This window comes from Sediminibacterium goheungense (genome assembly GCF_004361915.1).
Classification (GTDB): Bacteria; Bacteroidota; Bacteroidia; order Chitinophagales; family Chitinophagaceae; genus Sediminibacterium; species Sediminibacterium goheungense.
Map to the genome: position 1 here is coordinate 288358 of NZ_SNWP01000011.1, position 57671 is coordinate 346028.

Here is a 57671-nt window from a genome sequence, read left to right on the forward strand (position 1 = left end):
AGTTACCCGGCAATTATTGTTGATGCGAAAAATAGCATACATATTGTTTATACGGCAAAGAGATCGGTGATCAGGTATGTGCAGCTGAAAACGGCGAATTAGCGTTGAGAATACTGGCGGGAAGGTCTTATTCTTGTTTATCTGCAAAAAGATGCTGCTGTATAATCTGTGAAATGTTAAGAGCGCGCTGCTTAGCCAGTAATGCATAATGGCCGCTGAAGAGTTCATCTACTGTTGCAATAAAAACGATATTCCATTGCTGAAAATGATCCTGTCGCAACGGTAAAACCTTGTGCAGGTGTTGGTGGAGGGTCATCGGATTACCTGTATAGCTGCCACTGAAGAATAAGGCGTTTTCCCAGAAATCGCACATGGTTGACAGGTGTTTGTCCCAGTTTATTTTCTGCTTGCCATGGAATACCGGTGCTAAGAGTGGGTCACCAGCAATTTTTTTATAGAATGTACTAACCAGTAGCATGATATCTTCACGGCTGGTAATATCTTTTTTCATGACAGTTGTTTAAAGCAGTAACCTGAACTTTTCGAATAATGCTTCATCACAATATTGTTCAAGCATGGGGAAAAGCTGCTTTTCTTCTTTTCTGATATGGTCGTTCAATAGAATACCGATCTCGTTTAACTGATCTTCCCGGGTTGTTACGCTATCCAGTTGTGTAAACACTTGTTTTAATGCCTCATGTTCAGCCAGTATCTCTGTGAGCAATGTATCCAGTTCTTTGGTCAGCCCGCTGCATTGTTCATAAATGCGTTCTTCTTTTTCGAAATGCGACAAAAGGGTTTGCTGAAAATAGGCTTTCGCATACACTATTTTTCCGGCGGTGTCAGCGGGCATACCCTTATAGTTGGGCATATCGTTCCGTAATAACTGTGCCAGTAAGAGCCCTGAATGGTGCTCTCGCGAAAGTGGTTGTAAGGCAATATGTCTTTTCATAATCAGAGGTCTTTATGGTTAAAGCGCCGAACGGAGATCCATAATGGAATCAGGGTCCAGAGTAGTAATATGATAAACGAAGTGGCCTGGCCCCAGAGCGTGCCAAAAAACTGCTGAAACACAGCACCGGTATAACCCAGTAAGGCAGCAATATCCATTTTTAACAGTATCAGTATACGTCCAAGATCAATCGGGTTGAGGGTACTGATGAGTATCATTGGCTTTTCCATCGGATAATCTGCAAACTGAAAGAGCAGAAACAATACAATACCATCAAAAAGCAATGAAAAATATAACCACAGTAAAATAGCCACACCAATACCTTTTGCCTTATCCCTTGTTTTAACTGAAGCGAGTAAGGCAATGGCAATAAATATAATTGACAAAAGTAGCCCGGTAAACAACATGGTAATACCTGTAATATCCGGTACGAAAATCAGAAGCGGTATACCGGCGCCTATTAAAAAGGCAAGCGATAAAGAAAAGGCCATGCCTGCAAATAAGCTTAACCAGATACGTGAACGGGTAAGAGGCTGGCTAACCAATAGTTCTATGAATTCTGCACTGTTGTATATATAAATGGTCGAAAAAACAATACATATCATCGGAACAATGATCAGTAAAATATTCAGTAATCCCAATAAGCCCTTGGTAGTATTATCTTCCAGACCAAACAGCATGAAAGACAGCAAGAGGAGAAAAATGGTATAGGCTAGTACAATCTTATTGCGCAGGATATCTATGATAACATATTTCATAATCTTTTTCATGGCACAAGGAGGTTTTGGGTCATAATGGTGGCTATTACTTTGCTTAAACGGATTTGTCCGGTTGTTTTCTGTAAGGCATCAACAGATTGCTGAAAACATAATTTACCATCCTGTATATAAATAATCTGTGTAACCAGATCATCCAGTTCACTGAGTATATGTGAGGTAATGAGAATGAGTTTACCGTTTTCTTTCTCTTTAATAATTTTTGCTTTTAGTATTTCTGCCGCAACAGGGTCAAGTCCTGCAGTAGGTTCGTCGAGGATAATTACCTGCGGATTAAAAAGAAAAGCCAGTACAGCACTTACTTTTTGCCGGGTACCACCGGAGAGGGTACGCATGCGTTTGTCGAGTATTTTATCGAGTCCGAAGGCGTAAAATAATTCTTCATCAGTACCATTTTCATTACCCGATCTTATGTCTTTCATCATGGTCAGTAACTGTCCAATACTCATATTATCTGGGTACCTGCCAATCTGTGGCATATAACCAATCTGTTCGCGGTATTGCCAGTTGTTTTTGATGTTCTTTCCGTTAAAAGTAATGAAGCCGCTATTGCAGATTACCATTCCCAGTATGGCTTTTATAAAGGTGGTTTTTCCACTTCCATTGGGTCCAATCAGGGCAATACATTCTCCCTGGTTACAGGTAACAGAAAGGTTATCCAGTACCTTCAGCTTCCCGAATTGTTTCGATACGTTGGTGGCAATGATCATAGCTTCAGGGGTTTCATGAGGGGTGATGCATCTTTTAAATTCTCCGGGGTAAGTGAGGGAATCAGTTTTTCTGTTTTATCAAAAAGCGATGTCATAAAACTGCGGAACAATATCATGGCAGTTGGATTTCTCTCTACAATAACAGCATACATACTAACGGGTCGGTATGGAATATCGCCCCGGTTGTTTTTATCAAGATCGTATCCCTCATATTTATCCCAGTAATTCTGCGAAAATGTATTCAGTACAAGACTTCCATTGGTGCCTACATCAAAAGTATTGGAGAGAAAATTGTTGCCGATAACGGTAATATCCATACAGCTGGCCTGTATTTTCATGGCCCAGCCATTGCTTTGAAAACGATTTTTTTGTACCTTAATCCTGTTGGCACCTTCCAGAAAAATGGCAACTGTATTTTCAACAAACTGGTTACTTTCAATACGGCTGTCACTGATTTCTTTTAATAGAATACCATAAGCAGCATCGCCCCAGCTCTGTGTAAACAGGTTGTTGAGCATCGTTACATGATGCGAAAACATAACAGCCACACCTGCTCCATTGTTTCTGAACTGGTTGTTGAGGTAACTATCGTTGCTGGAAAACATAAAGTGCAAGCCATACCGCAGGTTTTTTTCAGCAATATTCCTGCTGATAATAGAGTGGGTAACAAACTCAAAATAAATGCCATCTCTATGCCCGCTGATGCGGTTGTTTGTAATCTGCATGCTGTCGCTCTTCCAGCAGTGAATGCCATTACCGCTCTGCTGCTCATTTTTAGAGAAACTGGTAAGCTGGTTGTTTTCGATGACACAATTATTACCCAGCTGCGAGTAAATACCAAAAAAAGTATTTGATAAAACATTGTTACGGATGATGACATGACTGCTGTTATAGATTTTAATACCGGCAAAATCATCCATACTCGAAATACCAGAGTTAATAACCTTCATTCCTTCAATCGTTACAGCATCTGCTCTTACTGCAATTACTTCATACCGGTATTCTCCATCTATAACCGGATAGTTAATTCCTGTGAGTACAATGCTTTTTTTAATGACTAGTCCTTTCTCTCTGTACACACCTGCTGTAACCCTGATGGTATCGCCGTCTTTCGCCAGTGCCAGTGCCTGCCGTATGGTTCTAATGGCCGATTGTTGATGTACTGTAATATTTCTGGCATCAACCATTTTTGCCATCAGTAGTAACAATATATATAACAGTATGGCTCTCATGGCTTCACAAATTCATTCCAGTTAGTGATGCTGCCATTGTTTTTCAGTTCGGCAGTAATACTGTCCCTGTGTGCAAAAACAGCCATCTTACCTCCCATGGGGCCATTGATTGATGGGCTTTCTACCAACACAGCTTTATGGGCGTCTATCAACTCATGGTTGCCGGAAAACAATATCAGGTAAATGTATTTCACAGAAGCTTTGTCCTGCATGGTCAGGAAACTTTTCAAACAAACTACATCATCAAATTTGTATACTTTGCCTTTTGCAGTAATCAATTCACCTCCATATTGAGGCTCTGTTATACGCATTTTACAGGCGCTGCAATGGTCTGTACCTATTATAATTTTTTCGGGACCACTGTTGCAAGAGGCCAGACAGGAGAGAGAAAAGATGAATAGCATGCTTTTCACTACTATACTTTTCTGCTGCCTCCATTCTGTTACTGCCAGTATAAAACTGATGAGCCCCACGCCTAAAAATATCCATCCGCCTATATCAGGAAAAGAATAAGCACCGAAATTCAACAGCTGTTTGAAACCCAGTAAAGGTGGCTGGTACGACATGCCAGGTACTACAATAGCAGCGTCTGGTCGCAGGTTATGACCGTAATTGTATTCCCATCTCCAGAAATCATACATCGATATGATGCCAAAGCAGATGAATAAAAGCAATAGCAGATAGAGGTATTTTTTTCTGCCGAGGGTGGCAGTCAGTATAAAGGCCAATGCAAAAAAAACTACCAGATAGGGCAGTACACGAAACTCTATAAAGTCAGTGGTATGCAGGGTTTTCATACCAATATAATGGTTAAGGCCATTGATGATGTCTACATTACCGGCCAGCTCATGAGGGTATATGAGCAGCCGTAAACCCTCCGGATATTGAGGTGCAATCAGATCAATGCGCCATAGCGGTACAAACAGTACGAGTATTAATAAAATTCCGCAAATAGCCAGCAGTATTCTTGAAACCGGATGTAATTGCTTATTGTTCATATATCATTGCTTTTTACAGAACTAAAAAGGGAGCAGGCTGCAATCCTGCTCCCTAACTATAAAACCAACTTGTACAACGCACTTATTTGGTAGCAGGAGCCGTTTTACCTGTGCTGAAACGCAGGGGAACAGCTGATCCCTTGGGCGATACGCGCAGGTAACCCGACATTTCCTGGTGCAGGGCACTACAGAAATCGGTACAATAGAAAGGATAAATACCTACCCTGTCTGCCACCCATTTCAATGTTTGTGTTTCGCCAGGCATAATCAGCAGTTCAGCATTGTTGGCGCCTTTAATGGCAAAACCATGGGGCACATCCCAATCCTGTTCAAGGTTGGTAATGTGGAAGTACACTTCTTCACCCTGTTGAATACCTTCAATATTATCAGGTGCCAGGTGAGAGCGTATGGTGGTCATGTAAACATGTACCTTACCATTCTCTCTTACTACCTTGGTAGCCCCTTCACCTTTGGCTACATAGGGATGCTGGTTATCGTCAATTTTAAAAATCTTCAGCGATTTGTCTTTGATCAGATCAGCCCTTACCGCCTGTGCATAGTGTGGCTCACCAATGGTTGGGAAGTCGAGTATCAACTGCATCTTATCGCCACTGATGTCGAAGAGCTGTGCACTCTGTGAAAGTTCTGGGCCGGTTGGGAGGTATCTGTCTTTGGTAATTTTATTATACGCAATCAGGTATTTTGGATCAGGCTTTTTACTGTCGCCACCGGGAATGGTAAGGTGACCAATCGAATAATAAGTAGCGGCACGATCCAGAACTTTCAGGTCCTTGATGTTCCATTTCACTACTTCAGACGAAACAAAGAATGAAGTATAGGCATTGCCTTTGCCATCAAATTCGGTGTGTAAAGGCCCGAGGCCGGGCTTCTGCAGTTCCCCATGTAAGGCAGATTCGTATTTGATGACAGGTAAGCCATCAAATTCACCAATAAAGTCTTTTGCGGCAATGGCATTCTGTATTTTATCGAAACTGAATACAGGTACCAGTGCTGCCAGTTTACCACTACCTACAATATATTCACCTGTAGGGTCAACATCGCAGCCGTGTGGCGATTTGGGGCAGGGAATAAAGTAACAGATGTCTTTAAAATTTTTGGCATCGAGCACCAGTACTTCTGTTTTAATCTGTGAGGTAGCAGTATGTGTTTTTTCATCGTAGCGGTTACTGGCATATTTTACAGCCTGTTTTCTGCCCTTACCTGCTTTGATATACTCTTCTGCTTTTTTCCAGTTAACCGCCATGATAAAATCCTTATCGCGCTGTGAAGCATTTACTTCCAGCAGGGTACTGGCTTTTTCTGTATTGTAACAGGAGAAGAAGAACCAGCCATTCGATTTGCCCTTGCCCGCATGGCTCAGGTCGAAGTTTACACCTGGGCATTGAATCTGGAAAGCCAGGTCCATTTTACCATCGTTTTTATCTACGCTGATAAAACTGATGGTGCCTTTGAAATTGTCTTTGTAAGTATCGATGGCCACATCTCCATTGGCATCATCGGGTGGTACGCTGAAGCGGGTTCCTGCTACTACATATTCAGTGTTTTCGGTAATAAAAGGAGAACTGTGGTTGCCGGCACTGTTGGGCAGTTCAATAATTTCTGCTGTGCGGAAAGTAGTAAGGTCAATACGCGCAACCCTGGGTGTATTATTGGCGTTGCCAAATACCCAGCGACCATCAATTTCACCATTGGTCTGCGACATTTCTGTATGGTGCAGGTCATCCCAGGGTACCATGCCGTGTGAAGTATTTAGCATGGCTTTGGTTTCTTCGCTATAGCCCCATCCTTTTTCTGGGTCAACAGAGAATACCGGAATTACACGGAGCAAACGGCCGGATGGTAAACCATATACGCTCATCTGACCACTGAAACCCCCGGATACAAAATTGTAAAACTGATCATATTGTCCGGGTGCCACATAAGCTTTAGCTGCCGCATCGGCACCCACTGCACTACCTGTATTTTTGGGTTTACAGGCGAATATGCTGAGGCTGATGCAGCCTATCAGTAATGCCCATCGTTTAGTTGAAAAATGTGTCATTATATAACAGTTTAGTTATGAGAAATCGATTATTTCACACCGTCGTTCTTACGCATGAACTCATAGAGTGAAAGTGCTTCCTGATCGGTAAGACTCTGATTGGGCATTCTTACCAAACATATTTCCAGTTGCGCCTGTGCTTTCGGATCAATGTTCAGCATGGCATCGGTATTGGTAATGAAGTTGAGAATCCAGGCAGCTTCATGTCTGCTGGTAACTCCTTTCCATCCGGGGCCCACCAGTTTTTCTTCAGAGAGTTTATGGCAGCTGCCACATTTTACATTGTACACTTTATTGCCCTCACCGGCCAATGCCAGATCGAGTTTGGGATTAATCTGTACATCTTTAAATTTCCCTTCTCCTCTGTTAGGGTCATAGGAAGGATTATCTTTACCGGGTTCGGTTTTCTCTGTACTGGCAGCTGCAGTGGCAGGTGCATGAGAATTACCGCCACCACAGGCTGCGATCAGAGAACCAAGGGTAAGGATGACAATGAGTTTTTTCATGGCTGAAAGTTTTGCGTTGAATCAAATAATTGAATACAAGATTAACCTGCTGTCTTTTCAATTTTTATGCGTTCAATCATAATGCAGCAACCGGAGAAAATGGCATTGTACTAAGTCGTTCATTTACAATACCTTTGAAATAGGAACCTGATATATATCATATTCCTGCCTGCGCAAAATCATACCCGGTACTATTGTTGCTGAATAGCTTTACATAAATCAACAGCTATGATTATTGATATCAACACACTGCTGGCCTGGGGAGGCGTATACAAAAAAGTACATGCGGGCGATTTCATTTTTCAGGAAGGTGGAACTGCCGTTTTTTATCACCAGCTAATCAGCGGTAGTGTACGTTGGGTAAATATTAATGAAGAAGGAAGAGAGTTTCTGCAGGTAATGATTGAGCCTGGCGAATCGTTTGGTGAATTACCCCTTTTCGATGGACAGCCTTATGCCGCCAGTGCCATAGCCAATGAAGACAGTATTATCATCCGTTTACAGAAAGAAAGTTTTTTATCGCTACTCAAAGAAAACATAGCCATACATTTTGCATTCACCCGACTTATGATAGATCGGGTTCGGTTTAAATTCTATGTTATTAAAGAATTGGCGCAACATGATCCTGAAAATTGTATCTCCAAACTTTTTGCCTATCTCAAACAGCGCAAGAAAAATATTTGCCCCGATTGTAACCGTATCAAACTCACCCGGCAGCAAATAGCTGATATGACAGGTATGCGTGTTGAAACGGTAATCAGAAGTATCCGCAACCTGCACAAAAAAGGACAGCTTATGATTGATAAGGGGAAAGTGTATTGCTGATATGATTAGAATCATAAAAGATACTTTCTGCTACAACTAATTTGCACCCAAATTTCCGGACTATGGAGAAAGCATACCGGCAATGGGTGAGCATTGGCATTTGTAACCTGATTCTTGTAGCGCTGCTGGGTTGTATAATGCGTTATAAAATTATTTATTCGCTTCCCTGGCTGCACCAGAAACATATTTTACACGCACATTCACATTTCGCATTTTCCGGATGGATATCGCAGTTGCTCATGGTATTACTGGTAGGTACACTACATAACAGGATGCAGGCTTTTGTAAAATACAGGTATCTCCTTATCGCCAACCTGCTTACAGCTTATGGCATGTTACTCAGTTTTCCTTTTGAAGGTTATGGTCCCGTATCCATCAGTTTCTCAACTGCATCCATACTCATATCGTACCTGTTTAGCTATCGGTTTCTACGCGATCTGAGGCAGCAACCTTCACCCGCCACACAATGGTTCAGGGCTGCTGTTTTTTTCTGGGTACTATCGTCGCTCGGTGCGTTTACACTTTCCTATTTAATGGCCAGTCATACGATAACACAACGCTGGTATCTGGCAGCCGTTTATTTCTTCCTGCATTTTCAATACAATGGTTGGTTCTTTTTTGGCTGTATGGGTATTTTGTTTGCACAGCTCAAGCAAACCCGTCAGGTATTTGCATACCATAAGCGTATATTCCGGTGTTTTGTGATAGCCTGTACACCTGCATATGGTTTGTCGGTATTATGGGCTGCCTTACCCCTATGGGTAAACCTGCTGGTAGCCGCAGCTGCAATTGCGCAGGTAGCAGGCGGTATCTATCTGTGGAAGCTGGTACTGCAGCAAAATACAGCCTGGCAAAACAGATGGCCACTACTAGCCCGGCAAACGGGTATGCTGGTTATGATTGCACTGAGTAGTAAGTTGCTGCTGCAGTTGTTTTCTACCATACCCTCATTGAGCGATCTGGCATTTGGTTTTCGCCCCGTGGTAATCGGCTACCTGCATCTTGTATTACTGGGTATCATCAGTTTGTTTTTAATCACCACCATACTTGTTTACACATCCGGGACAAAAATGAAATGGATGCGAAGAGGTATTCGTGTATTTACGGCAGCCATTGTACTGAATGAGTTACTGCTTATGCTACAGGGCGTATGTGCCATGGCCTATATTGCCATACCTGGTATACAGCAAATATTACTGTTTGCTGCGCTGGCATTACTTACGGGCGCAATCCTTATTTTTTTCGGTTATCGAAAAGCTGTTTATGCGTGAACGCATAATTCAACCGAACAGCTGCCCTGAACTTTGTACAAATTATTTGGTATGAACTACGCAACACAAACACTCGCATCTATTGTGAGTAACCATTATCAGACTGCATCCTTATTCGAAAAGTTTCACCTCGATTTTTGCTGTAAAGGAAAACAAACACTGGCAAGCGCCTGCGAACAGAAGGGGTTGGACCTGTCAATGGTTGAGCAGGCACTCGAAGAAATTATTACCGGGGTAAAAAAGCAACCACTTGTTTTTGCCAATATGAATGCAGAACAGCTGATACAGTATATACTCACCCATCACCACTTTTATATCAAACAAAACCTACCCCAGATACTGACCTATCTCGAGAAAATAACCATGAAACATGGTGATCGTTTTCCGAATATGCAAAGGGTACTCACACAGTTCCGCGAACTGTCTTTTGAATTACTCGCACACTTAGAGAAAGAAGAAAAAGTGTTGTTCCCTGCTATTATTGCAATGGAAAAGGGTACTAAAGAAATGATACCCTATCTGCAGATCATCCGGAAAATGCTCACAGAACATGATGATGCCGGTGAAATGATGGAACAGATACGCATTCTTACACTCGATTATACGACACCGGAAAATACCTGCACTACTTTTCAGCTCACCCTGATGATGCTGAAAGATTTTGAATCGAATCTCCATAAACATGTACATCTGGAAAACAATCATTTGTTTCCGTTAACAGAAAAGATAGTGGGAGAAATGGCGGATGTCTGATGGCGGATCGCAGATTGGTGGGAGGAACTGTTGCTGATGAATGATTAACCTTTTTTTATTTGAATGCACTTCATCATTCAAAAGCTTAATAATGACATTTATTTCCGGATAAGCCTTATTTTTATCCCAACCGACATTTTACAAAACCAAAGCGCCACAAATGATTTATTACCATGATGAAAAGCAAACAGCCTGCTACACATATCCTTAAAGGGATGCTGTTTAGTATGGTGGTGTTACTGTGTACCAACAGCGGTATACAGGCGCAGAAAAATGTAGTACAAACCCCCGCCGTGAACCAGCGTTTCGTTCACCGTGCCATGGGTAATCCTTACCTGCCCTTGTGGGAGCATTTGCCTGACGGCGAGCCTCGTGTTTTTGAGGATCCTGATAAACCCGGAAAGTACCGTGCCTATATCATAGGCTCACACGATCTGCGTTTTACCAGTTATTGTGGTCCCGATATCAGAATCTGGTCGGCACCGGTAGAAGATTTATCTGCCTGGAGAGATGAAGGTGCTGTGTTCACTTATCAGTCTGAAGACAAGTGGGATGTTATGTATGCACCCGATTTGGTAGAAGTAAAAAGAAAAAATGGTAAGAAAGAATATTATCTCTATCCCCACAGTCGCGGACCGAACAGAGAGCCACTGGTAGCAAAATCAAACCGACCCGATGGGCCCTTTACACCCGTTAACCTTACGGAAGATGGTAAACGCACTGTTCCCGGTAGTATACTCGGTTTCGATCCTGCTGTGTATATAGAATATGTTACCGACCCGAAAGATCCTGATTTCGAAATTGGTTTTCGTGCTTATGCTTATTGGGGCTTTCAAAGATCCTTAGCTGCACAGCTCGATCAGAATACCATGTACTCACTCCGACCCGGCACCAAAATCATCGATCGTTTTCTGCCGGCCAGTTCACGTTATGGTACCTTACGCGATCCGCAGGGTACCGTGTATCCACAGATCTATCCGGGAGAAGATTTAGGAACTTTCAATTTTTTCGAAGCTTCCTCTATCCGCAAAGTGGGCAACAAATTTGTATCGATCTATAGTGGTTATTCAGGACCCGAATATGGGGTGGGCAGTTCCAACTCAACACTTCGTTATGTAGTGGGCGATTCGCCATTGGGACCCTGGAAGAGTGGGGGAGTGCTGGTAGATTCACGTGCACCTGTATTGAACAAAACAGGTAGCGCCATTCAAACCACCAATGCGGGTCATAATACACATGGCAGTATCCAGGAAATCAACGGACAGTGGTATGTGTTTTATCACCGCCCGCCACGTGGTTTTGGTTTTGCACGTCAGGCCATGGTAGCACCCATTGCTGTTAGCTGGGATGAGAAACCTGTATCGGAAGGTGGTATGGTGTACCTGAGAGCATTTGATCCATATGCACCCGATAAAATTCATGTGGTGAAAGACAGTGCAGGCAAAGAATATAAGGGTGCAGAAGTAACATCAGAAGGATTTCATTTTTATGGACTCGATCCTTACCGTTATTATTCTGCAGGGTATGCCTGCTATTTATCAGACAATAGCATTCAGCAGGATTCATGGGATATCTGGGACAATCATATGCCCATTACCAAAGTGAAAAACGGACATATCATCGGCTATAAATATTTTGGTTTTGGTGGTCATGCCAAAACAGAAAAAGGACTGCCTGCTTTTGAAGGCACCAAAAAAGGGAACAAAACAGCTTTTAATCTTTTCCTTACACCCAGAACCAGTCAATCCTTTAAAGTGAATGTATGGTTAGATGGTCCATGGGACAATGCCGCATGGAAGGGAAAGAAGATCGCTGAAATTGTAGTGCCTGCCAATGCCAAACAGGAGAGTACACAGTTCACCGCAGATGTGAGTGCCATAGTAGACGGCCTCGATAAAAAACATGCGATCTACCTCGTAGCCGAAGGTGCAGAAGGCGAATTACTTTTCGATTTACAGGGACTGGGTTTTAGTTCTGTGAAAAAGAAAATCACACGTCCGGTACCACCGGTGATAAGTATAACGGTGAATGGTACGGCTATAACCCTGCCCGAAATACCGGTACGTTCCAACAATACCAATGGGTTGGTAACTTACGATCAGCATGAGGCGAGTTATACTTTACCTGCGGGTACTACTGCTGTTCCCAAAGTAGCGGCCAGTGCCAATAACCCTGCTGTAAAAATTACAGTTACACAACCAGCTGCTGTAATAGGCAAAGCATTGGTGAAATGTGATTATAAGGGCGTGGTGAAAACCTATACCGTGGCTCTGGTAGCGCAACAATAGATTTTATTTCATGCATTGTACGCAGCAGCGTAAGACTTCTGCGACTAATTAAAAGTGGGAGGGATTGGCGAAGCCAATCCCTCCCACTTTTAATTATACCACGCCATCGTCATCCTGAGGAGCATGCTGATCTCCGATCGGCAATTGCGACGAAGGATCTCCCACTTTTTTTATACCCAAGCCTCGTCATCCTGAGGAGCATGCTGATCGGAGATCAGCAATTGCGACGAAGGATCCTTATTCTTTATTCCTGATCTCCGGCCAAAGCTGGTTCGCTTTTTCAATCAAGGCCTGCTGATTTTTTGACCATATATCTTTTACTTTTTTATTGTAATTGAAATAGAGTTTATTGTCAACGATTGTCCAGGTATCTGTTTCTGTTGGTGCTTTATACCCCTGCGATGTACCATAGGCACAATAGCCACCATATTGGGGAGCGTATTTAGTAGGATCTTTTTCAAATGCCTCTTTATTTTCTTTTGAGGCAAATTGCCAAACAGCATCTTTCCATTTGTATTCAAAAGCAGGGCTTCCTTTAACAGGCATCTGGTTGGTAAAGAAGGCTACGGCATCGTATCCACGTATGGCCTTCCCTTCATGGCTAAAAATTTCCCCTTTCTGTGCCCATGCTGATACGCCTATCATGAATGCTAATAAAAGCAGCTGTATCTTTTGTTTCATTTTGTAAGTTTTTTTATTTGAGAATTGAATGAACACCCGTACTGACGATCATAGCAGGTTATACTTACAGCGAAACGAAATTTTATTCTCACCCTTGTTGGTCATGGGCCAACAAGGGTGTAGATTTTCTTCCATACAACTATAAGGCGAAGGGATTGGCGAAGCCAATCCCTTCGCCTTATAGTTATACCCTGCGACGCCATCGTCATCCTGAGGAGCATACTGATCGCAGATCAGTAATTGCGACGAAGGATCTTTTCATTCTCGCAGTATTTTATTCCTGGCAACCTATCTAATCGTGCAATAAGCACACCGCCCTTGTTGGTCGACCGATCAATAAGAAATAGTATATCAAGTGGTACTTTTTTTAAATCATGGGTTGTCGGTCAGGCGACCCACAACGGCGCAGGAACTTTACGAATAAATGTGTATTTTTAATATATGACCATCCAATTAAAAATACCAACCGGTTACCTCTTATTCAGCAATGAACAGTTTCAGGTAGTGCATACCAGGAAGAAATGGTACGATGGAGAGTTGTTTAGCTTTATTTCTTGGATGGTTCTTTTCGGCTTTCTTATTAAAAGGGCATCTGATAGCCATGATTATAGGAATCTGATATTGGGTCTCTATATCGCCCTGGTGGTTGCCCATCTCATAAAATTTGGTTTCTTTCTCCGGGCCGTATTTGTAAAAAGAAGAAATCCGGTTACCGATACTATATGGGTAAAAGATATCCGTAAAATAAAAATCAAACCTACCCTGTTTGGCAACCGTGTTATAAAAGTTTATCACCATCGTAATGATGTGTATCGCGTTACTGCCCATAGGGTTGATCTGGATGGGATGAATTTTGCAGGGCAGCTGGGAGATTTGGGTATTGCGGTGGAGTGAGGCGTGGATCATTTCTGTCCAGGGGTGATCGCAAATACAGCAAACAAAACCAAGAGTATAGCAATAAAAATGAACAGTGGAATAATTTTATATTCCTTCTTCCGGATATGCTCCGAAATTTTTAAAAACAAGCATAACAGTATCATTTCTAACCCCAGCCACATCAGTAAACCCGACAGACCTGTATATTCAATAAAGTAGCTACGCTGTTCATCGGCAGTTAAAAATCTCTTACGTAGTGACATGGGGAGTTTTATGGTATGCTCAAGCAAATAATAGATGGCAATACCGATACCTGCCAGTACAATGCAAAACTGAATGAAGTGGTATCTTGTTTTGAGCATACAGATAGTATTGGCGAATAGTTGGTAATACTATTTAAAGATAAGAATTTATCATACCAGGTTCATTCCCTGCACTTGCTGGTTAGGTAACCAACAACAGCGCATAATTTGCAATAATGTCAATCAAACAAAATATCCATCTTCAATTCATCCTCCACTAACTGCGTTTTATAATTATTTTCAGACACGCCATATGTGGTAAGCATAGTGAGCAGTAATGCTTTTTTTGTTTTTACCTGTTTGCGAAATGCGTTAAGTTTATTCGTAAGTTCTTCCGCATATTTTTTTGTAATGGTAAATTCAGTGTTACTGAATTTCATTTCAAAAATATTGATGCAATTATCTGCCCTGTCAATCAGCAGGTCAATTTGTGCTCCTTTGTTCTGGCTGTTTCCTGTAACCTGCCATGAATAGTACGATGAATGAATACCGGCTATTTGTAATCCTTTCTTAATCTGTTCTATATGTGTAAAGCATAGGTTTTCAAAAGCATATCCACACCATGCATGGTATGCTGTGGTTATGCTGAGTTGCAGCCAGTTATTTTTTTCATTGGCTTTTGTTTGCTGCATGAATTTCAGGTAGAAGAGCGAGAACTCATCTGTAAGACGATACAAAGCATTTTTCTCCTGCTTTCCATAAGGGTAAATTTTTAGGATAAATCCGCTTTCAGTCAATTCATTGAGTGCAGTGGTGATACCGCCCCCTGTGGGTAGTTTTCCGGTTACCAGCAATTCGTTTCTGGTAAGTCCTTTGTTTTTTTTCGCCAGCGCCTTAATAATCTGAATATGCTTTTCCGGATGGTTGAATAGTGCCTGGTACAGGTTATCAAATTCATGGACCAATGCGCCGTCTTTCGAAAAGCAGATTTTATCGATGTTCTGGGCCGTGCTCCTGCCTCTTTCAACAGCATTCAGGTATTGTGGTATACCACCCAGGGTCATGTATAACTGAAGTAATTGGTAGCGGTCGGGTTTTATATTTCTATGAGCAAGGTATTTTTCTGTTTCTCCCAGTGTGAAGGGAAGCAATCGTATACGCTGTGTTACCCGGTTGTGTAAACCACCCCGGTTATTGAGTACTTTGTCAATGATCCAGGAAGCGGCAGAGCCGCAGATTACAACAAGCAGATCGGCTCTTTTTGAGGCATACATGTTCCAGAAATAACTAAAAGCAGAGAGAAACCCTGATTTGTGACTGTCGAGCCAGGGCAGTTCATCGAAAAAGAGCACTTTCTTATAGCGATCTTTTTTTGTATTCAGGCAGTTTTCTAATAATTGGAAAGCGGCCTGCCAATTTTGTGGTGCCATGGGCGGTTTGTGATCAGGAAAAAAGGTTCCGATCTGAATGGCAAAATTGATGAGTTGTTCTTTGGTTTTTCCCTGGTACTGTCCGCTGCAAGCGAATGCCAGATGGTCTTTATAATAGGTTTTTATCAGAAAGGTTTTACCTACCCGTCTTCTGCCGTACAAGGCAAGTAATTCGGGGGCATTCGATTTCAGTAGGTTTTCAAGAATCGTTTTTTCAGTTTCCCGGCCTATGATAGTTGAAGACATTGTAATATTATTAGTAGCCAAAACTATATAAAAATTAATAGATTTGGCGAGTAATAATTTTATTACTCGCCAAATCTAAGTAATAAACCCCGGTTTTGGCAACTAATAGAATTGAGGTAGTAGGTGCCATTTTGTACATATCCCAACAGTTTGGAGCATAAAAGCCCAACTTTCAAAAGGCGGGCTTAGTAGTAGCAACAGGAATGGAACTAATATTTAAAGTTTAGCCCCGGTACTGCGCCCTTATTGGTTGCATAACCAACAAAGGATAAATATGGAATATCAGGTAACGCTTATTTTGAGTCGAGGGTTTGGTGCATAAAAAAGCCCGCCTTCGCAAAAGCTTCGGCGGGCGATGTAGTCCCGACAGGAATCGAACCTGTATCTAAAGTTTAGGAAACTTCTATTCTATCCATTGAACTACGGGACCGGGAGAAATGATGAACAGAGGAATAACGAATATCCAATGTCCAGGTTTCTTCGCGGTATTTTAAAATACCTGGTTATTTATAAGAACTTGTCATCAAAGTTTAGTCCCCACAGTACTGTGGGGATATCCTATCCATTGAACTACGGGACCGGGAGAAATGATGAACAGAGGAATAACGAATATCCAATGTCCAGGTTTCTTCGCGGTATTTTAAAATACCTGGTTATTTATAAGAACTTGTCATCAAAGTTTAGTCCCCACAGTACTGTGGGGATATCCTATCCATTGAACTACGGGACCGGGAGAAATGATGAACAGAGGAATAACGAATATCCAATGTCCAGGTTTCTTCGCGGTATTTTAAAATACCTGGTTATTTATAAGAACTTGTCATCAAAGTTTAGTCCCCACAGTACTGTGGGGATATTCTATCCATTGAACTACGGGACCGGGAGAAATGATGAACAGAGGAATAACGAATATCCAATGTCCAGGTTTCTTCGCAGTATTTTAAAATACCTGGTTATTTATAAGAACTTGTCATCAAAGTTTAGTCCCCACAGTACTGTGGGGATATTCTATCCATTGAACTACGGGACCGGGGAAAATAAGGAACAGAGGAATAAGGAATAAGAAATGTCCAAAGTCCAATGTCGATATTTCCAGGGGATTTAAAGCTAAGGGCTAAAAGCTAATAGCTAACAGCTCTCCCCCACGGGGGGCAAAAATAGGGGATTTACGATGCTGGGAAAAGGGGTATTTTAGGGCTTCAAATGAAATACATGCGAAAACCGGCACTCTTCCTGTTTCTATGGATCATCAGCACATCCCTTATGGCACAAAAACAAACACCCCGTATACAGCTTAACCACATCGCCATCCATGTAACCAACCTGCAACAGTCGGCCGCTTTTTACCGGGATGTGATCGGTCTCGATTCTATTCCCGAACCCTTTAAAATAGGCAAACATGCCTGGTACCGTATTGGCCCCGCCATGGCCCTGCATGTGATTGCCGGTGCCCCAGAAAAGAAAGAATACTATAAAAACAACCATATCTGCTTCAGCGTATCGGATATGGATGCTTTTCTCGCCCGCCTCAAAAGCGCCGGCATTGTATATGAAGACGTTTCCGGCAAAACCGGCGCCGTTACCACCCGCGTAGACGGTGTTCACCAAATCTGGTTCCGCGACCCGGATGGTTACTGGATTGAAGTGAATGACGCGAAGGAGTGAGTAGTGAGCAGTGAGTACTCAGTAGTGAGTAGGGCAGGTTAAAACTCTCTACTGAGTACTCACGACTCATCCCCCTCACTTTTTTCCCCTCTACTCACTACTGACTACTGACTACTCACTATATTTGCCGTCTATGAAATTTTACAATCTAATCATCAAATATCGTTTCTGGCTCAGCCTGGTGCTGGTTGGGGGTGGGGTGGCGCTGAATATGACGGGTACCGGTTTCTGGCCCACTTTTCCTATTTATTTTGTGGCACTCATCGGCTTGCTCAGCCATTTTTTTATTGGTCCGCTGCGCCTGATTCAGGAGCCCATGGAGTCGGGTAATATAGAAGAAGTAGAAAGAATTCTCAATGGTATCTGGTTTCCCAACCTGCTCTATAAGCCGGTTCGTTCTACCTACTATACCATTAAGGGAAACCTGGCCATGATGAAACAGGATTTTGATTCAGCCGAAAAACACCTGAAGAAAAGTACTGACCTCGGCTCACCCATGCCCGAGGCCGAAGGCGCCAATAAATTACAACTGGGTATGATGGCCATGCAGAAAGGCGACCTGAAACAGGGCGAAAGCTATATACGTGCCGCCATACGTGCCGGTATTCCCGATAAAGAAAGCGAAGCCGTGGCCTACCTTACCATGTGCCAGATTTTCATGAACAAAAGAGAGTTCCGCGCCGCCAAAGACTTCTTCCGCAAAGCCAAAGCCTGCAAACCCACCACCAAACAAGTGGTTGACCAGATTAAGGAAGTGGAGAAATATATTTCACGTGTACCGGGGTAGAGGAAATGTCTGATGTCTGATCGCTGATGTCTGATTTGGTTTTTTATATCCGACATCAGCGATCAGACATCATCGATTAAAAAGCATGTTAGCAATACAAAAGATATCAACCCAAAATGCCGCATTGGAAACTGTGCGGCAGCTTTTTTTGGAATATGCGGCTGAGCTGCAGGCAGACCTTTGCTTCCAGAGCTTTGATGCTGAAGTGAAGGACCCACTCAAAAAATATGGCCCACCGCTGGGTGTTCTCTTTCTCGCTTACTGGAATGAGGAACCCGCAGGTTGTATTGCCCTACAGCCGCTGGCTGATGCAGGTGTGTGCGAGATGAAAAGACTTTATGTTAAACCCGCTTTCAGAAAATATGGTATCGGCCGCGCATTGGTTGAACATTTGCTCGAAGCGGCGGAAAGCCTGGGTTATACCCGTATGCGCCTCGATACCCTCGACCGCCTCCAACCCGCTATCCGCTTATACGAACAATATGGCTTTGAAGTGATCAATGCTTATTATGAGAACCCGCTACCGGGGGTGGTGTATATGGAGCGAATAGTGAATAGTGAGTAGTCAGTAGTGAGTAGGTTTGAAAAATTTATTGCTTGCTACGAGTTACTTAAAACACTCCTTAGCATTCTTCTTTCTACTCACTACTCACTGCTCACCAACATATCCGACATCAGCGATCCTCCATCATCCATCCATCTGCGATCTGCCATCTGACATCAAAAAATCTAGTACTTCGCTGGTGTGCCCGGCCTTGGTATGCTTTTCTTGATGAACTTTCTCAGATTATCATTGCTCTTCTCCAGGTCTTCTTTCCGCAGGTACATCATGTGTCCGCTGCGGTAGCCTTCCCAGCTCATGCGGTCCTTCAGGCGGCCGCTGGGGTCCATTTGCCAGAGGTTGTACTGGGCATTGAAATAGTCGCAGGCACCATCATAATAACCTGATTGTACCAATACATGCAGGAAGGGATTTTCGGCCATAGCAGTGCGCAGGTTATCACCTGTTCTGTCGTTGGTACGATCCCAGGGGTTCACCGGACCGAACACATAGTAACGGTTATCGGTTTTGTATTTCAGCTCCTCACGTAAATACATATTGATGGCGGGGGTGAAAGAATGTTCCCATGATAAGAGTTCAGAATTGTAGTCGGGCGATTCACCGGCATCTTTTTTATCGATACCCTTGTAACGTGAATCGAGACGGCCCACGGTAAAGCCCTGATCGCGTAACAGTTCTTTCCAGAATAAATTAGTAGATACATCAAGGTTATTCTGCAGAATTACTTTTTCGTCGATACCTGAAAAACGCGCCATTTTAGCGGCAATGGCTTTGCGCTGCTGATCGTTGAGTAACCAGCCTTTGTTGATGGCAGGTATCAGCTCGTTCATGGTAAACTGTTCAACCTCGGGCAGCATATCGGTAAGGTCTTTCTTCTGCAGATCGGCCGGTAATTTTTTGTGGTACCAGGCAGTAGCTGCATAATAAGGCAGGCGCAGTGCGGCGGCTTCTCTCGGACTTCTCTCTATACCCAATGTGGTGGGTGATACGAGGATCACACCATTGAGAAACATCCAGTGTGCATTCTGTAATTCGAGTGCCAGACCAGATACACGGGTGGTACCATAGCTTTCGCCAATCAGGTATTTGGGTGAGGCCCAGCGGTTCATACGGGTAACAAAAGTGTTGATCCATTCAGCGAGGTATTGCACATCGGCACGTACACCAAAGAAACGGGTAGTGGTAATGTCTTTGCTGATGGGGCGTGAGAAACCGGTATTTACGGGGTCTACATAAACAATATCACATACATCGAGTACAGAATGTGGATTGTCTTTCATGCCATAGGGCTGAATGGGATAACCCTCATCATCTACATTCAGGATACGCGGGCCTGTATAACCAATCTGCATCCACAAAGCCGCAGTGCCGGGACCACCATTGAATGAGATGAGTAGCGGGCGTGTGGCTTTGTCTTTTACATCGGTACGTTCATAATAGGTAAAGAAAACACCGGCTTCAATTTTACCGTCTTTGTCCCACACGGGCATGGTACCTACGGTTGCTTTATACGGAACACGAACGCCTTTGATAGTGGCTTCATGTTCTGAAGTAACCGTGGCATCAGGATTAAAAGGAATGTTGAAATTTGCCATTCTTGGATCGGTAGAGCCCGATGAAGAAGGAGCGGCATTATTAGCTACAGGTCCACCGGTATTGTTACCGGCAGGTCTTTGTGACATAAGTGTGGTGGCCATACATACGGCAACACAACCCAGCATAATTTTTTTCATAGTAAGCAGATAGTTAGTGAATGGAATAAGGCTCAATATAAAACGAACTCAGTAACCGTCCTAATGAAAGCGGTTCGTTGGATGAAAAATGATAACTGGTCGGTAATAGTAGTAATTTATGCCAATAATATTTTGATATCAGCCATGAGGCGAATCATTTCTTTTTCACTGGTGCCATCATAAAAACCTCTGATCTGATTTTGTGCATCTACCAAAGCAAAATATTGGGTATGAATAAACTCTTCGGTATTCACCACATCATCGGCCGGTGCTGCTGATAAGAGGTATTGTTCTCTGGCAATGCGATAGAGACTGTCTTTCTGCCCGGTGAGAAAAATCCATTGGTATCCATCGGCGCCTTGTTGTAATGCGTATTTTTTTAGCACTGAGGGTGTATCATGTAAAGGATCTACCGTAAAAGATACAAACTTTACCTGCGGTGCACTTCTGAATTGCAGGTACAGTTTTTTCATGTTGCCGTTCATTTTCGGACAAATACCCTTACAAGTAGTAAAGAAAAATTCAACTACTCTGATGGAGCCTGCCAGCGAATCGGAATTGTATACAACACTATCCTGGGTGAGTAAGGCAAATTTTCCGGTTCGGTGTCCTTCTTCACCCAGAACGGGCAGCTTCTTGGCCGGATCAGGTTTTACCATTAGCAACACCATGGCCGATGCAATGATTACTACTAGTAGAAGAGGAAGAATACTGTATTTTTTTGCCCGCTTCATATAAGGGTAAAAATACAGTATTCTCTATTTACAGCAGGACGCTGGTATGAACCATCCATCTGCTACCCTCTCGTATAGTTCCTCTTGCATTATTTTGCCCAACCGGCAGCTGCAAACCGGCACCAATGGCTATTTTTTTCAATACTGTTTCCAGTCCGGGGGCAAAATAGATTGTATATCCGCCGGTTGATTCTTTGCGCCAGCCATTTTCCTGATCCTGCCCTCCATATTCAACAATCATCCCCATATTGGGTGCCAGTGAAACTGAAGGCAAGGGTCTGAATTTGTAGTAGTACTGCACAGTGCCTGTAAATCGGTTGCCATACCGATAGTTCAGTGCATTGGCTGTATTGATGCGGTACTGGAGTGATGCACTGATGCCTGCATCCTGTAACCGGTGATCGTATACCATATTGAATAAAAAATCGGTACTGCCTGTACCGGTGGGTTGCAATGATTGTTTGTTCCATTTGCCCGTGGGCAGTTTAATACCAGCGCCCAACCACCATTGCTGTATGCGTACCCGTTGCCGATCTGATTGTCTCGACTGAAACAGGTTCCACTGCCATATAGCTGACAGATCGCCAATACTATTATTGTGGATTTTGGTATCGATGGTTTTGCTTTGTTGAAACTGCCAGGGTACAGCAACCAATAATCTGCTTCTGTTGCCGGTTTGCCAGGCACCCCAATATTCAATACTACGCATGGTTTCCTGTGTTGTAAGATAAGAGCTTTCACCATTGGGGCCGAGATGTGTTACCAAGGCCCTTTGCTGGTAACGTATACCCACGATGCGTTTGTTAAATTGTGGCAGCAGCCCGGTATAATTGCCACCAATTCCACATCCGCAAATATCACAGGCATAACCCACATTCATGCATACATTCAATACTATCAAAAGGATATAAGTATGTTTCATTGCTCTGCCAGTAATGGATTCGTTATAAATTTTTTATCGTTCAGTGTTTGTAAAAAAGCCAGCAACCTGCTTCTGTCTTCTGTGCTTAGCTGAATACCTGTAAGGCCATTTTTTTGCAGGTTGCTGTCGAGGTTGGGAGTTATTTGAATACCTCTCTGGTAATGATCCAAAACAGCATCAAGCGAATAAAATCTGCCATCATGCATATAGGGTGCTGTGTAGGCAAGGTTTCTTAAGCTAGGAACCCTGAAGGAAAAACGATCTGCTGCATTTAGTGTAATCAGGAAACGTCCTTCATCAGGTACCAATGTTGGGGGCAATCCATTATTGCGAAAACTGTGATCGGAAAAAAGCGGCTCACGATGGCAGTTGGCACAATGTGTTTTGAAAACCTCATAGCCTGCGGCTTCTATTGCTGTAAAATCGGCCTCTTTTCGCATTACACTATCATATTTAGACTGATCGCTGATACATAATAGCATAAACTGAGAAAGTGCTTTCAGCATGCGTACAGCAGTAATTTCTCCGGAGCCAAATGTTTTTTCAAATAGGAAGGGATATTGTTTATCCTGCCGCAGTTTATCGAGTACCCTGTCAACGGTCTCATCCATTTCCAGATGGTTGGTGATTGGGGCAATGGGTTGCAGATCAAGATCGAAAACGCCGCCGTCCCAGAAGAAATGTTTGTTCCAGGCCAGGTTCATAATGGGCTGACTATTACGCGTGCCAAGCCTGTCTTCAATACCATGGCTCACATCATGACCATGATGTGTAAAAGCGGCAGACTGTATATGACAGGTGCCGCAACTGATGGTATTGTTACGTGAGAGTCGGGCATCATAAAAAAGTTTTCTTCCCAGTTCAAAACCCGCCTGGGTAGGTGTATTACGTGATACCGTATAAACAGGTTCAGGAAAATGCGGTGAATACTGAAAGCCTGTAAAGGAGGCTATCTTATCGATAACCTCCTTATTACATGCCAGCATAAACAATATCATGATCCCTGATACGAGGGTGATTCGTTTAGACATAATGATTAGTTTTCAGTGTGATCGTGACGGAACATCTGGGCATAATTGTTGGCAATATCTACACTCAGGTTACCAAACATCACTGTTGGGTTAGTAGCAATAGAAATGCTACTGGTACCTGTAAATATTTTGCTGATATCAGCAAAGAGGTGAATATTTGAACCCCTACCTGCTTTTACTTTGGCGGTTCCTGCTACTCTCAGATCCAGTGCTATGTTTTTAATATTATTGATAGTAGGGCTGCTATAACCACCAAAGCCTCCAATATGATAACGGAATTTTTTGTTACCGTTCTGGTCTGCCGGTGCCTGTGGAGAGGAGCCTTCCATTTTGAAGAAAATATATCCGCTGTTCCAACTCCAGTACATGCCGTTCGACATTCCACCTGCCGGGTCCAAAACACCGGTTCTCTTTGTGATATCCATGGTACTACGTAAACTATCAACACCCAAAACGAAACGCAGGCCAGCATATTCACCTGCAGGTACATTTAATGCTACTTTATGTGTAGCAGCTTCTGCTTCTTTTATTAAAAAATAACTACTGTCTTGCGGAATCGTATAGATACTGCCATCGTTTTTTACCAGTTGAATATTACTGATGTAATACTGTAGCAGATCTATTGTAAATAATTCACCTGCACTATTGGTGTAGGTGCCTGTTTGCAGTTGTAAATTTTGTGCACCAACAATGTTATCGAACTCAATGGATAATTGTCCGGGCTCCTGGTTTTCGGTTACTTCTTTTTTGCAGGAAGTTAACATGATGAGGCAGGCGAAAAAGCTTATAATAGGTTTCATATATTGATACAATGATTGGTTACAGGCATGGCAAGGCCAACCTGTGGTTAATAAAAGAAATGATCAGAAAAAATAAATCGGTAACTAAGAAGGATTAGCAGGCTGGTGGATGAAAAACAGATTTACTGTTTTGCTGCAAATGAAAAAACTGAATGGCAGGGAATAACCTGACACTGTTTCTGTAAGGAGTAAGTGAAACTGCTGAAAAAATTTCAGTATACACCGGGTATTCACTCAGCTGCTGAGTTTGTTGTTCTTTCTGCTGCTTGTCTTGTTCTTCCTGCATTTTTTGGAAAACGGCTTTGGTGCTTCCGCAGAAAACTGTGGATCGGTCTTTTACGACCTGCTCAGATGAAATTACATAATGCTGCTGCTGAAACGCATTGATATGTATCCAACGGCTAAACGGCTGCAAGGCAACCGAAAAGATGATAAGGAGAATAGATACATTTTTCATTGCATTGCAAAAGTAGGTGCTATTGTCTGCCTGAAAAAAAACTACTGAAATATTTTATTCATTTCATGTGACAAAAGTCATGTTATGAATGCCCAACTCAGCCTACCTTGTACTACTCAATCAAAACACGCTATATGAAAACCAACATGGGAAATACTGATCGTATCATTCGTGTACTACTCGCCATCGTAGCTTCCGCACTCTATTTCACAGGTACTGTAACGGGTACCTGGGGAACCGTATTGCTGGTATTAGGAGGTGTGTTTATGGCGGTGGCAGCCATCGGCTTTTGTCCGCTTTATGCCATATTCGGCGTCAATAGCTGTAAGAAATAAGAAATAAGGAATAGGAAATAAGGAATGAGGAAGTAACATACTGCTTTACATTCTCATTCCTTATTTCCTATCCTTTATTTGCACGCGTAGCTAAAGTTTGTTTTTCCGTAAACAATGGCCATTCCCTGTTGTAAATCGCCACTGGCGTTTATGGATTGTATATAGCCGTCTGTATTGAAGCTGTAGCTGCTGAAATTGGTGGTCCAGGTGTCTAGTATATTACTGTTGGCAGGATTATAAATTTTGGTTACAATACTGGTGAGGGCCCTGTTGGCTTTATTGCCAAATGACAATGCCGTATTCAGCACATTACTTTCAAAGGCGTCGGGAAAGGTGTAGATCCAGTTTTTAATGGTGGTATTGTTATCGTATACCAGATCTGCTTCCAGTAATTTTAGAGAAGTATTCCCGGCTACACTCATTACACATTTTGTAAGCAGACTGTTTGTGTACGTATAATTAGTGGTTTGGAAAGGGGTGGCAGATCCATTGATATACAGTTGTTTGGTTATGAGAAAGCCCTCACTATTGTAAGTGTATACAAAGCGATGATCATCTGCTGTGTTGGGTATGCTCATATCTGATTTCGTAACAAATACACTCACTCTTTTCGAAGCATCCAGTTTGATGTATTGATACTGATCGAGTCTTATAGAATCTGCTGTGATATAAGAAAGGTTGGCTTCATATATTTTGGTATTGGCAAGGCTATCAAAAACCAAAAATTTAGTTGGCATATCGCTGCCGTTTAAGCTGATGGATAAAACAAAATCAGATTTGGCACCTGTATTTGCCTGCGATACCCCAGACAACAAACAGGTTCTGGGTGTAGTGGGGGGCGGATTGGTGGGTGGGTTGGTAGGTGGGTTTACCGGTGGGGGTGTTTCCTGTTTACTACAACCCATAAAGAGTGCAAGTCCACAACCTATATAAAATAAATATGCTAAAGCAATTCTTTTCATCTTACTGTCTTCTTACTTATTGAAGAATGATGGTTTTGGTTTCTATGTCACCGTTAATTTCCACACGCACAAATGCAGTTCCTTTATAAGTACTTAGTGTAACCGGAATTTTTATTTCACGACCATAGAAAATGAAACGGTTGGTTTGTGCGAGTACCAATCCGCTGGCATCGGTAACCATTACACGTGCCACTACATTGGTTACCCTTTCAAGACTGGCAACTACTGTAAAGGTGCCGCCGGTAACAGGGTTGGGGAATATGCGCACTTTCACGGTATCTGAACTGGCGGTAGTTGGCAATATTACAATTGGCAAGTCATCTGATGCATCCCAACACAATCGATTTGCACTGGTTTCAACCCGGTAAAAGCCCACTTTTCTGGCAACCAGTCTGTTGGTGGTATCGCCATTGGTACGGATATTATTGAAATACCATCTGTAATAAGGAGCAGTGGTACTAATGAGTATAGAATCGCTGGTGATTCCAATAGAGGGTTTGGTATTGGTGTTTTTTATCAGGTTCACAATGGGTGATGCAGCAGATAAACAGGTATTCTGCGTAGCTACTCTTACGGAAACCTGCGCACTGTTAACCACTTTTATGGAAGCTGTTGTTTCACCTGTGCTCCAGCTATATTGGGTGAGGTTGCCGGGAGAACTAACAGATAAAATCACTGAATCTTTGAAACATAGTAAAGTGCCGTCTGTGGTAATCTGGTTAATAATGGGTCTTGTACCAAAAACAGAATCACAATTGCTAACTGCAACAGCCAATTTTTTGAGGATGGTACCATTGGATAAGCTATGTATGATACTGTCAGTTTTATTGCCAATCACAGAGTCACTTCTGAATCTTACATAGATTGTTGTAGTATCGAGTTTGCCATTTGAAAAACTGATATTCAGTTGTTGTGTAAAACCAGTGTCTGCCTGACGTGAAACCTGATAAAACCTTGGTGTGATGATGCGGATAGCATTATCAGTAATACTATCGGCAGTTATTTTATAAGACTGTACGTTAGTAGTAATACCCGTTTTTGCAATAAATGACAACTTGTTTTCCGGATATATTTTCAAAACCGGTTTAGGCGTATTAGGTGCAGGTTTTGTAGTGTCTGCCTGCATCGTTACTTTAATAGGCATATATTTTGTGATGGCACCTATTGAAGTATGACTTACACTGTCTGTAATGGATGTATATACTGTATCGCTGTAAAACTGAATATAAATTTTTACTGAATCCACCCGCTTGTTCAATGGGGCCACTATTAATTCTTTTACAAAGCCTGTATCTAACGAGCGTGATATTTTGAATCGGTTAGGGGCTGTAAGTTTTATATCTCCAGACAGGTTAGTGCCATTGAGATAGTAAAATAAGGCGGGAGTTGCTATGCCTTTAGCTGCATTAACCTGCAATGGTCCTGCAGGTGTAGACAGGGTAATGTTAGCAGTTGAATCTTTCTCAAGAAATATTTTTACCGGTATTATTTTGTTTTCCGCACCAGGAGATGAATGGGTGATGTTAATGGTTAAGCTGTCTGAAAGACCGTCTAAGAAAATAAGCTTTACATAAATATTGGTACTATCTATTTTCCCATTTACAGGCGTTATAATTAACTGGCTTTGAAAGCCACTGTCTGCATAACGGGATACCATTAATCTGGCCTGTGGGAAACTTATATTTAATGCACCTGTAAGCTTTGTGGCGCTTAGTTTGTAAGAAGTGACGGGAGGAGAAGCCACGTTATTTTTAACGGTAAATTTCACCGTGCCACTAACACTAATAGCAGGATTCGTAACGTATGTAAATCCACTCAGTGAATCAGTTGAAATGGTATTGCTAACTTTAATATTACCACTTGTTCCTCTGCTAACTACTGCCTTGATTAAAGAATCGGATATTATCTGAAAACTCAATGCAGCAGAATCGCCAAAACTTACAGCAGATACATTGATAAAATGATAGCCAGTAATGGTAATTGTATCACCAAACCCTCCGTTACTTGGTGTAAAGGACAATATTTTAGGGACGGGTACATAGGTAAAACCATTCAGTGTATCTGTACCATATGGGTTGGTTACACTGATGCTACCTGATTTCGCAGCTTTATTCACTACAAAACGGATGGTCGTATCAGAGAGTTCGGTAAAGCTCATGGCAACATCGCCGGCTTTAACCAAACTGGTTCTTGAAAAATTGTATCCTTTTACCAAAACAGTGTCAAGTCTTTTCGCATTGACAGGTGTGAAGGCAATAATTTTCGGTAAACGTATTTTATTCCGCAAAACGGAGATATTACCAGACTGGTTATTAGCCGTCAGAATTTCTGGCATACCATCACCATTGATATCCGATCCATATACTGATGCAGGATCCTGTAGGGAAGCAAAACTAATCTTGTTGCCAAATGCAAATCCGTTCTGTGTACTTCTGTTGGGGTATAAAGAAACTGTATTAGAATCTCTGTCTGGAACAAGGAGATCAGGTTTTCCGTCGCCGTCCATATCCGCAAAACTGAAACTTCCCGGATTAGCTGTTGTTGGCAACATCAATATGCTATCCAGTTTTATTGAATCGATCGTACTCGTGTTTTTGTACAGATAAATATTTGCTGATCCTGAAAAACCAAAAGCGAAGTCAGGCTTTCCATCCACATCTATATCTGCCGTAATTGCTTTAAGTGGTAAAGCTGTACCAATCGTATAATTTTTAGCAATATTAAAGGATAGGTTAGTGCTGTCGGATGTGTTTTGTAAAATGCGTAAACCGGAACTGCCATTATTAGAGAAAGTGGTAATAATATCTGCTTTTCCATCTCCATTTATATCAGCTATGTTGAGATAGTCTGCACGAAACGGAATAAGATTAATGGTTTTACCAGGTGCAAAGCCAAAATTTCCATTGGAACCGGTATTTAAAAAATAATGGATGAGTGAGCTGTTGCCTGAAATAGCAATGATATCTGCTTTTCCATCATTATTAATATCTCTGATGGCAACACTGGTTGAACCATTTCCTACCGCAGAATCGAATTTGGCACCGAATGTTATAGAACTATCTGTACTGGTATTCGGAAAAACAGAAATACTGCTACTACTGCCGGCATTGAAGTTTGTAATTACGATTTCTTTTTTCCCATCTCCATTCAGGTCGCCGGTAGCAAGGCCAAATGTACCGGTACCTCCGGCAAATAAAGAAGGTACGGGAAGTGTATCATTACTGATAGTTGAAAGATTGCGGAATATGGAAACCTGATTGGAGGCCTGATTGGTAACAATAATTTCAGGCTTACCATCATTATTAAGGTCTTCTGTGATGATAGATCTTGGACTGCTCCCACTGGTAGCGAAATATTTAGCGGCTGCAAAAGAACCGGTTGTAATATTTCTTGCATCCGCATTAAATGACGTAACAACAAAAGGCGCATTGGAACTCGCACTTAATCCATTGGAGATTACTGTAATGGGCTCATAGCTTGCAGAAGGTGGAGCGGTTACCACAAGCTGAGTATTACTGGCCGCAACCACTGATGCTCTCACGGCACCGAAATAAACAATATTCTTAGTGGTACTGTCACTGAAGTTCTTTCCCGAAATGGTTACGGTTGTACCCACAGGTCCTGAGGCAGGAAAAAATGTATTAATCACAGGTACAATGCTTGATGAAGTGTTAGGCAAAGGATTGTTATTAACGGCCTGCGATTTGAAAAAAGCGAGTGCAAATCCAAGGTTAATGCTGCCCACTGCAATATCGGCTCCACCATCATTATTAAAGTCGGTTATAGCAGCTGCAGTCGCATTGATGGGTGCCGATAAAGTTCCTCTGGTTATAAAAGAAGAAGTATTAAGATTTCCGGTAACGGACTTATTCTCCCAAAAAGAAATGAGGTTATTACCTGCAAGTGTGATGGCGATATCTGGCTTACCCTTACCCGTAAAATCAAAAAGCGATAATGAAGATGGCCCCTCACCTGTTGTAAAGGAAACCTGCGTATCGAAAGCAGCAGTGTTCAGAACTCCCTGTTGCACACGATTGGGTGTAATTAAAAGTTTGTTGGAACTGAAATTGAGCAGCAGCAGTTCAGGCTTGCCATCATTATCAATATCTTCAGCATATATACTGGAAACAGGTGAATAAGCGGAAGACAACTTGATCCGATTGGAAAAAGAATTTGCGCTAAGCTGCCCGGTCGTAGAGGTGTTGCTAAAAATATGTATACCCGAGTCGGCACCCAAGCCAAAGAATTCTGCTCTGTTATCGCCATTTAAATCTGCCACAGAGAAAGATTTTAATGATACCGGACTGGTTACACTGATTCTGTTAGAAAAGCTGCTAATAGTAAGTATGCCATTGACAGATTCATTTTTAAATGCAATGATTTTAGCAGGTAAAACAGATGTCGATGTAGACAGATGCCCAATGATGTCCTGTTTGCCATCCAAATCAAGATCGTTAATAAACGCATGTAATAAGATTTGTTGTACGTCATTGGTTCCTGCATTTCCGATAAAAAGATCCTGCATTTGTAGAAAACTAATAGAGTCTCTGGTAGAAGTATTTTTTAAAACAGTAACAAAAACAGAATCGGCATTTGTTAAACAACCAAATACGAGATCAAGCTTGCCATCCCCATCAAGGTCGCCTGTGGCAGTGGTAAGAATACGTCTGTTGGTAGTAATATCTTTATGTGTAAACTGAGGAGTACTGCTACCTGTATCTACTTTGTTATTTTTTAAAACAGTGTATAGTCCAGCTTTGGGATCAGTTATGATCACATCTACAAATCCATCGTTGTTAAAGTCTCCCATCGCCAACCTAGCCGGATTGAGTGTGGTATTGATATTTGTACGGGCACTGAATTGTGAAGCCTGCAATGAGTCTTTGGTATCATAAAAAGGCACAAATGATTTAGCACTGTACGTTGTTAATTTATTGATGGTAACACTGATTTTACCCAGTGTAGCAGCTTTAGGGATAGTGATGATGAGAGAAGTATCAGTTGCAGATAAAATATTGGCTTTTACAGGTCCAACATATACAAACCTATTCGAATCAGCAGCTGTAAATCCAGTTCCTTTAATCGTTAATAAAGTGCCAGGTTTAGCACTGGCAGGCGAAAAAGAACTGATAGAAGGCTGCGAAGTTCCATACAAGGACACTAATAGCAGACATACAAACAAAAGGTTTCTCATAAGCATATTTAGAAACTATCATTTTATACAGTTTGTAGCAGATAATATGGTTTTTCAACAAACTATAAAGTCATATATGCGCAACACTGCATTTACTCAATGAATCAAACCGGATTACCAACGTGTATGGGGGATACACTATTTAATTCTATTCGACAATCAGGAATTTTATAAACATCTTTCTTGGGTTTCCAGCCTAATACGAAAATATGGATAAATAGTATTAAAAGTCTATGTGTTGGAACAAATCTGGCTTTTATCAGCATCCTGGCTAAAACCCCGGTAAATACGTATTATCACCTAACTACTCTGGCAGGCAGCCAGTAAAATGTAAAAAAGCGTCACCGGATTCACTGCGTTTAATCCTTTGTTTCTCTCACTTCTGCCATATATCAAGAAATGTGTACTATGGTCTATGTTCCTGCACTTGCGGGTGGGGATTGGCCGATATTTGTTGGCTTATACCCTTATCACCCACAAGTACCTGTTCGCAGTTATGAAGAAATCGTTTTTAGTTTTATTGCTTGGCTTTTTCATGGGCACTTCAGCAGCATGGGCGCAGACTTACCAGCTCATCATCAAAGTATCAGACGAAAAACAATTACCGATTGAAGGGGGGGTAGTGGAACTGTTTGCAAAAGACAATAAAACAGGCAATGCTATCAGTAAAAAAAACGGAGAAGCCGTTATTGCCAATGTGAAACCCGGTGTATATGAGCTGGCGGCTTCTTTCACCGGATATGAACCCCAGCGCCTGAAAAATATAACCCTTACCAACGCAGATCTCTACCTGGAAATAAAGCTGAAAGTGGCGGTGAATGAACTGGCACAGGTTACGGTACAGGCTACCAAACCCTTTATTCAGCGCGAGCAGGGTAAACTCATTGTAAACCCCGATGCATCGCCCACCAATAACGGTACTACTGTTGTTGAACTGCTCGAGAAATCGCCGGGTGTTATGATCGATAGAAACAATGGTATCAGCCTGCGCAATAAATCGGGGGTACTGGTACTGATCGATGATAAACCCACTTATCTGCAAGGCGCTGATTTAATCACTATGCTCTCATCCATGAATACTTCACAGGTGGAGAAAATAGAACTCATCACCAACCCATCTGCCAAATACGATGCAGCGGGTAATTCGGGCATTATCAATATCAAAACAAAAAAAGTTAAACAGATAGGTTTTAATGGTAACCTTACCATGGCAGCTGCTATGGGTGTGCACCCACGTACCAATAATAGCCTGTTGCTCAACTACCGTAAAAATAAATGGAGCCATTACTTCTCTTATGGTATTAATTATGCCAAAACTAAGATGACGATCTATGCACTGCGTACTTATTTTAATGCAGCAAGATCACCCATCGCCATTCTTGAACAACCAACAGTTTTCAATAATACCAACCTCAACAATACCCTTAAATACGGTACTGAGTTTGCCGCAACAGATAAACTTAGTTTTGTATTTTCTGTATCCGGTTCACTCATTAACCGAAAAGCAAGAAATACAGCTACTGCCGATTGGTTATCGCCATCGGGAACCATCGACTCTTCTATTTTCACCTCATCTAAATCAGAGAACCGATTTACTACAGGTACCATGAGTATCGGCTCGAGGCATAAGCTTTCTAAAACCCAACAACTCACCATCGATGCGGATGCAGCACGCTATGATTTGAATAACGAACAATATTTTCAAAGCGACAGAACTGGCTCACAAGGATACACCATTGGTACGTTGGGTAATATTCCTTCCCTCATTAAAATATTCTCCGTAAACAGTAACTATACACAGGAGATGGGCAGAAATGGTAAACTGGAAGCAGGTATTAAAACATCAAAGATTGATACTGATAATGATGCGGGTTATGCAGTAAGTATGAACAATGGTGTATGGAAGCCGGATTATGGTAAGAGTAACCATTTTATTTACGGAGAAAAAATTCATGCAGCATTTGGTATGTATGAACAGAAGTTTAAAAAGCTCACGGTACAGGCTGGTCTGCGTTATGAGTACACGCATTATGATGCTCATCAGTTGGGCAATGTTGTAGTAAAAGATTCTTCTTTCAGCCGCAACTATGATGGTTTCTTTCCATCAGGTTTTGTTACCTGGGAGGCAGATTCGGCCCATACTTTTTCTGTATCCGTCGGCCGTCGTATTGATCGCCCCAATTTTCAAAGACTCAACCCTTTTGTAAACATCATCAACAAATACACGCTTGAAAGAGGTAATCCTTTTTTCAGACCACAGTTTACCTGGAACTTCGAATTATCGCACCAGTATAAGCAATTGCTGCATACTACTATTTCTTATTCACTGATCAGGGATTATTTCTCACAGTTGTTCCTTACCGACCCCGATGGCAGTCTGGTATATACACAGGGTAATGTAGGACGTATGCATAATTATACATTCTCCATGATGCTCACTACCAAACCTGCCAAATGGTGGTCGTTAAATACAGAAGCCATTTACACCTATAAAAAACTGATTGGTTATGTATGGAATAATTATCGTTCAGATATTTCGCAATTGACTTTCAATATGAATAACCAATTCCGCATTTCTAAAAAAATCAGTGCGGAGCTATCGGGCACCTATACAGGCAGGTCGCGAAATGATTTACAGGAATTGCTGTACCCTTTCGGACAATTAAACGCCGGGTTCTCTATGCCTGTGATGAAGAACAGCGGCACACTGCGACTTTCTTTCCGCGATATCTTTAAAACATTTTGGATGGAAGGCCTCACCGATTTTAAAGATGCAGAAGAATACTTCATCGTACGTCGCGATAGCCGTGTTATTACCGCATCCTTTTCTTACCGTTTCGGTAAAACCACCAAAGCCGCCAAACAGAAATCTGCTACTGAAGAAATGCGAAGGGTTGAGCTGTAGGAAATGAGAAACATGAAATAAGAAATAAGGAATGAGAAAGGACAGCAGTATCTCACTTCCTGATTTCTTATTTCATATTCCTTATTCCTTATTTCCTACCCCCATACATCCGGGTGCCTGGCGAAATAGGGGAGAGCGAAACAGCCGGAGAGGCCGGTGATGATTTCAATGCCCAGGGTGAGCCCACGGGCGCTGGCAGGGAGCGGTTCTCCGGTGGGCATCATATTAGGACCGAGGGGAATAAACGCAACAATGGTAATCAGACAAAGGCAGAGCAAGGTATAGAGTACGGTACCTCTTTTCAGGTGTTCGGCCATGGCAGCATATACAATACCTGCCGCAACCAATGTGGGAATGGTGAAATAGATAATGGAATTGATGTTTACCCATTCCGCAAACTCATACCCGGTAATCTTTCGGTAAATAAGATCGAAAGCGAGATTAATAACAGTGGTGCCGATGCCTACAAATAGGCCACCCAATATGCCACGCGTGGCCATACTGTAATGGTAAGGGGAAGTTCCGGTTTCCATATCGAAAGGTTTTAGTGTCAGAAAATCTGTGCTACCTCATACGATCGGAAAATGCCTGGCGATGATAAGACCTGTTTCTATAAATATACGAAAAAAAGTTGGGATCTGCAAGTAAAGTCGGGAAGTCCGAAAGTCCGGGAGATGATTGTGTATGTACAAACCCTCCGTGCCGTACGCTGTGTGACTCCGTGGTAAAACCACTGAGCTAAAGGAGTCAGATACGGAGTAGCACGGAGGGTTGCTGTATAACTACACCCTATCGGACTTCCGGACTTCCGGTCTTTCGGACTCCCTCCACTACCTGCTCTACAATCTCAGGAAAATAACGATGTTCCAGTTCATGGATCTTTTGTGCGAGGGTATCCGGGGTATCGGTGTCGGTTATTTCGCAGCGGGCCTGGAAAATGTGTTCACCTTCATCAAAACGCTCATTTACATAATGGATGGTGATACCACTTTCCTTTTCACCCGCCGCAATTACTGCTTCGTGTACATGCCTGCCATACATACCCTTACCGCCATAATTGGGTAAAAGGGCAGGGTGAATATTAATAATGCGGTTGGGGTAGGCTTCTATAAGCGCAGCAGGAACTTTCCAGAGAAAGCCGGCCAGTACAATAAAATCGATACCGCTGCGGTGCTTCATTTCATCTACATAGGCATTGCCACGGAAAAACTTCTCCTTTTCTATCATCAGCACCGGAATACCGTTATCGGTCGCTATCTGTATAACTCCGGCACCCGGTTTATTGCAAACCACCAGTTGAACCTGGATGGAAGCATGATTTTTTAGATGGGCTATGATTTTGGCGGCATTGGAGCCCGCGCCGGACGCAAAAATCGCTATGCGGGTGATGGCTGATGTCTGATCGCGGGTGTCGGATTGCGGATTGGAAGAAAGTCCATGATCCATGGCCGATGTTGTATCTAATTTGCTTTCACCATTGACCATTGACCATTGACCATTGACCCTCCGCCACATTTTCGTCAGGTAATTGCGGAAAAAGGGAAATTGTCCGGTGAAGAGGCTGACCACCAGTACACAGCCGGGCCAGATGATGGTTATCAATACTATATATATTATATAATAAAGAACGCCCTTTTCGAGGGAGGTGAGCGCCATTAAACGCTTGCCTGTATAGCCGCAGAGACTACCACCAACGGCAAAAGTGGTAAAAACGAGGATGAACCGGGGCCATGATAAACCCCATTTCTCTTTCAGGCGACGAAACATGGCCCAAAAATGCGATAAAAAATGGAGGAAAATTGCAATAGGCCTTTTTTTAGCCACAGATTCACAGATTAAAAAAGAAATCTGTGAATCTGCGGCTTGATGAAAGCATTCTTTAGATGCAGGAAGCTCAATTTTAGGTAATTGGAATTCATGCAATGAATTTGTTTAAAAACCATGACATTCGTCATGTTCAGTATTCATCAATCCGCTGAAACTCAGGCCAGATAAGGATAAAAAAAATTACACAAGGTTTGGTTTATGTCAGCATCGTGTCATATTTTTGCAGCCGTTCACGGATATTTTTCCACACCAAGAACCACGTTTGTGTATATGATATCTTTTAGACGCATAACCAAGACCTGTCTGCTCAGCGCACTCCTCTTCTTGGGTTTTTCAACAGTGAATACAGTGTCCGCACAAGACGGTAAAGCGCTCTTTACAACGAATTGTGCCTCCTGTCACCAGGTACATAAAGCCTCTACCGGTCCTGCCCTTGCGGGTGTTGAGGACCGTTGGCCCAATAAAGCCAATCTCTATTCCTGGATCAGGAACAGCTCCGCTTTCCTGAAAACAGGTGATAAGTATGCAAACGACCTGTACGTTCAATACAATAAGGTTGCGATGAACCAGTTTCCGAATCTGACAGACGACGAAATCGGCGCCATCCTTAAATATATCAACTCTGTGCCTGCCCCAGGTACTGGTGCTGCCGCAGGTGCAGCTGCAGGTGATCCAAACGCCGCTGCTGCTTCTGAAAGCGACAATACTTTATTATTTGGTATCCTCACCCTGATCCTGGCTGTTGTGGCCCTGATTTTGTTACAGGTGAATGCCAACCTGAAAAAACTGGCTGATGAGCGTGAAGGTCATGCTGCGGTTGAGCCGGTTCCTTTCTGGAGAAACAAGAGTTATATCGCCATGATTACCGTGGTACTGTTTGTAGTAGGTGGTTACCTTACTTCAAAAGGTGCCATGGGACTGGGCAGAAGCAAAGACTATCAGCCGGAACAACCTATCTACTATTCTCACAAAGTACACGCTGGTATTAACCAGATCAACTGTCAGTATTGCCATACCGGTGTTTACCAGGGCAAGCAGGCTACCATTCCATCTGTGAATGTGTGTATGAACTGTCACATGTCGATCAATGAGTACAACGGCGAAAAAATGTACAATGAAGCAGGTGAAGAAGTGAACGGTACAGCAGAAATTCAGAAATTATACAAATATGCAGGTTTTGAGCCAGGTAAACCGTGGGATCCTTCCAAGGCAAAACCCATTGAGTGGGTTCGCATCCACAACCTGCCTGATCACGTTTACTTTAACCACTCACAGCACGTAAAAGCAGGACAGGTGGCATGTCAGACCTGTCATGGTGAAATCCAGAAAATGGGTGAAGTAAAACAGTTCAGCGACCTGAGCATGGGATGGTGTATCAACTGTCACCGCGAAACACAGGTGCAGTTCAAAGACAATGGTTTCTATAGTATTTACGAGAAATACCACCAGGACCTGAAGAGCGGTAAAATGGATAGCACAAAAGGTGTTACTGTTGAAGCGATTGGCGGCACTGAGTGTCAGAAATGCCATTATTAATTTGAAAATTAGGCAATTTGAAAATTTGAAAATGAAGCAGGTTCAGATTTTCAAAACCTTCGGTTTTTAAAATTGATAATGTTTACCAGAATAATTAGAAAAGAAGATTGTGGCTTGAAAATTTTTAAGTTCACAAATTTTCAAATTCACATAGTAACGAAAAGGAATTTGAGGAAGCGGATACCATCATTTCCAAATTTTCAAATTTTCAAATTTTCAAATTAACAAGATGGAAAAAAAGTACTGGCAAAGTTTTGGAGAGCTGAATCAGTCTGAGGCTTACAATAAAGAGGTTAAAGACGAGTTTAAGGAAGAACTGCCTTTTGTAGCCGATGAAAGCAAAAGTTTCATGGAAACAGCTGCTCCCCGCAGAGACTTTCTGAAATACCTGGGCTTTAGCACAGCGGCAGCTGCGGTTGCGGCTAGTTGTGAAATGCCGGTAAAGAAAGCCATTCCATTTGCCAATAAGCCTGAAGATATTGTTCCCGGTATTTCCAATTACTATGCTACCACCTATGTACAGGATGGTGATGTAGTAAGTGTACTGGCGAAAGTACGTGATGGCCGTCCCATTAAAATTGAAGGTAACGACCTGAGCCCGATTACAAAAGGTGGTACATCTGCCCGCGTACAGGCTTCTGTGTTGGATTTATATGATACTGCCCGCTTACGTTTCCCTACCATCGATGGTAAGGAAGTAACTTTTGAGGCAGTAGACAAAGCTGTGGCAGCAGGTATCGGTGGTAATGTGGTAATTCTTACCAGTACCCTTACATCACCTTCTACCAAAGCTGTAGTAGCTGAGTTTCTGGCCAAATACCCAGGTAGTCGCCACGTAACTTACGATGCTGTTTCTTACAGTGCTATGTTACTGGCCAATGAAGCTACTTACGGTGTACGTGGTATTCCTTCTTATCATTTCGAAAACGCAAAAGCCATAGTAAGCCTGGGTGCCGATTTCCTCGGAACCTGGTTGAGCCCTGTTGAATTTGCGAAACAATATGCTGCCGGTAAAAAAATCGATGAGAAGAACCCAAGCATGAGCAAGCACATTCATTTCGAATCTGTAGCTTCTCTTACCGGTTCTAATGCCGATGAAAAATACCTGCACCGCCCATCTGAAACCGCTGCTGTTGCCGCTGCTTTATTAAGCGCTGTAAACGGACAGGGTGTAAGTGGCATCAGCGATGCAAAACTGAAAGCCGGTATTGAAAAAGCTGCAAAAGCATTGAATGAAAATAAAGGTGCTGCACTGGTAGTAGCAGGTAGCAATGATGTGAATGTACAGATCATTGTAAATGCTATTAACAACGCTGTTGGTGCCGGTGGATCTACTATTAACTGGGGTGTGTTAGATAACCAACGTGCGGGTGTGGACGCTGATTTTGCGAAACTGGTAGACGACATGAATGCAGGTGCGGTGAACACCCTCCTGATTTATGGTGCTAACCCTGCTTATACCTGGTATGATGCCGATAAGTTTAAAGCAGGTCTGAAAAAAGTAAAAACAAGCGTTTCTTTTGCTACCAAAGTAGATGAAACGGCTGAACTCTGTAAGATTGTAGCTCCTGATCATCACTACCTCGAAAGCTGGGGTGATGCAGAAGCAAAAACAGGACATTTCTCTTTCATTCAACCTACCATCTATCCTTTATTCAAAACACGTCAGTGGCAGGATAGCCTGTTGAAATGGAGTGGTAATACCAATGATTACCTCGCTTACCTGAAAAATTTCTGGAGCGCAAAACTGGGCGGACAAACCGGTTGGGATAAAGCCCTGCAGGATGGTGTGATCAGCCTCGGCGAATCAGCTACCAAACCCGGAACCTTTAATGGTGCAGCGGTAGGTGCTGCTGTAGCTGCTGCTGCTTCAGGTAAAAAAGGTGGAAAATATGAACTGGTACTCTATGAAAAAGTAGGTATCGGTGCGGGTCAGGGTGCTGCTAACCCATGGTTACAGGAATTACCAGATCCGGTGACTCGTGCTACATGGGATAACTATGTAATTGTATCGCCTGCACTGGCAAGAACCATTTTGGATATTGACCTGAACAATGGTGGTCAGGCAGATGCTTATGAAGTAAATCCGCCAAAGAAAGTGGTGAAAGTTACCGCTAACGGTAAAGAAATTTCACTGCCTGTATTGATCATCCCCGGTACACATCCTGATACCATCGGTATCGCTGTAGGATATGGCCGTAGCAATAACCTGGGTAAAGCTGCTGAAGGTGTAGGTAAAAATGCTTTCCCGCTGGCTACCCTCAGCAATGGTGTAGTAAGCTTTAACAACAGCAGTGTTGAGATTGCTGTAACAGGTGAAAAATATCCTGTAGCCTTAACACAAACACATAACCGTTACGATACCACACAGGGTAACCGTACCGAGGTAATGAAAGAACTGACACTGGCCGACTATAAAAAACATCCCACTGAAATACGCGATGAGCGTGACCATGAATTGAAACCTTGGGGTGGTCTGGAGAAATTTGAGAGCCAGGGCACCATCTATCCTGTGTACGACAGACCAGGCATTAAATGGGGCATGAGTGTGGATCTGAACACCTGTACCGGTTGTGGCGCCTGTGTAGTGGCTTGTAATGCTGAGAACAACGTATCGGTTGTAGGTAAGCCTGAAGTACTGCGTGGTCATGAAATGCACTGGTTACGTATCGACCGCTACTACAGTGGCGATATGGATAACCCGAATGTAGTGTTCCAGCCACTGATGTGTCAGCATTGCGATAACGCTCCTTGTGAAAACGTTTGTCCGGTAGCTGCTACCAACCACAGTTCAGAAGGTATTAACCAGATGACTTATAACCGTTGTATCGGTACAAGATATTGTGCGAACAACTGTCCATATAAAGTACGTCGCTTTAACTGGGCTGATTATACAGGATCAGACAGCTTCCCGAATAACCAGGTAGGTGAAGTAAATGATGTGGTACTGAACATGAATGATGATCTTACCCGCATGGTACTGAATCCGGATGTAACCGTTCGTTCACGTGGTGTGATTGAAAAATGTTCATTCTGCGTACAGCGTTTACAGGAAAGCAAACTGAAAGCGAAGAAAGACAGCAGACCATTGGTAGACAGCGATATCAAAGTAGCATGTCAGCAGGCATGTCCTACCAACGCCATCACTTTTGGTAATGCCAATGATAAGCACAGTGCCATCACCATGGTAAGAACAGAGAATCCGAACCGCCAGTTCTACGTGCTGGAGCAACTACACGTATTACCAGGTGTTACTTACTTAGCCAAAGTGCGTAACACAGAATCGGCGCATGGTGAAGAGAAGCATGAGGCGAAAAAAGAAGCAGAACACGCTTAAAGTGAGTAGTGAGTAGTCAGTAGTGAGCAGATCAAATACTCACTACTGACTACTCACTACTCACCAAAAAGATCTAAAATAACTATGGACCATTACCGATGGCCCATGGACCAAAAAAAGACCAGATGCATTTAAAGTACGAATCACAGCTCAGGGAACCGTTGGTGTACGGTGATAAGAATTACCATCAGGTAACCGAAGACATCGTAAGACCTATCGAAGCCAAGCCAACCAAATTGTGGTATATCGGCTTCTATATTTCTGTTGCCCTATTGTTGTTTGGTGTGTATAGCGTTTACCGTGAGGTTACTTACGGTATTGGCCAGTGGAACCTGAACAAAACCATCGGTTGGGGTTGGGACATCACCAACTTCGTATGGTGGGTAGGTATTGGTCACGCAGGTACGCTGATTTCAGCGATCCTTTTGCTGTTCCGTCAGGGATGGAGAACCGGTGTAAACCGTGCAGCTGAAGCCATGACCATCTTCGCGGTAATGTGTGCGGGTCAGTTCCCGATCTTCCACATGGGTCGTGTATGGATGGCTTTCTTCGTACTTCCTTATCCTAATACACGTGGTCCATTATGGGTAAACTTTAACTCACCTCTGTTGTGGGACGTATTTGCGATCTCAACTTATTTTACGGTATCTCTTTTATTCTGGTACTCTGGTCTGATTCCTGACTTTGCAACGGTTCGTGACCGTGCATTCACCAAACTGCGTAAGCGTTTATACGGTATTGCATCTTTTGGCTGGACAGGTTCTACCAAACACTGGCAGCGTCATGAAAGTCTTTCACTGGTACTGGCTGGTTTGAGTACACCACTCGTACTTTCTGTACATACCATTGTATCCTTCGACTTCGCCACATCCGTAATACCTGGATGGCATACCACGATCTTCCCGCCATATTTCGTTGCGGGTGCGATCTTCTCCGGTTTTGCCATGGTACAAACCCTGATGGTGATTGTTCGTAAAGTATTCGGTATGGAAGATTACATTACGATGGGGCACATTGAGGCGATGAATAAAGTAATTGTATTAACAGGTTCTATTGTGGGTGTAGCCTACCTTACTGAGTTATTCATGGGATGGTACAGCCAGAACAAATATGAAGGTTATACCTTCTGGTACAGCCGTGCTTACCTGTTCAGTCCATATGGCTGGAGCTACTGGGGTATGATGGCTTGTAACGTACTGAGCCCGCAGATTTTCTGGTTCCGCAAAATGAGAAGAAACCTGTTCGTAACCTTCTTCATGAGTATTATCGTGAATATTGGTATGTGGTTCGAGCGTTTCGTAATCATCGTTACCTCACTGTACCGCGATTACCTTCCTTCCAGCTGGTCTGTATACTACAGCCCAACTATCTGGGAAATCGGTTTCTATGCAGGAACATTCGGTTTATTCTTTACCTGCTTCTTCCTCTTCGCAAAATACTTCCCTGTAATTGCGATAGCAGAGATTAAGTATGTACTGAAAACAACCGGTGAAGGCTATAAAAATAAAATGGGCAATATCGAAGAGCAGAAACTCGAAGAGTTTGTTCATGAGCAGGCACACCATTGATAATGTGTCAATTTGAAAATTTGAAAATTTGAAAATGATGATTTGATAGTTTGTTAATTGAATAGTTTGAATCCTGAAAAGCGAAGCCTTACTTCTTCCATTTTCAAATTTTCAAATTTTCAAATTTTCAAATTTTCAAATTGTCTAATTAAATAAACATGGCAAAAAAGAAATTCGTAGTAGGCTGTTTTGATGATGAAGCAGTATTGTTTCCTGCGGTGAAGAAAGTTCGTACGTCGGGATACAAGATTCATGATGTGTATACGCCATTTGCGGTACATGGTCTGGATCATGCACTGGGTTTGAGGGAAACCAGTTTGCATACTGCCGGCTTTATCTATGGTATCACAGGTACCACTACAGCACTCAGTTGCATCAGCTGGATCTTTACCCGCGACTGGCCTTTGAACATTGGTGGTAAACCACACTTTGCATTACCTGCATGGGTACCCATCATGTTCGAGTTAACAGTACTGTTTGCAGCGGTAGGTATGGTACTTACTTTCTGCTACCTCTGCCAGCTGGCTCCATTTGTGAAAAAACATCATTTCCATGCACGCGCTACAGACGATCTGTTTGTAATGGTGATAGAGTGTACCGATAAAACCAATGTAGATGACCTGAAAGCTTTCCTGAGCAGCAATGGTGCTGTTGAAACCGATGTGCAGGTGGCAGAAGAAGGTTGGTGGTTAGGTCGTTACGACAAAGACGAAATGATGTTTGAAAACAAAGAAATCGTTGCTGCTTAATTTTTGAATACTAAGAAGATGAAGAAATTACTGATCATAGCTGTTGCCGCCACTGCTACCACCATTGTAGCCTGTAGCGATGTAAAGCGTACACCAGGTACCATCTATATGCCTGATATGGCCACCAGCCGTGCCTACGAATCTTATGCAGATCATAGCAATCTGACAGAAAAAGGTATTCACTATACGGCTATGCCCGTGGAAGGAACCATCGCGAGAGGTTCTGAAATGCCTTTCCATATTGCCAAAGATGCACCCGGCGATACGACCAATTACTATGCATCGCGTGCAGTGGCCAATCCGATCGATTCAATGACGGAAACAGAAACCAAAGAAGCGGAACGTTTATACCAGATTAACTGTGGTATCTGCCATGGTAATAAACTGGATGGTAACGGACCACTGTATAAAGGTGGGGAAGGTCCATACGCTGCAAAACCTGCTACACTGGTAGGTGATGCGAAATATGAGTCGATGCCTGAAGGACAAATGTTTTATTCTGTGGCTTACGGTAAAAACATGATGGGTTCTTATGCGTCACAATTAAGCCGCAAACAGCGTTGGATGGTGATTAAGTATATCAAGGGCAAACAAAAAGAAGCAAAAGCAAATGCTGCTCCGGCTGCACCTGCTGCAAAATAAACATAGTATTAAATCCCAGCTCCGGGCTTTGCTCCGGAAAAGATTAAAAGAATAAAAATGGCATCTATCAAAACGCAATTTGAAATACCCGGTAAAATGAAGACATGGTCCTATGCCCTTATTGGTGTGGGTCTGGTTGCACTGGTGGCAGGTCTTGTTATCAAGGGTTTTAGCGCCGATGAACATGAGCAGACTCAGTTCTGGGGTACACTGATGTATAACACCATTTTCTGGACACTGATCTGTAATGCCAGTATGTTCTTTATCTGCGTTACTACACTGGCCATGGGCGGCTGGCAGCAATCTTTCCGCCGTATCCCTGAAGCCATTTCTACCATGGTGCCTATTTTCGGTGCCATCACTTTTGCCGTTTTGATTTATGTAGTAGCAGGTCATAAACACCATATCTACCATTGGTTAGATAGTGAAGCTGTTGCCAATGATCCGATCTTAAAAGGAAAAGCAGGCTTCCTGAATCCAGTATTCTTCATTGTATGGACCACCCTCACCATTGGTTTGTGGAGCATACTCGGATGGAGAATGCGTCAGTTAAGCAGTGAAGCAGATGAAGCACCAATGGACGCAGAAAAAGGTGCCAGCTTTATCTGGAGAAATACCATCCGCGCAGCCTTATTTACTGTATGGTTTGCCTTAACCGTAGGTTCAACCATTCCATGGTTATGGATGATGAGTATCGACGCACACTGGTATTCTACCATGTACAGCTGGTACACATTTGCAAGCTCATTCGTTTCAGGTATGTCGTTGGTGGCATTGTGGGTTATTTATCTTAAGAACAAAGGTTATCTTGAACTTACTTCTCAGGAGCACCTGCACGATATTGGTAAATTCATGTTTGCGTTTTCTATCTTCTGGACCTATCTGTGGTTCTCTCAGTATATGCTGATCTGGTACGCAAACATTCCGGAAGAAACTGTATACTTTAAACACAGGGTACAGGGGCCATACAAAGGCATCTTCTTCCTGAACCTGATCATCAACTTTTTGTGTCCTTTGTTGATCCTGATGAAGCGTTCAGCCAAGAGAAATTACACATTGATAACTTTTATGGCAGTATTAATCATCTTTGGGCATTGGATTGATTTTTACCAGATGGTAATGGGCAGTCTGTCGAAAGAACATGTAACCCTCGGATGGCTCGACTTCGGTATCCTGAGCTTGTTTGTAGGTATGATGATACTGGGTGTAGGTAAAGCGCTGACAAAAAAACCATTGGTTCCGAAATATCATCCTTTCCTGAAAGAGAGTGTGATACACCAGGTATAGATGTTAATTTGAAAATTTGAAAATTTGGAAATTTGAAAATTATAGAGTTGGAGAAAATTTAGAAAATAGCAAACAAAAGCATTTTCAAATTTTCAAATTCTCAAATTTTCAAATTGATTAAATACTGATAGCATTATGACAATGTTTTTAACCATAGCCGTAATTGTACTGATTTTTGTAGTGATATTTCAGATCGCTAAAGCGAGTGAATATGTATCGGTACTGAAAGGAGAAGAAGTAAGCCGTAAACAAAACAACAAGATTAACGGATTTCTGATGATCGGATTCCTGGTGTTGGGCCTGTTTGGTGTATGGTACTGTAATGAACTGTACTACGGAAAAACACTGCTCGTTCATGATGCAGCCAGTGTAGAGGGTGCACGTGTTGATTCTATGTTGTGGGTAACACTCGCTGTTACCGGTATCGTGTTTATTCTTACACAGATCGTTTTATTCTGGTTTGCCTATAAATACCAGGAGAGTGAGAACCGTAAAGTATTCTTCTTCCCACATAACAATAAACTGGAAGTTATCTGGACTGTTATTCCTGCCATTGCATTAACTGTACTGGTAGTAATTGGTTTGCGTAACTGGTTCCTGTTTACAGGGGAACCTCCACAGAATGCAATGGTGGTAGAAGTTACCGGTAAGCAGTTTGGCTGGATTTACCGTTATCCCGGAAAAGATGGTTCTTTTGGTAAGAAGTATTATAAAAATATTGACAACGCATCTAACAGCCTTGGTTTAATCTGGGACGATAAATTGGGTCATGACGATGTGGTAATGGAGCAGACCATGTACCTCGTAAAAGGTAAGCCCGTTAAATTGATCATCGGATCAAGAGACGTTATCCATGATGTGGGTCTGGTGCATTTCCGTATGAAAATGGATGCAGTACCAGGTATTCCTACTACCATGTGGTTTACGCCAAAATATACCACTAAGGAGATGAAGGAAATCACCGGCAACCCTAACTTCCAGTACGAAATCAGCTGCGATCAGATGTGCGGTAATGGTCACTACTCTATGAAAGGTGTCATTGAAGTGGTAGATCAGGAAGAGTTTGATGCCTGGATGGTAAAACAAAAACCTTATTATGTTCAGCAGTTCCCTGAGAAAGATCCTGCTGCACCCAAAGCGGTTGCTGATACAGCTGCCAAAACAGCTTCAGTAAAACCTGTTGAAGCAGCAAAGAAAGCAGTAGCCAAAATGTAAAACATTGTGCAACCGAAATACGAAGCGGTTGTTATCATTGATAGAAATTTTTAAAAGAAGATTATGAGTAACGAAGCAGTAGTGCATGCACATGGAGCAGTGGCCACACATGAGGGTCATGGCGATCATCATCATGAGCATCATCATCATGAGACTTTTATTACGAAGTATGTATTTAGTCAGGATCATAAAATGATCGCCAAACAGTTCCTGATCACCGGTATGGTGTGGGCTGTGTTGGGTGGTCTGATGAGCGTACTCTTCCGTTTACAACTGGGTTATCCGGATGCTACTTTCCCATGGCTGGAAGATATTCTGGGCAAATGGGCAAAAGGTGGCCGTATTACACAGGAAGCTTATTACGCGCTCGTTACCACACACGGTACTGTACTCGTATTCTTCGTATTAACAGCGGGTTTGAGCGGTACATTCGCCAACTTTCTGATTCCTTTGCAGGTAGGTGCACGTGATATGGCATCTCCTTTCATGAATATGCTGAGCTACTGGTTCTTCTTTGCAGCCAGTATCGTGATGCTGTCTTCTATGTTTGTGGAAACAGGTCCCTTCAGCGGTGGCTGGACAGCCTATCCTCCTTTAAGTGCCCTTGGTGATGCATCACCGGGTTCTAAAACCGGTATGGATATGTGGCTGATATCAATGGCATTGTTCGTGGTATCATCTCTCTTAGGTGGTCTGAACTATATTGCTACTGTACTCAACATGCGTACAAAAGGTATGAGCATGACCCGTTTGCCATTAACCATCTGGGCTCTGTTCTTTACCGCTGTACTGGGTGTATTATCATTCCCTGTACTCTTCTCTGGTTTCATCCTGTTGATTTTCGACAGAAACTTCGGAACCAGTTTTTACCTGTCAGATATCTTTATTAACGGCGTAGGTGCATTACCTAATGAAGGTGGTAGCGCCATCCTGTACCAGCACTTATTCTGGTTCCTCGGTCACCCTGAAGTATATATCATTCTGTTACCAGCCATGGGTATGGTATCTGAAATATTATCTGTGAACTCACGTAAACCTATCTTCGGTTATATGGCCATGATTGGTTCACTGTTTGCGATTGCGATCCTTGCCTTCCTCGTATGGGCGCACCACATGTTTGTAACAGGATTGAATCCTTTCTTAGGTTCCATCTTCGTATTACTTACCCTGTTGATTGCCGTTCCATCAGCTATCAAAGTATTTAACTGGTTAACTACTTTATGGAGAGGTAATATCCGCTTTACACCAGGTATGCTCTTCGCTATCGGTTTTGTAAGCTTATTTATCTCCGGTGGTTTAACAGGTATCTGGCTGGGTAACTCGGCACTGGATATTCACCTGCATGATACTTATTTCGTAATTGCGCACTTCCATATTGTAATGGGTGTGGCATCTATGTTCGGTATGTTTGCCGGTATTTACCACTGGTTCCCTAAAATGTATGGCAAGTACCTCAACAATACCATGGGCTATATCCACTTCTGGGTAACCCTGGCAGGTGCTTACCTCATTTTCTGGCCTATGCACTATGAAGGTCTGGCCGGTATGCCACGTCGTTACTACGATTATAGCATCTGGGAAAGCTTTAAACAGTTCGTAGAACTGAACAGATTCATCAGTACTGTAGCAATGATTGTATTTGCTGTACAGTTACTGTTCCTGTTTAACTTCTTCTACTCTATTTTCAAAGGTAGAAAAGTTACATCGCTCAATCCATGGGGTGCTACCACACTGGAGTGGACCACACCCATCAATCCGGGTCATGGTAACTGGGTAGGTGAAATTCCTGAAGTACACCGTTGGGCATATGATTACGGTAAAGATGGTAAGGAGTTTATTGCACAAACGACACCGGTGGGAGCAGATGAAAGTGAACATCATTAATTGATGAAAACGCCTGTATTACCGGCAACGGCTACAGGATACAGATACAGTCAATGCTCCCGTTCAGCGGGAGCATTGTTTTTAGACTTGGAAATAGAGGATAGAAAAAATAAGGCCTGCCCTGAGTTAGCCCGCCCTGCGCGTAGTCGAAGGGTAGTCGAAGGGAATAAGAAATAGGAAATAAAGAATATGTAAGGGATTAGGGTTTTGATATTGTGCAGACTAATCAGATTGAATGACAGCAGAAACAAATGAATCAGCATCGTTTTCGGTAGCGGCCAAAGTGAAAGATTACTTTCAGCTCATCAAATTTACGTTGAGCTTTACAGTGGTTTTTTCCTGTGTGGTTTGTTATCTGCTGGCACCCAAAGTAGTGGAGTACGATCTGGGCATGATCATAGTTCTTTTTATTGCGGGTATGCTGGTAACAGGCAGTGCCAATGCCATTAACCAGGCAGTAGAAAAAGATACCGATGCCATGATGAAGAGAACCGGAAAAAGACCGGTAGCCAATGGCAGAATGAAACAACAGGAAGCCTATGTATTTGCATTGATTGCGGGTATACTGGGCGTGGTAATGATGTGGTATTTTTTCAATCTTTCATCGGCCCTGTTATCGGCATTCAGCCTGTTTCTTTATGCGTATATCTATACGCCTTTGAAGAAGATTAATTCCATTGCTGTACTGGTAGGTGCTTTTCCGGGTGCCTTACCTTGTTTAATAGGATGGGTGGCAGGTAATGATGATTTCAGTGCGGGGGGATGGATTTTATTCGGCATACAGTTTCTCTGGCAGTTCCCCCATTTCTGGGCCATTGCCTGGGTAGCTCACAGTGATTACAGTAAGGCCGGATTTAAATTGTTACCATCCGATCTGGGGCCAACAAAGTTTACCGCCCTACAAGCCGTGATGTATTCGGTGTTGATGATTCCGGTAGGTATTTTGCCTTATTATTTCGGATTAACCGGCGAAACCAGTATGTGGATCCTGATAGCAGCCAATATCGCTATGGTGATCCAAAGCCTGCGTCTGTACCGCGATATGGACGTAAAAGCAGCAAGAAGAGTGATGTTCAGCAGTTATATCTATTTACCGATTGTATTGCTGGCATTATTGGCAGATAAAATTAAGTGAGTAGTCAGTAGTGAGTAAGGAAAAACACTCACTACTGACTACTCACTGCTCACTATACAACAAAACAAATCGAGATGATGACAAGTGTGCAGACCAATGAACCGAAACGTATTCACCCCCATAAATTTACCATGTGGGTGGCCATGGGTAGTATTGTAATGGCATTCGCCGGTTTAACGAGTGCCTATATTGTAAAAAAGAACCAGAGCAGCTGGCTTGAGTTCGATTTACCCGTTGTATTCTGGTATTCCACAGCCGTAATACTCATCAGCAGTGTAACCATGCACCTGGCAACCAAAGCCTTTAAGGCAAGGGAAATGGGGCGTTACCGGACGCTTATGACCGTTACAGCTGCATTGGGTGTATTGTTTATTGTATTACAATACCTCGGCTTTGTAAATCTGGAAGCCAACAATATAGCACTGGTAGGTGCTAAAAGTAATTCGGCAGCATCTTTTCTGCTGGTGATTACCGGTTTGCATATGGTACACGTTCTGGGTGGTGTTATTGCATTACTGGTGATGTTTATACGTGCATACAGCAGCAAAACAAAGACCTATAGCAGTGTTCCGGTAGAAGTAGCGGGCACATACTGGCACTTTGTGGATGTGCTTTGGATATATCTTTTCATCTTTTATAACTGGATCGGATAGTTCAAGAAAAAGTTCGCATTTATGCAGCTTTTTTGAACAACAGCCAATATTTTTGTAACGAAATTTTTAGAACGATCATGGCAACGACAACAACTGCAACAACAACCAAACTGTGGGGTGGCGGAAAGAGTCCCTTCAATGTAGAGTACGGCAAATTAATGATGTGGTACTTCCTCATGAGTGATGCCTTCACATTTGGTGCATTCCTGATCTCATACGGTACCATCCGTTTCTCAACCAATGGATGGCCTGACCCCAATGAGGTTTTCAAAAGCTTCCCTTTTGCTCCGGAAGGTGTAAACGCACCGTTGGTGTTCGTAAGTATCATGACCTTCATCCTCATCATCAGCTCTGTAACCATGGTACTGGCGGTACATGCCGGTCATAACATGGATAAAAAAGGTGTGGTAAAAAACCTGATCTGGACCATTATCGGTGGTCTTGCCTTCTTAGGTTGCCAGGCATGGGAGTGGACACATTTACACCACGAAGGTGCATGGTGGGGTAGCAACCCTTTCCTGAATGCTGACGGAACGGCTTCGTCTACCAACTTTACCAATTACTTCTTTACCATCACCGGTTTCCATGGCTTCCATGTATTTTCCGGCGTCATCATCAATATCGTAATGCTGATTATGACACTGATGGATAAGTTTGAGCAGCGCGGACATTACCTGATGATCGAAAAAGCCGGTTTGTACTGGCACTTTGTAGACCTGGTATGGGTATTCGTATTCACCTGTTTTTACCTGGTTTAATCAACATTCATTCACTTAATTAAGATATTGATATGTCACATACAGTAGGTCACGAAGAAACACATGGCGGCGGTACCGGAGAAATTAAAAAAGTAACCATCATCCTTTCTGTATTAACCATCATTGAACTCGTACTGGGTTTCTGGATGATTGGTATGGAAAGCGAAGGATTGCGTCTGGCCATTAAAGGCGCCATCATCATCCTGATGTTAGCCAAAGCATTTTATATCGTAGGTTATTTCATGCACCTTAAACATGAAATCAAAAACCTGATCATGACCATCGTGGTGCCTCTGGCATTATTTATCTGGTTCATCATCGCCTTTCTGTCTGATGGTAACTCTTTCAGAAACCTGCGCAATACTTACGATCCTTATTTCAAGGAACAAAGTACCATTAAGGTAGAGAAGAAAGAACATGGTGGTTCTCATGGTGCAGCAGCTGGTGCACATGCAGATACAACACAGCATGAAACCAAAGAAGCGGTGGAAACCAAACACTAAGATCTAACCAGTCTGAAATAATATTGTAACCGGAAACCATCGCTTATGTGGCGATGGTTTTTTTATACCCTCCGAATATGAACAAGAAAGCGATACTGGGTTTAATGGTGGCCGTTTTTATTCCGGTGTTCTGTTACCTCATTCTCAAATATTCCAGCGAAAATGCGGTAGATATGCCGCGTAAATACCTGTTGGATACGGTGGTAACACGTGTAGAGAAAGGTAAAATGATCACCGATAGCATCTGGCATAAAACCGCCAATATTCGCCTGCAGAACCAGTTGGGCGACACGGTGAGCCTTTACGATAAGCAGGGGAAAATTATGGTGGTTGATTTCTTCTTTACCAGTTGCAGAAGCATATGCCCCGGACTCACCAGAAATATGGCAAAATTGCAGCAATCGTTTCTGAGGGGGGGCGATATCAGAAAGAAAGTAGACACTTCCATCGTACAGTTTGTATCCTTCACGGTAGATCCTGAACATGATTCTGTAAACGTGATAAAAGACTATGCCGACCGCTTTGGTGTAAATCACGATAACTGGTGGATGCTCACCGGCAACAAAGATTCTATTTACCGTTTTGCCTTCGAAGAGCTGAAAGTAGATAAGTTCAGTGAAGAACCTATGAGTCCAGATTTTGTGCATACCACCCGTTTTGTACTGCTCGATAAAGATCGTTATGTACGTGGCTATTACAATGGGCTCGACTCTTCATCACTCTCCAAACTGGCTAGAGATATTGGTTTGCTGATGCTGGAAAAAGATGCGAAAAAGAAAAGTACCGTATTCATGCAGATCATTGACCTGAGCTGGCTATGGCTCATCATTGTAATGCTGGTTATATTCTTTGTATTATACATGCGCAAACGCAGAAAAATAAACGGATAGTAAAACCATTCTGTATATTTCTGTGTTCTTTGTGGCAATAAATTGAAACAAACATGCTTCAACCCTCACTCCCCAAAAACGATAAACAGGCCCGCTGGCTTATAGCTATTTTTTCTGTGGTAGTTTTTACGGCCGTAGTAATACTCGGAAAAGTTAAGCTCGAGGTAGATGTAAATTTCGATGTACATATTTTCGCCACCATCAATGCCTTTATCAATGCAACCATTGCTTTGTTACTGGTAGCAGCACTGGTAATGGTAAAACAAAAAAAATACCTGGCACATAAAAGATTGATGATGGCTGCTTTATTGCTATCCATCGCTTTTCTTGTATCTTATATACTACATCACCTGCTCGCCGGTGAAGCGAAGTTTGGCGACAGTGATCATGACGGAATCGTGAGTGAAGCTGAGAAACTGGCAGTGGGCGGCATGCGTATGGTATATTTCATCATTCTCATTACCCATATTTTCCTGGCGGCCATTATTCTGCCTTTTATCTTATTTACCGCCTACCGTGGCCTAACAGGTGAATATGCCCGACACCGGAAAATTGCCAAAATAACCTGGCCACTCTGGTTCTATGTAGCCGTTACAGGGCCGGTTGTGTACTTTATGATCAGTCCGTACTATTCGTAATTTGGAAATTTGGAAATGTGCTAATTTGGAAATGATGATAGCTTTCATTTTCAAATTAGCATTCCGCCTCAGGTGGATCAAATTTCTAAATTCTCTGCCGGGTCCCAGAACTTTTTTTCGAAGTCTACAATCATATCGTCTTTCACTTTTATTTTTTCTTTAGCGAGTAGTTCTTCCATCAAAGTGGGTGTTGCGAAATGGGCCTTGCCACTGAGCATACCATTTCTGTTTACAACACGGTGTGCGGGTACTTTAGGTTGTATGTGAAAAGAGCCATTCATGGCCCAGCCCACCATACGTGCACTCATTTTTGTACCGAGATAAGCTGCAATGGCTCCATAGGTAGTAACACGGCCTTTCGGTACAAGCCTTACCACCTCATATACCTGTTCAAAAAAAGAAATGTCTTTACTTCCCCCGGGTAAAATACTGCGGGGTTTTTCGATGTGTTTGCTGGAAGACACTGTATCAAATTTATACAGGCAATTTACGCTTTAGAAACAGCGCTATGCTTTTTCTGCTCAACTAATTCTGACTTGCGTGGTTCGGGCACAGATTCATACTCAAACGGACAATGCCTGCAGCCATGTCCGCAGCAATAACCCTTGGCTATATGGTAGGCTTCGGTGAACACTACATAACCATGTTCGTCATAATAAAAATCTTTTCCCTCAATTAATGGATGATGGTTCACGCAGGCTTTGTTTTAAAGTTTCGTCAATGGCAGTTGGCAGTTCCTTATTCAATTTAAAACAGAGATAGTGAATGCGGTTACTTTGTGCAATATCCAGCCCCTCATAATGTGTTTTAATCAACAATTCGGGTTTAATGGAAGCTTCCTGATGAATATTGGCTGAGTTTTCTACCAGTTCCAGTCCATATAACCCAATCACCAGTAAAGTAAAATGATAGAGATCGGGACTATCGGTTTTTAAGTGGACGAGCCCGTCTTTGGCCAGAATTTGCTGGTAGAGCCGGAGAAATTTAGGATGGGTCAGTCTTTTTTTGGCCCTCGAAATACGCAGTTGCGGATCGGGGAAAGTGATCCATATTTCTGATACCTCGCCTGGTGCAAAATAGTTGGTGATTTTATCCATATGCGACCTGATAAAAGCCACATTCGATAAACCTTCATCCAATGCCGTTTTGGCCCCACGCCAGATACGGTTGCCTTTGATATCTATTCCAATAAAATTGCGGTTAGCATACATACGGCCCAGCCCAACAGCATATTCACCCTTACCACAGGCCAGCTCAAGGGTGAGCGGGTTTTCATTCTTAAAAAATGCCTTCCATGTACCCTGCCTATTTTCCGGGTATTCGAGTACATTCTCAAACCCTTTAATAGCCTCAAAACGTATTAATTTTTTCTGTCCCATCAGGGAGCAAAGGTAAGAAACAGAGAAATAAGGAATAAGGAATAAGGAATGAGAAAGGAAAGCAGAAAACTAACTTTCTCATTCCTTATTCTTCTGTTTCTTATTATAACAATCCTTTCCCCGCAACGGCTTTCAGTACTTTTCTTTCGGGTTCAACAGCCAACAGGGGACTGGCCTGTGAAAGGGCTTCCTGAAAATCGTGGAGGGTTTGAGATTTTTCGTGGCTTTCGGGTGAGTCCCAGAGTTCGGTAACGAGAATATGGTCGCCATTTTCGGCATCCTGGTTAATAATGTACAGGTGACAGCCATGTACATAAGCAATTTTATTATACAATCCGGTGAGGATGTTGAGCAGGTTATTACCCTTCGATTGGCGGGTAACAAAACGGGTTTGCAATGTGTAGTGGTGCATATTGGGTTTATTTGCTTGCCAATAGACACGCAAGAATGGGGCCATGAAGCCTGTAAGCTGTGAAAGAATCATTAAAATAGTGGCATCGGCACCGGATTGTAAGGGCCTGCTAACAGAAACAGCCCCCACTTGAGGGCTGTTCCGAAAACTCCCGATGAGTTGTTTACCACACACTATTGTAAAAGCTTATCTGCTTCTTCATGAAAGGTTTTTATAAAATCCTCGTAATATTTTCCGGTCGCGGGTCCTGAGAAACCGGTATGTAGTTTAGATACTTTGCCTGTTTTATCGATGAAAACAGTGGTCGGAAAAGAAATAAAATTCTGCAAGGCAGGTAAGCTTGCTACCACTACCTGTTTATCTGCCACACCGCCTACCAGTAGTGGGTATTGAATATTGTAACGTTTGGAGAAACGGTCGAAGGCTTTTTTTATATATGCAGTATCTGTTTGTCTTTCGTACTGCAGTGCCACCACTTCAATACCCCTGTTTTTATTTTTCTCGTACCAGGCGCCCATAAAATTGGCCTCGTCCATACAATTGGGGCACCAGGTACCACCAATGGTTACAATCAATGGTTTACCCGCAAACCTGTTATCGGATGAACTGATGATGTTTCCATTTGCATCCGGAAAGCTGAACTGAAAAATACGGTTGCTTTCTTCTTTAAGTTTGGTGAGTGAATAGGCATCGGGTAATGCGGCATTGGGGTTCAGCGAAGCCGTGAAGGGCGTGGAACTTCTTGCATTTACATTTTCACCTTTCAAACTACCATCGGGCAGCACAGTGGCTTTGTAGTAAGAAGGCGAAGACCCGATAAAGGAAGACAGTTGAAGCTGGTTATCTTCAAGGGTACCTTCCAGAAAACGGGAGTCGCCGGTTACACGCAGAAAAGTAGCGGTAACACGATGGCCCTTTTGCTGAAAAATGCCCACTGCTTTTTCTTTTTTCCCTTCTGCGCTTCCAAACTCTACATCATAGGTACCACTGATGTCTTTTATGGGTGAAGAGCCGGTTTCATAAAAGCGGTCAGCGATACCTTTTTGCGCTTTTACAAGTGTGGTACCACCCTTCAGGTTTTGTTTGCGTAATACACCACTTAGCAGGTTGCCATCATAAGCCAGTGCCAGCTCATTCTCAAACAGGGGGAAGGGTATAAACAGTGAGTCGTTGGCGATGCTGAAATGGCCGGCAGCAAATTTTTCGTTGCCATTTAATAAATACACGGCACCATCGCGTTCTACCTGAAAATGAAAGGGCACTTCTACGCCGGGCTTGATGGTAAAAAGCCCACGCCATTTACCCATCACCAGATCGGGCTGTAAGCGGTTGGTAGCAGCGGTATCTGCCTGTAATTTATCTGTATCAGCTGCATGACTTGTAGCCGGTATTAGTAAGGGGAGCAAAGCCAGCACGGGAATCAAAATATTTTTCATATACTTAAAGTCTACTAAATCAGTAGACAAATATAGATAACTATTTTGAACCGGAAAAAATCTTGTTATAAAGAGAAAGCTGTAGGAAGCGTTAACTGCCCGGGGGGTTGGGTAAGGGGTGGCAAAACCTGTTACGAAGGTTTGAATTCATCGGTAGTGTATAAAGGCTGCAATAGCAGTTTTGTAATCTGGTTATGGTTACTTGTAAGTATCCCTAAATCACAGACAGTTTAAAAAAAGCACCTGCAAAAGTATTATGATGAATTTACCTAACGTTATAATCAGAGAGATATTAGCAATGTTGCTCGTTTTCACAAGGCTATTGAAAAGTGTGAGAAAGCACGTTCAAAATATCGAGAACTTACCAATGAAAAATTATAAAACATCGAATATATATTTATCATTATGATTAAAATTAGAAGGCTTGCACAAACAGCCATAGTAATTTACCTCTTTACATAAAGGCAAAAAAGATTTTTCATCAATAGTCAAAACAGTATCGCATTTAAAATAATCTGCACTGGCAATAATCATTAAATCCTTAATTATCCATTCACGTGCCATTACCAAGTCATGTTCAGGAAACCCAAGTGTCCGAGCCAAAGAATTTTGTTTAGTTGTTCCTAAAATTTTATGATAATTGCTTGTCATGTGTTCTGCAACATCAGTATCATAAGGAACATAAGTCATCGTACTAATATTCATCTTCTTAACAAGACTTTCAGTTTTCTTTATGTTGGTACTTTTATCATACATTTCCCCAATACTTACAGCCGAAATATAAAAGTTTCTTTTTTGTTTTCCTGTTGATTTGTTTGTATTTAAATCATCAATTAATCTTTTGACGAAAGCGCAGTCCGAATCAGTGTTGTTTTCTCTTGAACCTTGCATATATGCAAAAATTGTGCTGGTGTCAAGAAATATATGTTCCCATTGCAGATAAGATATTTTTCTCATGAGCGCAACAATTTTAATATATCATCTTGACTAGTTACATTTTCAAAAAATGATAAATCATTTACGGAGAAATCTTTGAATACATCAGAAAGAGCAACATCATTTTTAATAGCAATAGATATTAAAATAGCGTTTAGAATTCTACCAGTCCTTGATGACCTACGCTGTTTTATTTTTAAATCTAATACGCCGTTCCTATAGTGTTCTTTTAAAATGGACTCTTGAGAATCTGTTATATAAATTTTGTAATCTACATTGTGTAAATAAATATGTCTCTTATCTTCTAATTTTGGCGAACCTATTTCTGAAATTATACCTGTTTTATTAGTTATAACACTGTAATTTTCTGCAACAGTATCAATATCTGTTGATGTTAATTTAAAAAGAGCTTTTTTGTTATTGTCAATTGGTTCTACATATTTATCATCGGATAGAATCCTTTTTAGAGTATTTGCATATTTTGCTTCATCTTTTGTCAAATCAGAAATACCCTTTTCTTGTATGTCAGTATGAACTTTGATAAAGTTGGAATAAACTATTTCGCTTTTTGTAATAAAATTTGGAGTATATCCATGATTTTCAATACTAAATAAAGTACACTTTCCTTCTTTTTTTGAATTTATAACCTTTTTCAAATCCCCTGTTAAATCAGACAAATCTCCAACATCTAACCCGTTTTCTGGGTTTAGTTGTTGCTTGTCATCATTAATATTTAAGGCGAATTTGTAAATCATTTGAGTACAAAATAATACATTTAAATGGCTGTTTATAATAATCTGATAACTTTGACCTCCTGTCCGTCAAAGTTAGGTATTTTTTTAATATGAAATTACTACAATTTTATGATGAGTAACGTTATATTTATAATCTTCAATATTTAAAGAATGTAAAAATTAACAAATGAAAAATATAGATTTTTATAAAGTAGTT

The 57671-nt window shown here is 42.3% G+C and carries 55 protein-coding genes and 1 tRNA gene (2 of these 56 only partly in view); 27 read left to right on the forward strand and 29 right to left on the reverse strand.

Features of this window, described 5'->3' with window-relative positions:
* A protein-coding gene (locus BC659_RS08830; protein ID WP_133474352.1) for a sialidase family protein crosses the window boundary here: on the forward strand, positions 1 to 102 show its 3' portion. Its footprint begins 948 nt before the window's first position; 102 of the gene's 1050 nt are visible here — the last part of the coding sequence; its start codon lies off the left edge, out of view; it ends in the stop codon at positions 100 to 102.
* Between the two features lie 25 nt (positions 103 to 127).
* Here BC659_RS08830 and BC659_RS08835 read toward each other — a convergent pair whose 3' ends face one another.
* From BC659_RS08835 to BC659_RS08870, 8 genes are all read right to left on the reverse strand, one after another.
* Positions 128 to 511 (reverse strand): group III truncated hemoglobin, encoded by a 384-nt coding sequence (locus BC659_RS08835; RefSeq protein ID WP_133474353.1) that lies wholly within the window; start codon positions 509 to 511, stop codon positions 128 to 130.
* Between the two features lie 9 nt (positions 512 to 520).
* Positions 521 to 952: a hemerythrin domain-containing protein gene (locus BC659_RS08840; protein ID WP_133474354.1), complete on the reverse strand. Its 432-nt coding sequence runs from the start codon at positions 950 to 952 to the stop codon at positions 521 to 523.
* A 2-nt stretch (positions 953 to 954) separates the two neighbouring features.
* Positions 955 to 1722 (reverse strand): ABC transporter permease subunit, encoded by a 768-nt coding sequence (locus tag BC659_RS08845; protein ID WP_133474355.1) that lies wholly within the window; start codon positions 1720 to 1722, stop codon positions 955 to 957.
* Positions 1719 to 2438 carry an ABC transporter ATP-binding protein gene (locus BC659_RS08850; protein ID WP_133474356.1) on the reverse strand — a complete coding sequence of 240 codons (720 nt, stop codon included), beginning with the start codon at positions 2436 to 2438 and terminating at the stop codon, positions 1719 to 1721. The genes BC659_RS08845 and BC659_RS08850 overlap by 4 nt, the downstream gene beginning before the upstream one ends.
* A complete protein-coding gene (locus BC659_RS08855; RefSeq protein WP_133474357.1) occupies positions 2435 to 3670 on the reverse strand; it encodes a nitrous oxide reductase family maturation protein NosD in 1236 nt (411 codons plus the stop codon). The genes BC659_RS08850 and BC659_RS08855 overlap by 4 nt, the downstream gene beginning before the upstream one ends.
* Positions 3667 to 4668, reverse strand: a complete 1002-nt coding sequence (locus BC659_RS08860) for a nitrous oxide reductase accessory protein NosL (RefSeq protein ID WP_133474358.1) — start codon at positions 4666 to 4668, stop codon at positions 3667 to 3669. Before BC659_RS08860 ends, BC659_RS08855 begins: the two co-directional genes overlap by 4 nt.
* 82 nt (positions 4669 to 4750) lie before the next feature.
* Positions 4751 to 6730, reverse strand: coding sequence for a Sec-dependent nitrous-oxide reductase (gene nosZ / locus BC659_RS08865; RefSeq protein WP_133474359.1), 1980 nt, complete (start codon positions 6728 to 6730; stop codon positions 4751 to 4753).
* A gap of 29 nt (positions 6731 to 6759) precedes the next feature.
* A complete protein-coding gene (locus BC659_RS08870) occupies positions 6760 to 7236 on the reverse strand; it encodes a c-type cytochrome (protein ID WP_133474360.1) in 477 nt (158 codons plus the stop codon).
* A gap of 228 nt (positions 7237 to 7464) precedes the next feature.
* Here BC659_RS08870 and BC659_RS08875 point away from each other — a divergent pair, with 228 nt between their 5' ends.
* The 4 genes from BC659_RS08875 to BC659_RS08890 all read left to right on the forward strand — a co-directional run bounded on the left by BC659_RS08875 (position 7465) and on the right by BC659_RS08890 (position 12373).
* Positions 7465 to 8061, forward strand: coding sequence for a Crp/Fnr family transcriptional regulator (locus tag BC659_RS08875; RefSeq protein WP_246027104.1), 597 nt, complete (start codon positions 7465 to 7467; stop codon positions 8059 to 8061).
* Between the two features lie 62 nt (positions 8062 to 8123).
* Positions 8124 to 9332 (forward strand): hypothetical protein, encoded by a 1209-nt coding sequence (locus BC659_RS08880; protein ID WP_133474361.1) that lies wholly within the window; start codon positions 8124 to 8126, stop codon positions 9330 to 9332.
* 51 nt (positions 9333 to 9383) lie between these two features.
* Positions 9384 to 10085, forward strand: a complete 702-nt coding sequence (gene ric / locus BC659_RS08885) for an iron-sulfur cluster repair di-iron protein (protein WP_133474362.1) — start codon at positions 9384 to 9386, stop codon at positions 10083 to 10085.
* 173 nt (positions 10086 to 10258) lie between these two features.
* Complete coding sequence (locus BC659_RS08890; protein ID WP_211340758.1) at positions 10259 to 12373, forward strand: hypothetical protein; 2115 nt, start codon at positions 10259 to 10261, stop codon at positions 12371 to 12373.
* A gap of 237 nt (positions 12374 to 12610) precedes the next feature.
* Here BC659_RS08890 and BC659_RS08895 read toward each other — a convergent pair whose 3' ends face one another.
* Entirely contained in the window at positions 12611 to 13054 is a 444-nt protein-coding gene (locus BC659_RS08895) for a YHS domain-containing (seleno)protein (protein WP_133474363.1), read from the reverse strand.
* Positions 13055 to 13495: 441 nt separating this feature from the next.
* Here BC659_RS08895 and BC659_RS08900 point away from each other — a divergent pair, with 441 nt between their 5' ends.
* Entirely contained in the window at positions 13496 to 13948 is a 453-nt protein-coding gene (locus BC659_RS08900; protein WP_133474364.1) for a hypothetical protein, read from the forward strand.
* Between the two features lie 8 nt (positions 13949 to 13956).
* On the opposite strand, the gene BC659_RS08905 is transcribed toward BC659_RS08900, so the two are convergent.
* The 3 genes from BC659_RS08905 to BC659_RS08915 form a co-directional block, all read right to left on the reverse strand.
* The gene (locus tag BC659_RS08905; protein WP_133474365.1) at positions 13957 to 14292 is read right to left on the reverse strand and encodes a hypothetical protein; all 336 of its coding nucleotides are present in this window, start codon (positions 14290 to 14292) and stop codon (positions 13957 to 13959) included.
* Positions 14293 to 14411: 119 nt separating this feature from the next.
* Positions 14412 to 15848, reverse strand: coding sequence for an AAA family ATPase (locus BC659_RS08910; RefSeq protein WP_133474366.1), 1437 nt, complete (start codon positions 15846 to 15848; stop codon positions 14412 to 14414).
* 358 nt (positions 15849 to 16206) lie between these two features.
* Positions 16207 to 16278 (reverse strand) — tRNA-Arg (locus BC659_RS08915).
* Here BC659_RS08915 and BC659_RS08920 point away from each other — a divergent pair.
* The 4 genes from BC659_RS08920 to BC659_RS08935 all read left to right on the forward strand — a co-directional run bounded on the left by BC659_RS08920 (position 16264) and on the right by BC659_RS08935 (position 18865).
* Positions 16264 to 16911 (forward strand): hypothetical protein, encoded by a 648-nt coding sequence (locus BC659_RS08920; RefSeq protein WP_133474367.1) that lies wholly within the window; start codon positions 16264 to 16266, stop codon positions 16909 to 16911. The two genes, BC659_RS08915 and BC659_RS08920, sit on opposite strands and share 15 nt — an antisense overlap.
* Positions 16912 to 17060: 149 nt before the next feature.
* Positions 17061 to 17513, forward strand: coding sequence for a VOC family protein (locus BC659_RS08925; RefSeq protein ID WP_133474368.1), 453 nt, complete (start codon positions 17061 to 17063; stop codon positions 17511 to 17513).
* A 133-nt stretch (positions 17514 to 17646) separates the two neighbouring features.
* Positions 17647 to 18300, forward strand: a complete 654-nt coding sequence (locus BC659_RS08930; protein ID WP_133474369.1) for a tetratricopeptide repeat protein — start codon at positions 17647 to 17649, stop codon at positions 18298 to 18300.
* 85 nt (positions 18301 to 18385) lie between these two features.
* On the forward strand, positions 18386 to 18865 hold the full coding sequence (locus tag BC659_RS08935; RefSeq protein ID WP_133474370.1) for a GNAT family N-acetyltransferase: 480 nt from the start codon (positions 18386 to 18388) through the stop codon (positions 18863 to 18865).
* Between the two features lie 164 nt (positions 18866 to 19029).
* On the opposite strand, the gene BC659_RS08940 is transcribed toward BC659_RS08935, so the two are convergent.
* The 6 genes from BC659_RS08940 to BC659_RS08965 form a co-directional block, all read right to left on the reverse strand.
* Positions 19030 to 20595: a S10 family peptidase gene (locus BC659_RS08940; RefSeq protein ID WP_133474371.1), complete on the reverse strand. Its 1566-nt coding sequence runs from the start codon at positions 20593 to 20595 to the stop codon at positions 19030 to 19032.
* A gap of 116 nt (positions 20596 to 20711) precedes the next feature.
* The gene (locus tag BC659_RS08945) at positions 20712 to 21329 is read right to left on the reverse strand and encodes an SCO family protein (protein WP_133474372.1); all 618 of its coding nucleotides are present in this window, start codon (positions 21327 to 21329) and stop codon (positions 20712 to 20714) included.
* Between the two features lie 28 nt (positions 21330 to 21357).
* Positions 21358 to 22251 (reverse strand): transporter, encoded by an 894-nt coding sequence (locus BC659_RS08950; protein ID WP_133474373.1) that lies wholly within the window; start codon positions 22249 to 22251, stop codon positions 21358 to 21360.
* Positions 22248 to 23282 carry a cytochrome-c peroxidase gene (locus BC659_RS08955; protein WP_133474374.1) on the reverse strand — a complete coding sequence of 345 codons (1035 nt, stop codon included), beginning with the start codon at positions 23280 to 23282 and terminating at the stop codon, positions 22248 to 22250. Before BC659_RS08955 ends, BC659_RS08950 begins: the two co-directional genes overlap by 4 nt.
* 5 nt (positions 23283 to 23287) lie before the next feature.
* A complete protein-coding gene (locus BC659_RS08960) occupies positions 23288 to 24082 on the reverse strand; it encodes an MbnP family protein (protein ID WP_133474375.1) in 795 nt (264 codons plus the stop codon).
* A gap of 94 nt (positions 24083 to 24176) precedes the next feature.
* Positions 24177 to 24539, reverse strand: a complete 363-nt coding sequence (locus BC659_RS08965; protein ID WP_133474376.1) for a hypothetical protein — start codon at positions 24537 to 24539, stop codon at positions 24177 to 24179.
* A gap of 134 nt (positions 24540 to 24673) precedes the next feature.
* On the opposite strand from BC659_RS08965, the gene BC659_RS08970 reads away from it, so the two are divergent.
* A complete protein-coding gene (locus tag BC659_RS08970; protein WP_133474377.1) occupies positions 24674 to 24874 on the forward strand; it encodes a YgaP family membrane protein in 201 nt (66 codons plus the stop codon).
* 74 nt (positions 24875 to 24948) lie between these two features.
* Here the strand turns inward: BC659_RS08970 and BC659_RS08975 are convergent, their stop codons facing one another.
* Positions 24949 to 25836, reverse strand: coding sequence for a hypothetical protein (locus tag BC659_RS08975; RefSeq protein WP_133474378.1), 888 nt, complete (start codon positions 25834 to 25836; stop codon positions 24949 to 24951).
* Between the two features lie 16 nt (positions 25837 to 25852).
* Positions 25853 to 31030, reverse strand: a complete 5178-nt coding sequence (locus tag BC659_RS08980) for an FG-GAP-like repeat-containing protein (RefSeq protein WP_162847396.1) — start codon at positions 31028 to 31030, stop codon at positions 25853 to 25855.
* A 496-nt stretch (positions 31031 to 31526) separates the two neighbouring features.
* Here BC659_RS08980 and BC659_RS08985 point away from each other — a divergent pair, with 496 nt between their 5' ends.
* Positions 31527 to 33935: an outer membrane beta-barrel family protein gene (locus tag BC659_RS08985; protein WP_162847397.1), complete on the forward strand. Its 2409-nt coding sequence runs from the start codon at positions 31527 to 31529 to the stop codon at positions 33933 to 33935.
* A gap of 95 nt (positions 33936 to 34030) precedes the next feature.
* On the opposite strand, the gene BC659_RS08990 is transcribed toward BC659_RS08985, so the two are convergent.
* Entirely contained in the window at positions 34031 to 34468 is a 438-nt protein-coding gene (locus tag BC659_RS08990) for a hypothetical protein (RefSeq protein ID WP_133474381.1), read from the reverse strand.
* Positions 34469 to 34724: 256 nt separating this feature from the next.
* Positions 34725 to 35702 carry a phosphoribosylglycinamide formyltransferase gene (purN, locus tag BC659_RS08995; RefSeq protein ID WP_246027105.1) on the reverse strand — a complete coding sequence of 326 codons (978 nt, stop codon included), beginning with the start codon at positions 35700 to 35702 and terminating at the stop codon, positions 34725 to 34727.
* Positions 35703 to 36101: 399 nt separating this feature from the next.
* On the opposite strand from purN, the gene BC659_RS09000 reads away from it, so the two are divergent.
* The 14 genes from BC659_RS09000 to BC659_RS09065 all read left to right on the forward strand — a co-directional run bounded on the left by BC659_RS09000 (position 36102) and on the right by BC659_RS09065 (position 52557).
* Positions 36102 to 37298, forward strand: coding sequence for a c-type cytochrome (locus BC659_RS09000; protein ID WP_246027106.1), 1197 nt, complete (start codon positions 36102 to 36104; stop codon positions 37296 to 37298).
* A 229-nt stretch (positions 37299 to 37527) separates the two neighbouring features.
* Positions 37528 to 40635: a TAT-variant-translocated molybdopterin oxidoreductase gene (locus tag BC659_RS09005; protein WP_133474383.1), complete on the forward strand. Its 3108-nt coding sequence runs from the start codon at positions 37528 to 37530 to the stop codon at positions 40633 to 40635.
* Between the two features lie 125 nt (positions 40636 to 40760).
* Entirely contained in the window at positions 40761 to 42203 is a 1443-nt protein-coding gene (nrfD, locus tag BC659_RS09010) for an NrfD/PsrC family molybdoenzyme membrane anchor subunit (RefSeq protein ID WP_133474384.1), read from the forward strand.
* Positions 42204 to 42361: 158 nt separating this feature from the next.
* The gene (locus tag BC659_RS09015) at positions 42362 to 42952 is read left to right on the forward strand and encodes a DUF3341 domain-containing protein (protein WP_133474385.1); all 591 of its coding nucleotides are present in this window, start codon (positions 42362 to 42364) and stop codon (positions 42950 to 42952) included.
* A gap of 18 nt (positions 42953 to 42970) precedes the next feature.
* Positions 42971 to 43594, forward strand: a complete 624-nt coding sequence (locus tag BC659_RS09020) for a c-type cytochrome (protein ID WP_133474386.1) — start codon at positions 42971 to 42973, stop codon at positions 43592 to 43594.
* A 57-nt stretch (positions 43595 to 43651) separates the two neighbouring features.
* On the forward strand, positions 43652 to 44881 hold the full coding sequence (locus BC659_RS09025) for a quinol:cytochrome C oxidoreductase (protein ID WP_133474387.1): 1230 nt from the start codon (positions 43652 to 43654) through the stop codon (positions 44879 to 44881).
* Between the two features lie 135 nt (positions 44882 to 45016).
* Positions 45017 to 46096: a cytochrome c oxidase subunit II gene (locus BC659_RS09030; protein WP_133474388.1), complete on the forward strand. Its 1080-nt coding sequence runs from the start codon at positions 45017 to 45019 to the stop codon at positions 46094 to 46096.
* A gap of 63 nt (positions 46097 to 46159) precedes the next feature.
* Entirely contained in the window at positions 46160 to 47980 is a 1821-nt protein-coding gene (locus BC659_RS09035) for a cytochrome c oxidase subunit I (protein ID WP_133474389.1), read from the forward strand.
* A 235-nt stretch (positions 47981 to 48215) separates the two neighbouring features.
* Positions 48216 to 49115 (forward strand): heme o synthase, encoded by a 900-nt coding sequence (gene cyoE / locus BC659_RS09040; RefSeq protein ID WP_133474390.1) that lies wholly within the window; start codon positions 48216 to 48218, stop codon positions 49113 to 49115.
* Between the two features lie 74 nt (positions 49116 to 49189).
* Positions 49190 to 49768 (forward strand): cytochrome c oxidase subunit 3, encoded by a 579-nt coding sequence (locus tag BC659_RS09045; RefSeq protein ID WP_246027107.1) that lies wholly within the window; start codon positions 49190 to 49192, stop codon positions 49766 to 49768.
* Between the two features lie 77 nt (positions 49769 to 49845).
* Positions 49846 to 50526 (forward strand): cytochrome c oxidase subunit 3, encoded by a 681-nt coding sequence (locus BC659_RS09050; RefSeq protein ID WP_133474391.1) that lies wholly within the window; start codon positions 49846 to 49848, stop codon positions 50524 to 50526.
* A gap of 32 nt (positions 50527 to 50558) precedes the next feature.
* The gene (locus tag BC659_RS09055) at positions 50559 to 51029 is read left to right on the forward strand and encodes a cytochrome C oxidase subunit IV family protein (protein ID WP_133474392.1); all 471 of its coding nucleotides are present in this window, start codon (positions 50559 to 50561) and stop codon (positions 51027 to 51029) included.
* 77 nt (positions 51030 to 51106) lie between these two features.
* Entirely contained in the window at positions 51107 to 51919 is an 813-nt protein-coding gene (locus BC659_RS09060; RefSeq protein WP_133474393.1) for an SCO family protein, read from the forward strand.
* Positions 51920 to 51972: 53 nt separating this feature from the next.
* Positions 51973 to 52557 (forward strand): DUF420 domain-containing protein, encoded by a 585-nt coding sequence (locus BC659_RS09065; protein ID WP_133474394.1) that lies wholly within the window; start codon positions 51973 to 51975, stop codon positions 52555 to 52557.
* Between the two features lie 77 nt (positions 52558 to 52634).
* Here the strand turns inward: BC659_RS09065 and BC659_RS09070 are convergent, their stop codons facing one another.
* From BC659_RS09070 to BC659_RS09100, 7 genes are all read right to left on the reverse strand, one after another.
* On the reverse strand, positions 52635 to 53021 hold the full coding sequence (locus BC659_RS09070) for an MGMT family protein (RefSeq protein ID WP_211340759.1): 387 nt from the start codon (positions 53019 to 53021) through the stop codon (positions 52635 to 52637).
* Positions 53022 to 53044: 23 nt separating this feature from the next.
* Positions 53045 to 53251 (reverse strand): C1orf53 family protein, encoded by a 207-nt coding sequence (locus BC659_RS09075; protein WP_133474395.1) that lies wholly within the window; start codon positions 53249 to 53251, stop codon positions 53045 to 53047.
* Positions 53229 to 53936, reverse strand: a complete 708-nt coding sequence (gene trmB, locus BC659_RS09080) for a tRNA (guanosine(46)-N7)-methyltransferase TrmB (protein ID WP_133474396.1) — start codon at positions 53934 to 53936, stop codon at positions 53229 to 53231. The genes BC659_RS09075 and trmB overlap by 23 nt, the downstream gene beginning before the upstream one ends.
* Before the next feature lie 103 nt (positions 53937 to 54039).
* Positions 54040 to 54348 (reverse strand): putative quinol monooxygenase, encoded by a 309-nt coding sequence (locus BC659_RS09085; RefSeq protein ID WP_162847398.1) that lies wholly within the window; start codon positions 54346 to 54348, stop codon positions 54040 to 54042.
* 173 nt (positions 54349 to 54521) lie between these two features.
* Positions 54522 to 55784 (reverse strand): peroxiredoxin family protein, encoded by a 1263-nt coding sequence (locus BC659_RS09090; RefSeq protein WP_133474398.1) that lies wholly within the window; start codon positions 55782 to 55784, stop codon positions 54522 to 54524.
* A gap of 375 nt (positions 55785 to 56159) precedes the next feature.
* Positions 56160 to 56741 carry a PIN domain-containing protein gene (locus tag BC659_RS09095; protein WP_133474399.1) on the reverse strand — a complete coding sequence of 194 codons (582 nt, stop codon included), beginning with the start codon at positions 56739 to 56741 and terminating at the stop codon, positions 56160 to 56162.
* Positions 56738 to 57475, reverse strand: a complete 738-nt coding sequence (locus BC659_RS09100; protein ID WP_133474400.1) for a hypothetical protein — start codon at positions 57473 to 57475, stop codon at positions 56738 to 56740. Before BC659_RS09100 ends, BC659_RS09095 begins: the two co-directional genes overlap by 4 nt.
* Positions 57476 to 57641: 166 nt before the next feature.
* On the opposite strand from BC659_RS09100, the gene BC659_RS09105 reads away from it, so the two are divergent.
* Positions 57642 to 57671: the beginning of a hypothetical protein gene (locus tag BC659_RS09105; RefSeq protein WP_133474401.1), read on the forward strand. The gene runs 183 nt beyond the window's last position; 30 of the gene's 213 nt are visible here — the first part of the coding sequence; it begins with the start codon at positions 57642 to 57644; the stop codon falls past the right edge of the window.

What these genes read in the sequence shown, in the direction of transcription:
- BC659_RS09030 (WP_133474388.1), top strand. Translation starts at nt 45,017, where the DNA reads ATGACAATGTTTTTAACCATAGCCGTAATTGTACTGATTTTTGTAGTG.
- BC659_RS08905 (WP_133474365.1), bottom strand. Translation starts at nt 14,292, where the DNA reads ATGCTCAAAACAAGATACCACTTCATTCAGTTTTGCATTGTACTGGCA.
- BC659_RS08910 (WP_133474366.1), bottom strand. Translation starts at nt 15,848, where the DNA reads ATGTCTTCAACTATCATAGGCCGGGAAACTGAAAAAACGATTCTTGAA.
- ric (WP_133474362.1), top strand. Translation starts at nt 9,384, where the DNA reads ATGAACTACGCAACACAAACACTCGCATCTATTGTGAGTAACCATTAT.
- BC659_RS09035 (WP_133474389.1), top strand. Translation starts at nt 46,160, where the DNA reads ATGAGTAACGAAGCAGTAGTGCATGCACATGGAGCAGTGGCCACACAT.
- BC659_RS08950 (WP_133474373.1), bottom strand. Translation starts at nt 22,251, where the DNA reads ATGAAACATACTTATATCCTTTTGATAGTATTGAATGTATGCATGAAT.
- BC659_RS08930 (WP_133474369.1), top strand. Translation starts at nt 17,647, where the DNA reads ATGAAATTTTACAATCTAATCATCAAATATCGTTTCTGGCTCAGCCTG.
- nosZ (WP_133474359.1), bottom strand. Translation starts at nt 6,730, where the DNA reads ATGACACATTTTTCAACTAAACGATGGGCATTACTGATAGGCTGCATC.
- BC659_RS08955 (WP_133474374.1), bottom strand. Translation starts at nt 23,282, where the DNA reads ATGTCTAAACGAATCACCCTCGTATCAGGGATCATGATATTGTTTATG.
- BC659_RS08945 (WP_133474372.1), bottom strand. Translation starts at nt 21,329, where the DNA reads ATGAAGCGGGCAAAAAAATACAGTATTCTTCCTCTTCTACTAGTAGTA.
- BC659_RS08980 (WP_162847396.1), bottom strand. Translation starts at nt 31,030, where the DNA reads ATGAGAAACCTTTTGTTTGTATGTCTGCTATTAGTGTCCTTGTATGGA.
- BC659_RS08850 (WP_133474356.1), bottom strand. Translation starts at nt 2,438, where the DNA reads ATGATCATTGCCACCAACGTATCGAAACAATTCGGGAAGCTGAAGGTA.
- BC659_RS08990 (WP_133474381.1), bottom strand. Translation starts at nt 34,468, where the DNA reads ATGGAAACCGGAACTTCCCCTTACCATTACAGTATGGCCACGCGTGGC.
- BC659_RS08940 (WP_133474371.1), bottom strand. Translation starts at nt 20,595, where the DNA reads ATGAAAAAAATTATGCTGGGTTGTGTTGCCGTATGTATGGCCACCACA.
- BC659_RS09090 (WP_133474398.1), bottom strand. Translation starts at nt 55,784, where the DNA reads ATGAAAAATATTTTGATTCCCGTGCTGGCTTTGCTCCCCTTACTAATA.
- BC659_RS09065 (WP_133474394.1), top strand. Translation starts at nt 51,973, where the DNA reads ATGCTTCAACCCTCACTCCCCAAAAACGATAAACAGGCCCGCTGGCTT.
- BC659_RS08860 (WP_133474358.1), bottom strand. Translation starts at nt 4,668, where the DNA reads ATGAACAATAAGCAATTACATCCGGTTTCAAGAATACTGCTGGCTATT.
- BC659_RS08875 (WP_246027104.1), top strand. Translation starts at nt 7,465, where the DNA reads ATGATTATTGATATCAACACACTGCTGGCCTGGGGAGGCGTATACAAA.
- BC659_RS08985 (WP_162847397.1), top strand. Translation starts at nt 31,527, where the DNA reads ATGAAGAAATCGTTTTTAGTTTTATTGCTTGGCTTTTTCATGGGCACT.
- BC659_RS09095 (WP_133474399.1), bottom strand. Translation starts at nt 56,741, where the DNA reads ATGAGAAAAATATCTTATCTGCAATGGGAACATATATTTCTTGACACC.
- BC659_RS08925 (WP_133474368.1), top strand. Translation starts at nt 17,061, where the DNA reads ATGCGAAAACCGGCACTCTTCCTGTTTCTATGGATCATCAGCACATCC.
- BC659_RS08870 (WP_133474360.1), bottom strand. Translation starts at nt 7,236, where the DNA reads ATGAAAAAACTCATTGTCATCCTTACCCTTGGTTCTCTGATCGCAGCC.
- BC659_RS09015 (WP_133474385.1), top strand. Translation starts at nt 42,362, where the DNA reads ATGGCAAAAAAGAAATTCGTAGTAGGCTGTTTTGATGATGAAGCAGTA.
- BC659_RS09025 (WP_133474387.1), top strand. Translation starts at nt 43,652, where the DNA reads ATGGCATCTATCAAAACGCAATTTGAAATACCCGGTAAAATGAAGACA.
- BC659_RS08975 (WP_133474378.1), bottom strand. Translation starts at nt 25,836, where the DNA reads ATGAAAAGAATTGCTTTAGCATATTTATTTTATATAGGTTGTGGACTT.
- BC659_RS09020 (WP_133474386.1), top strand. Translation starts at nt 42,971, where the DNA reads ATGAAGAAATTACTGATCATAGCTGTTGCCGCCACTGCTACCACCATT.
- BC659_RS08835 (WP_133474353.1), bottom strand. Translation starts at nt 511, where the DNA reads ATGAAAAAAGATATTACCAGCCGTGAAGATATCATGCTACTGGTTAGT.
- BC659_RS09085 (WP_162847398.1), bottom strand. Translation starts at nt 54,348, where the DNA reads ATGCACCACTACACATTGCAAACCCGTTTTGTTACCCGCCAATCGAAG.
- BC659_RS08935 (WP_133474370.1), top strand. Translation starts at nt 18,386, where the DNA reads ATGTTAGCAATACAAAAGATATCAACCCAAAATGCCGCATTGGAAACT.
- BC659_RS09100 (WP_133474400.1), bottom strand. Translation starts at nt 57,475, where the DNA reads ATGATTTACAAATTCGCCTTAAATATTAATGATGACAAGCAACAACTA.
- BC659_RS08900 (WP_133474364.1), top strand. Translation starts at nt 13,496, where the DNA reads ATGACCATCCAATTAAAAATACCAACCGGTTACCTCTTATTCAGCAAT.
- BC659_RS08970 (WP_133474377.1), top strand. Translation starts at nt 24,674, where the DNA reads ATGAAAACCAACATGGGAAATACTGATCGTATCATTCGTGTACTACTC.
- BC659_RS09055 (WP_133474392.1), top strand. Translation starts at nt 50,559, where the DNA reads ATGTCACATACAGTAGGTCACGAAGAAACACATGGCGGCGGTACCGGA.
- BC659_RS08880 (WP_133474361.1), top strand. Translation starts at nt 8,124, where the DNA reads ATGGAGAAAGCATACCGGCAATGGGTGAGCATTGGCATTTGTAACCTG.
- BC659_RS09050 (WP_133474391.1), top strand. Translation starts at nt 49,846, where the DNA reads ATGGCAACGACAACAACTGCAACAACAACCAAACTGTGGGGTGGCGGA.
- BC659_RS09045 (WP_246027107.1), top strand. Translation starts at nt 49,190, where the DNA reads ATGATGACAAGTGTGCAGACCAATGAACCGAAACGTATTCACCCCCAT.
- BC659_RS08965 (WP_133474376.1), bottom strand. Translation starts at nt 24,539, where the DNA reads ATGAAAAATGTATCTATTCTCCTTATCATCTTTTCGGTTGCCTTGCAG.
- BC659_RS08845 (WP_133474355.1), bottom strand. Translation starts at nt 1,722, where the DNA reads ATGAAAAAGATTATGAAATATGTTATCATAGATATCCTGCGCAATAAG.
- cyoE (WP_133474390.1), top strand. Translation starts at nt 48,216, where the DNA reads ATGACAGCAGAAACAAATGAATCAGCATCGTTTTCGGTAGCGGCCAAA.
- BC659_RS08840 (WP_133474354.1), bottom strand. Translation starts at nt 952, where the DNA reads ATGAAAAGACATATTGCCTTACAACCACTTTCGCGAGAGCACCATTCA.
- purN (WP_246027105.1), bottom strand. Translation starts at nt 35,702, where the DNA reads ATGTTTCGTCGCCTGAAAGAGAAATGGGGTTTATCATGGCCCCGGTTC.
- nrfD (WP_133474384.1), top strand. Translation starts at nt 40,761, where the DNA reads ATGCATTTAAAGTACGAATCACAGCTCAGGGAACCGTTGGTGTACGGT.
- BC659_RS08895 (WP_133474363.1), bottom strand. Translation starts at nt 13,054, where the DNA reads ATGAAACAAAAGATACAGCTGCTTTTATTAGCATTCATGATAGGCGTA.
- BC659_RS08855 (WP_133474357.1), bottom strand. Translation starts at nt 3,670, where the DNA reads ATGAGAGCCATACTGTTATATATATTGTTACTACTGATGGCAAAAATG.
- trmB (WP_133474396.1), bottom strand. Translation starts at nt 53,936, where the DNA reads ATGGGACAGAAAAAATTAATACGTTTTGAGGCTATTAAAGGGTTTGAG.
- BC659_RS09060 (WP_133474393.1), top strand. Translation starts at nt 51,107, where the DNA reads ATGAACAAGAAAGCGATACTGGGTTTAATGGTGGCCGTTTTTATTCCG.
- BC659_RS09005 (WP_133474383.1), top strand. Translation starts at nt 37,528, where the DNA reads ATGGAAAAAAAGTACTGGCAAAGTTTTGGAGAGCTGAATCAGTCTGAG.
- BC659_RS08960 (WP_133474375.1), bottom strand. Translation starts at nt 24,082, where the DNA reads ATGAAACCTATTATAAGCTTTTTCGCCTGCCTCATCATGTTAACTTCC.
- BC659_RS08890 (WP_211340758.1), top strand. Translation starts at nt 10,259, where the DNA reads ATGATGAAAAGCAAACAGCCTGCTACACATATCCTTAAAGGGATGCTG.